The sequence below is a fragment of the Mesorhizobium sp. P2_D1 genome, from assembly GCF_056404455.1.
The window spans coordinates 1-54816 of sequence record NZ_JBFUDZ010000026.1 but is presented as its reverse complement, the minus strand read 5'-3'; the positions used below and the strand labels follow the sequence as shown (position 1 = coordinate 54816).

The following is a 54816-nucleotide window of genomic DNA, read 5'->3' as shown; positions in this document are numbered from 1 at the left end:
CGAGCGTCGCTTCGATGGCGCCGTAAAAGACGCCATCGACGGCAATACCTTCACGCAGGCCGGCGAGCGCGCTTTCCTCGACCTTGCCGTGGACGCGGACGCGGTAGCGGCGCAGCCAGCCGGTTGCCGGCAGTTCGAGCACGCGCGACAAGCCGCCATCATTGGTGAGCAGCAGCAGGCCTTCGGTGTTGATGTCGAGGCGACCGATGGTCATCAGCCGCGGCAATTCGGCCGGCAGCACGTCGAAGACGGTCTTGCGGCCCTCGGGATCGCGGTTGGTGGTGACGACACCGGCAGGCTTGTGGAACAGGAACAGCCGTGTGCGCTCGATCGGCGGGATTTCCATGCCGTCGAGGTGGATGATGTCGTCGGGCATGACGTTGAAGGCCGGCGAGGTCAGCGCCCGGCCATTGACCTTGACGCGGCCGGCGGTGATCAGTTCCTCGGCATCGCGGCGCGAAGCAAGGCCGGCGCGCGCCAGCCGCTTGGCGATGCGCTCGCCTGCCTCTTCCGTCACTTCCGCCGAACGCGGACGCGGTTTGAAGCCAGCACCCGATGCCCCTTGCGGCCGATCACTGAAGTCGCGCTTGGGACGGTCGCCACCGAAGTCACGCTTGGGGCGATCGGCGAAGTCGCGCTTGGGACGGTCAGCGAAATCGCGCTTCGGACGATCGCCGGCGTCGCGCGGCGCGCGATCGCTGAAATCCCGCTTGGGACGTTCGAAGCGCTTTTCGCCGCCCTCCGCCGCCGCAGCAGCCGGACGGTCGCCGCGTGGTGCATAAGGCTTGCGCGGTCCTTCGCGCTTTTCATACGGCTTGCGCTCGCCTTCGGCCGCCGTCGGACGGTCGCCACGTGGCGCATAAGGCTTGCGCGGTCCTTCGCGCTTTTCATACGGCTTGCGCTCGCCTTCGGTGGCCATCGGACGATCGCCGCGCGGCGCATAGGGCTTGCGCGGTCCTTCGCGCTTTTCATACGGCTTGCGCTCGCCTTCGGCGGCCATCGGGCGGTCGCCGCGAGGTGCGTAGGGCTTGCGTGGTCCCTCGCGCTTATCGAAGGGCTTGCCTTCGGGACGCGGACCCTTGCCGAATGGCTTGTCACCACCCTTGAAGTCGCGCTTCGGCCGCTCGCCCTCAGCAGCCATCGGCCGATCTCCGCGTGAGGCGTAAGGTTTCTTGGTACCAAAGGACGGCTTGCCGCCTTTGTCGGCGGCGCCATCACGGCTGCGCGGTCCGGCAGCCTTCGAGCCGCTCCTGACCGGACCCTTTTTGGGTCGGAATTTCTTGTTGTTGTCGTCCATGTGGCCTTTGTCCGTTTGCGCTGCTACAGCGTGGCGCATCCTTTGGGGCGCGCAACGAACGCTGTAGCACTTTTGATTTGGCGCATGATCATTTCCGAAAACCGAGTCCGATTTTCGGGTTATGCGCTCAATAACAGGATCACCAGAGTTTGTCAGGGAAAAGTGGAGACCGGCTTTTTCCGAAAAGACAAACGAAAATCAAAAGCCTGGAGCAAGTGCGGTTCATTCGGAAGCGGACTTGCTCCAGCGAGTGACGAGGAGATAATCGGAATGGAGATCGCGTGAAGCGGCCGGATTTCATGGCGCTGGCGCTGAAAGAGGCTGAGGCCGCCGCCTTGCGCGGCGAAGTGCCGGTCGGCGCCGTGATCGCCAGCGGCGGCACAGTCATTGCCAGCGCCGGCAACCGCACCCGCGAGCTTGCCGACCCGACGGCGCACGCCGAGATGCTGGTCATCCGCGAGGCCTGCCGCAAGCTCTCGAGCGAGCGGCTCACCGGCCATGATCTCTATGTGACGCTGGAGCCTTGCGCCATGTGCGCCGCCGCCATTTCCTTCGCCCGGCTGCGCCGGCTCTATTTCGGCGCCGCCGACGACAAGGGGGGCGCGGTGATCAATGGCGCCCGCTTCTTCGCCTCGACGACCTGCCACCACGCGCCCGACATCTATCCGGGCATGGGCGAGACCGAAGCGGCCCTGCTGCTCAAAGGATTTTTCCGGGAGCGGCGCGACTGAACCGGGCGCACCGCAAAGGCAACGAAGCGTGGCCCGTTCTTACAGGGACGGCAGCCAGTCGAACCAGCCGCTGCCCTTCTTGCCTTCGGCCTCTTTCTTCAGCCGGCGTTCCTTCTTGTACTCGTCTTCGCCAAGCTCGTTCTGCGGCGCGGTGTCGGAGGCGACGCGATATTGCACCGGCGGCTCGCTCAGATATTTACGGGTGTTCGGATCGCCCTGCTTGCTTTCGACAAGGCGGCGCTGGATCTCGGCGGCACGACCCTTGTCCGAATCCGCGGGGCTCCACGCCGGCGGGTGGCTCGAGCCTGAATCCGCCATTGCCTTCTTGATCGATGCTGGATCGGACTGCACGTCGTCGACGATCTCTGACTGATAAGCCGGATCGTTCTGATGGGCGGTCGCGTCGGCGCGCAGGCGGGCGCGACGCTGCTCCGGCGATTCGGGCCATTCGGCGCTCGCCGTCTCGATGCTGTCCTGCGGCGCCGGCAACACTTCCTTCTGGCCTGGTGCCGGCTTGACCAGCGTCGGGCGCGGCTTGTAGTCGATCCGTTCCTTTTGCTTCGGCGCGATCGAAAAGGCGCTTGAAATATCGCCGGCCAGCTGTTCACCGGCGGTCTTGTCGGTGCCATAGGTCGGAGAGCTCATGCAGCCGGACAGAGCGAGGCCCGATGCGACAAGCGGCGCCAGCAGCGCCAGGCGCACGTTATATCTCTCGGTCATGCCAAAAAGTCCCACTCTAGACAGCCTCTCGATTGCCACCGGCCCTGTGTCCGGTCCCCATCGTCCAAGCACTTGCGACGGAAATCCGGCGACAATTTGTCTTCCGGAGTTTCGCGTGTTTACCTCAACCACTCGTTAAGGGCAACGCGCGGGCGGTTTTCGCCCGCCCGGCGTGGCATTTGTGCACCGATAGAGCCATTCCGACCGGCCGGCCTGTCAAAGCCGGCCAAGCGCTTTCAACTCATGCAGCACCGCCGCATCCCTGGCCGAAACGTCGGGAAACGCAACGTCCTGCCCGACATCAGCGGTGTAGCGCCAGGAACGCGCGCACTTCACCAGGCCGCGGTCCTCGGCCTTCTCGACCACGACGGCGACACCCCTGACGTCGTCGAGCGTGAAGGCGCCAGCCGGCACCTCGCCATGCGCGATGACGAGATCGCTGGTGATCGCCATCTCGGCCATGTCGACATCGGATATCGCCGCTTCGAGCGCTGCATCGTCGATGGTGACGACCGGCACCGCTTCCAGCGACGAACCGATCACCTTCTGTGCGCGCGCGATCTCCAGTGCGCCGGTGACGACGCGTCGCACCTGCCGCACCTTGCGCCACTTTTCCGCCAGCGCCTCGTTCTTCCAGTCCGCCGGGATTTGCGGAAACTGGTCGAGATGCACCGAGACGGCGTCCGCATGAAGGTCGAGCCAGGCTTCTTCCATGGTGAAAGGCAGCATCGGCGCCAGCCATTTGACCAGACAATCGAAGAGATGACGCACCACTTGCACCGAGGCCTTGCGCCTAACGCTCGACGGCGCGTCGCAGTACAGCGCGTCCTTGCGGATGTCGAAATAGAAGGCCGACAGTTCCACCACCATGAAATCAAGCAGCATGCGCGTGATGCGCTTGAATTCAAAGGCGTCGTAGCCCGATCGCACCACCTCATCGAGCTCGGCCAGCCGATGCAGCATCAGCCGCTCCAGCTCCGGCATCTTGTCGAGCGGCACCTCCTCGCCATCGTCATGGGCAAGCGTGCCCAGCATCCAGCGGATGGTGTTGCGCAGCTTGCGATACGCGTCGATGTTGGTCTGCAGCACATTCTTGCCGAGACGCTGGTCTTCCCAATAGTCGGTCGTCACCACCCACAGGCGCAGGATGTCGGCGCCCGACTGCTTGATGACGTCCTGTGGCACGACGGTGTTGCCGAGCGACTTCGACATCTTGCGGCCGTCTTCATCCATGGTGAAGCCGTGGGTGACGACGGTGTCGTAAGGCGCCCTGCCCCTGGTGCCGCAGCTTTCCAGCAGCGACGAGTGGAACCAGCCGCGATGCTGGTCGGAGCCTTCGAGATAGACATCGGCCGGCCATTTCAAATCCGGGCGATCCTCCAGCGTGAAAGCGTGAGTCGAGCCTGAATCGAACCAGACGTCGAGGATGTCCATCACCTGCTTCCACTTGGATGCATCGTGGTTGCCAAGGAAACGCTCCTTGGCACCGGCGGCGAACCAGGCGTCGGCGCCTTCCTGCTCGAAGGCGTCCATGATGCGCTGGTTGACAGCCTCGTCCTTCAGCACATTGCCGTCGGCATCGGCGAAGACGGCGATCGGCACGCCCCAGGCGCGCTGGCGCGACAGCACCCAGTCAGGACGCTCCTCGATCATGGCGCGGATGCGGTTCTGGCCGGCGGCGGGCACGAAACGGGTGTCGTCGATCGCCTTCAGCGCGCGGCTGCGCAACGTCGAGCCATCGCCGAGGTCCTTGTCCATATAGACAAACCATTGCGGCGTGTTGCGGAAGATGATCGGTTTCTTGGACCGCCAGGAATGCGGATAGGAGTGCTTCAGCCGGCCGCGTGCGAACAGTGCATTGCGCTTGATCAGCTCATCGATGACTGCCTGGTTGGCGTTGCCCTTCTTGCCATTGTCGTCGATGACGCGCGCGGCTCCGCCCTCGCGGTCCGGGCCAAAACCCGGCGCGTCCTTGGTGAAGAAGCCGCCATCGTCGACGGTGAACGGAATGGCGCTGTCGATGCCGCGCGCGCGCAAATCCGCCGCGGCATCCATCCAGGCGTCAAAGTCCTCGCGGCCATGGCCGGGCGCGGTGTGGACGAAGCCGGTGCCGGCATCGTCGGTGACATGGTCGCCGGCGAGCATCGGCACGGGAAACTCATAGCCGCCGCCAAAACCCTTGAACGGATGGGAAAGCGTAAGCCTTCCAAGCTCTTGCGGCGAAACACTGCGAAGCCGATTCAAGGTGACCTTGGCCTTGGCAGCGGACTCGTCGGCCAGCGCGTCGGCGAAGATCAGCTTTTCGCCCGGCTGCGGGCCGAACGCATTCTCGGCCGCCGTTACCTCGTAGAGGCCATAGCTGATGCGAGGCGAGTAGTTGACGGCGCGGTTGCCCGGGATCGTCCATGGCGTCGTCGTCCAGATGACGACGTGGGCCTGCAACAGATCCAGCGCCCCTTCCGTCAGTTTGGTCACGCCGTCATCGACCGGCTGGTCCAGGCTGACGACCGGGAACTTCACCCAGATCGTGTCGGACTCGTAATCCTGGTACTCGACCTCGGCCTCGGCAAGTGCCGTGCGTTCGACCACACTCCACATCACCGGCTTGGAGCCGCGATAGAGTTGGCCCGACATGGCGAACTTCAGCAGTTCGCCGGCGATGCGTGACTCGGCATGGAAGGCCATCGTCGTATAGGGGTTCTTGAAGTCGCCGATGACGCCGAGCCGCTGGAACTCGCCGCCCTGCACCGTGATCCAGTGCGCGGCGAACTCGCGGCACTCCCGGCGGAACTCGTTGACCGGAACCTCGTCCTTGTTCTTGCCCTTGGCGCGATACTGCTCCTCGATCTTCCATTCGATCGGCAGGCCATGGCAGTCCCAGCCCGGCACGTAGTTCGAGTCATAGCCACGCATCTGGAACGAGCGGGTGATGACGTCCTTGAGGATCTTGTTCAGCGCGTGACCGATATGGATGTTGCCGTTGGCGTAGGGCGGACCGTCATGCAGCACGTATTTGGTCCGGCCGGCCGCGCTCTCACGCAGCTTGCGGTAGAGGTCCATGTCCTGCCAGCGCTGGACCAGCAGCGGCTCCTTTTCGGGCAAGCCGGCGCGCATCGGGAAATCCGTCTGCGGCAAATAGAGCGTCTTGGAATAGTCGATTGTTGAATTATCGGACGTTTTGTCGGTCATTGGTCTGCCATCTACATTACCCGGCCGCGAAGGGCTCGGGCGTGAGGTCGTTGCTTTGACGGATATCGTTTTCCCAAAACCGAAGCCACTTTTGGGCGATATGCGTTGATGATCTGGAAAAAGCGCGAGAGGCCGCGCGCAAAATTCCCGGCGGCTCCGGCGACCCCTCAGGCCGCCCGGAACACCGGGCCGGTAATTCGTATGGTCAGCGCGTGAAGGCGCGAAAAGCTCGTCATCGGTGGGCTTTTAGCGGAGATAGGCGCAAGAATAAAGTGTCTCTCGCTCGATTCCGTTACATCGTAAAATCGAAGCGGTAGCTGGTCGACACGCCGATCATGAACTGATTGCGGTCGCCGCGTTCCCTGACCAGGCTGGAATCGGCCGCCGGTCCCATCAGGCGCGAATATTCACCGAACAGGCTGGCGGTCATCGGCTCCGTCACCTTCCAGGTTATCGCGCCACCGAGGCCGGTCGACTTCAGGCCACCGCCGGGATGATATTCACTGAGCCCGGAGGCCACGGCCTCCTGTGCGTCGACGCCATAATAGGCATCAAAATATTTTTCCGAGGCGAAGGAGACACGCGGTCCCCCAGAAATCCGGACAGTTGGCGTGACATCATAAAAAGCGTCGGCGGCGATATCGGCGACAAAGCCGTTATGGGCGCGGATGCCGTGGCGCAGCTCGGCGCGTGCGCGCAGCCAGTCGGTCGGATAGAATTCGAAGAAGCCGCCGACCTCGCCGCCCCAGCGCACCGGATCGAGGCCCTTCAGTTCATCGGCATTGTCGTCATCACGGGAAAACAGGAACTTGCCGGTCAGGCCGGCGCGAACGCCGCCATCGTCGATCAAGGCCAGCGAGATGTTGTCGTTACGCGAGGTGAAGCGGGCCGCCGGTCCGGCCTTGCCCAGCGAGATGATCGGCGAGGCGCTGAGCAGGTATTTCTTGCCGCCCTCGAAGTCCGGCGCGATCATGCCGGTTGCGCCAACGGTCAGATACCAGTCGCCGGACAGCCAGCTGCCCTCGCCCGCATTGGCGGCGCCCGCACCACCCAGCAGCGCAGCGGCCACCACCACAGAGATTCTTCTGACCGGAATCATGGCCACCCCACTACCACAACGCGCACTGTTTACCGATGACAGCTTTGAAGGCCGTTTGGTAAAATTTGATTTAAATCCGAGACGTCCGATCACGGATTGCAGCGCTGCAGCTTTCGGCCATCGACTGGACGTTGGCAAGCGCCGGGATTAACCTCCGCCCGGCAGTATCCCGCAGCCCCAGATGGAGACCGCGACAATGACCCTGCATGGCGACGCCTTGAGAACCGCGATGGAACAGACACGGACAAAATGGGGATGGTTCGTCGCGCTTGGCGTGCTGCTGCTCATCTTCGGCGGCATTGCCTTTGGCAATCTGTTCATCGCCACCGTGGCTTCGGTCTATGTCGTGGGTTGGCTGATGCTGATGGCCGGCGTGATCGAGATCGTGCATGCCTTCGGCGTCAAGACCTGGAGCCGGTTCTTCTACTGGCTGCTCAGCGGACTGCTCTATGCCATCGCCGGATTTTTCGCCTTCGACAATCCGCTGCTCGCTTCAGCGGTATTGACGTTCCTGCTGGCGATCGCGCTGATCGCTTCCGGGGTGCTCCGGGCCTGGGTCGGCTACAGCCACAGGCCGGAACCCGGCTGGGGCTGGATCGTCGCGGCCGGCATCATCAGCGCGCTTGCCGGCCTGATCATCGCCATGGGCTGGCCCGTCAACAGCCTGTGGGTGCTCGGGCTGTTTCTGGCGATCGACCTGATCTTCCAGGGCTGGACCTTCATCGCCGTCGGCCTGGCACTGAAAAAGTAAATTTTGCCTGGGCATGATCTTGCCCGAAACCGGTTCCCACTTTTCGGGACCATGCTTCTTGCCTGGGCATGATCTTGTCCGAAAACCGGTTCCCACTTTTCGGGACCATGCTTCTTGCCTGGGCATGATCTTGTCCGAAAACCGGTTCCCACTTTTCGGGACCATGCTTCTTGCCTGGGCATGATCTTGTCCGAAAACCGGTTCCCACTTTTCGGGACCATGCCTAGAAGGCCATGGCCGAGTCGAGTTCGGAGAGCGGCCTGACGCCGGCAAGCAGCGCGCGCGCCTCGGCTTCATCGTGCTTCATCTGCGCGACCAGCGCGTCGAGCCCTTCGAACTTCACCTCCGGGCGCAGGAAACCGAAGAAGGAAACCTGGCAGACCTCGCCGTAGAGGTCGCCTGAGAAATCAAAGACGAAGGTTTCCAGCAGCGGCGCGCCGTTGTCGTCGACGGTCGGGCGGCGGCCGAAGCTGGCGACACCGTCGTGAAGCGTGCCATCGGCGCGACGAAAGCGGACGGCATAGATGCCCTCCTTGAGCGCGGCTTCCGTGGAAAGCCTCATGTTCGCGGTTGGGAAGCCAAGCGTGCGGCCGAGCCGCTGGCCGCCYACAACCTCGCTTTCGACGGTGAAGCGATAGCCGAGCAGTCCTGCGGCCTCGGCCACCGCGCCCTCGCTCAGCAAGCCGCGGATGCGGCTTGACGACACCACCTCGTGGCCCTCGTCACGAAAGGCGTCGACGAGCGTGACGCCGAAGCCATGACGCTCGCCGGCTGCCATCAGGTAGGCCGGGCCGCCTTGACGGTCCTTGCCGAAATGGAAATCGAACCCGGTCACGGCGTGGGTAATGCCAAGGTTCCTTTCCAGCACGTCGGTCACGAAGGCTTCCGCCGACAGTGAGGCGAAGTCGCGCGTGAACTGCTGCTCGACAAGCGCGGCAAAACCCAGCAACGACAGGAGCCTCGCCTTCATCGGCGGCGGCGTCAGCACGAACAACGGCATGTCAGGCTTGAAGACCTTGCGCGGATGCGGCTCGAAAGTCAGCACCAGGGCCGGCACCTGGCGCCGCCCGGCCTCGGCCAGGGCTCGCTCGAGCACCGTCTGATGGCCGCGGTGGACACCGTCGAAATTGCCGATCGCCACCACGCCGCCACGCAAATCGGCGGGCAGCGGCGCGGTAGACAAAATGTGCTGGAAGGCCGCCATCGTCACCTACCGCAGTCTGGGAATGACAGCCACCGGACGATACCCATGCTTTTCCAGGAAGGTCGCCAGCCTTGCCGGATCGGGTTGCAATGCATCGCCATAGTCGCGCGCATGGATGCCGCCGGACACATAGAGAACGTCGAAACCATTGTCGACCGCGCCCTTCACGTCGGTCATCATGCCGTCGCCGATGGCCAGCACCTGCGAACGCTCGATCGGCCGGCCAAGAATCTCGGCAACCTCCTTCATCGCGACGTTATAGATCGGCGCGTAAGGTTTACCGGCGATCAAGGTGCGGCCGCCGAGCTGGGCATAGTCGCGTGCCAGCGCACCGGCACACCAGATGATGCGTTCGCCACGCTCGACCACGATATCGGGATTTGCACAGATGAAGGGCAGGTTCCTGGCGCGCAACCGCCGCAGAAGCTCGGTGTAGTCCTCGGGCTTTTCGACCTCGTCATCGAACAGGCCGGTGCAGACGACGCCGGACGCCTCGAATTCCTCGACAAGCTCAACGTCGAGACCGTCATAGAGGGTGAAATCGCGGTCGGCGCCAATGTGAAAGATCTTTCGGGGGCCTTCGGCGATCAGGTCGCGGGTGACGTCGCCTGACGTGACGACACGGTCGTAGGCTGACGGTGGGACGCCGATCGCGTTCATCTGCGCCACGACATCGGCACTTCTGCGCGGCGAATTCGTGATCAGGACGATGGGGATTTCAGCCTCGCGAGCCCTCCCCAGCGCCGAGGCCGCGACAGGAAAGTGCGTCTCGCCATTGTGCACCACACCCCAGACATCGCACAGGATCGCCGAATAGGGCTTCGACACGTCTTCGAGCGAGCCGATGATTTCAGGCGAATCCGCCATGCCGTTTCCTTCAGTCATGATCATTGCGAACGCCGCGGCCGACGGTTCGCCGCAGCCGGTTCCGATTAACCGAACCGCCCCGGCCTGTCACCAGCTTTCGCCCGGATGCCGGATTGGTTAGCGGTTGGTGAAGCGCGGACCAGGCAATCGAGCGGTTTCCCAAACCCGTCCTTCAGCGTTTTGTGGAAAGTTGGCGCCTGATCAAGAATCCGCCGGCGGGGGCCGCAGCAAGACATGCATGAACTCTGGCGTCGGTTCTGCCGCGACAAACGCGGCAACTATGCTCTTATGACGGTCGTTGCGCTGGTTCCGCTGATGGGCGGGCTCGCGATGGCGGTCGACTACACCGAGATGAACCGTGAAAAGCAGACGGTGTTGAATGCGCTCGATGCCGCCAACTTCGCCACGGCACGACGACTGACGGAAGGTGCGACCGACGACCAGTTGAGAGCCTATGCGCTCGACTTCTTCAACGCCAACCTCAACAGCGTCGATCCCGCCAACGCGACGCTCAACGTCACCTTGCCGAGCAACACCAGCGGCGGCGGCTTGCTCAAGATGAGCGCGCGGCTTGACTACAAGCCCTATTTCTTTCCTGCCTTCGGCCAGCTCATCGGCAAATCCCAAACCGACGCGAACCAGAAAATCAGCTTCGACGTCTCCTCGGAAGTGCGTCTGAAGAACACGCTGGAAGTTGCACTGGTGCTCGACAATTCCGGATCGATGACCACGACCGGAACCGGCTCGGGGCAAAGGCGCATCGATCTTCTCAAAACTGCGGCCAAGCAGCTGGTCGACACGCTGGCCCTGCAAGCGGCAATGATCAAGCAGGTGGACAGGCCGGTGCAATTCGGCCTCGTGCCCTTTGCTGCCTCGGTCAATGTCGGTGCCAGCAACGGCAACGCATCGTGGATGGACACCGAAGGCCTGTCGCCGGTATCGAACGAGAACTTCGACTGGTCGACGCTCAACACGGCCAACAAATACGCCCAGCAGACCAACGGCATCTGGTACAAGCGCGGCTCCGGATGGGGTGCCGACGAAGGCCAGATGCTGACCCGGTTTTCGCTCTACCGCGACATGAAGGTCGTCACCAACCACGAGCGCGTCACCAACAGCAAACGCGTGGTGTGYGACGAGTACAACTCGAACAACACCTGCAAACGAAGCCACGACGAGTATGACTACATCGATTCCTATGGCCCGTTCGCCAGTTGGCAAGGCTGCGTCGAAGCCCGGCCCTACCCCTACAATGTCAACGACGCGCCGCCGTCCGGCGGCTCGTCGAACACCGGCATAGGGGTCGGCGATCCGGCGACGATGTTCGTGCCGATGTTCGCCCCGGACGAACCAGGCAATCATTGGAAGCTCACCCAGGATCCCGATGAGGCCATGCCGACGACCTATGGCGCCGTGAACAGCTGGTGGAATGACGACCCGACGAGCAGCACCGGCCAATCCCGGCTGCGCAACATGGCCAAATATTTCCAGCCGCGGCCGATCGATGCGCCGGCGCTGCCGGCCGGAAACGGCCCGAACTACAGCTGCACCACCAACCCGATCACACCGCTGACCGATGTCAGCGTCACCGACGGACTCACCTCGATCAAGGCCGCGATAGACCTGATGCAGCCGAATGGCGGCACCAGCGTTCCCGAGGGCATGGCCTGGGGCTGGCGAGTGGTCTCGAGCGGCGAGCCGTTCACGCAAGGACGCCCGGCAACAGAAAGAGGCAACGACAAGGTCGTGATCGTGCTGACCGACGGCGCCAACACCTACTACACGCCTGCGTCGCTCGGCTATTCCGATCCCGCCGATTCGAAGTCGACCTACGCGTCCTACGGCTATCTCAACCCCGGCTACAACGGTACCTCGGTCGGCCGCATGTTTCTGGGGACATCGAGCGCCATTGGCCAGTTCGACTATTCGAACGGCAATTATACGAGCGCGCTCAACGAGCAGATGGCGACGCTTTGCAACAACGCCAAGGCAGCCAACATCATGGTGATGACGGTGGCGCTCGACTTGTCCACGACCAAAACCAGCGACCAGGCGGCGATCGCGGCGCTGAAATCCTGCTCGTCGAACTCGCGCTTCCGCAAGGACCCGACGGATCCGAGCAAGCCGGCCAAGCTGTTCTGGAACGCCACCGGCGCCACCTTGTCGAACGATTTCAAGGAAATCGGCAACGAATTGTCGAACCTGCGCGTCGTCAGCTGATCTGGAGGCACTGGCAGCCATCTGGCGCAACGGCTGGCGGCGCCATGCCCTTGCGGACGCCTGCCGGTGCGGGCAGATATTGGCCGCTCGCTTCCGCACCGGGGTGCGCAGGGGAACGAACAGATGCCCGAAACCGCCAACCATCTCGCCTTTGCGCTGGTCTGCCTCGGCATGGTGCTGACGCCAGGCCCCAACATGATCTACCTGATCTCGCGTTCCCTGTCGCAAGGGCCAAAGGCGGGGCTGATCTCACTTGGCGGCGTCGCGCTCGGCTTTGTCTTCTATGTGCTGGCGGCGGCATTCGGCATCACCGCGCTGCTGCTTGCCGTGCCCTATGCCTATGACGCGCTGCGCTTTGCCGGCGTGCTCTATCTCCTGTGGCTGGCCTGGCAAGCTGTGAAGCCGGGGGGACGCTCGCCGTTCCAGGTGCGCGAGCTGCCGCGGGACCGGCCGCGCAAGCTGTTCGCCATGGGCCTGATGACCAACCTGCTCAATCCGAAGGTGGCCGTGCTCTATCTGTCGCTGCTGCCGCAGTTCATCAGCCTGGACAAAGGCCATGTCCTGTCGCAGCTGCTGGTGCTCGGTGCGACGCAGATATCGATCAGCCTCAGCGTCAATGCCATTATCGCGGTGACAGCAGGCTCGATAGCCACCTTCCTCGCCGGCCGGCCGCTATGGCTGGTCATCCAGCGCTGGATGATGGGCACCGTGCTGATGGCACTCGCGCTGAAGATGGCGACAGACGCACAGCGCTGAGGTTCTTTACATCGGCCGCCGGATTTGCTGCGCCCGCTCCGGCTCGACCACCTTGCGGTAGAGATGCCAGGTGGCGTGGCCGAGCACCGGCATGACCACGGCGAGCCCGGCAAACAGCGGGATCGAGCCGATCACCAGCAGCACGGCGACCATCAACCCCCACAGCGCCATCTGCAGCGGGTTTGCCATCACCGCGCGCGCCGAGGTCTCGATGGCCGAAACAGCGCCGACATCTCGGTCGAGCAACAGCGGGAAGGCAACCACAGTGGTGGCGAGCACGACAACAGCGAAGACAAAACCGGCGGCATTGCCGGCGAGGATCAGGGTCCAGCCCTTGCCGGTCGTCAGCACCTCGCGGATAAAGCCGCCGATCGATGCCGGCGGCTGGTCGCCGAACAGGCCGGTGTAGATCGACTGCGCGGTGTAGAGCCACAGCAGGAATAGCGCCACCAGCATGATACCGATCGCCGCGATCGACGGAATCGCCGGCGAGTGGCGCACATCGAGCGCATGCCGCCAGGAGGTGTTCATGCCGAGTTCGCGGCGGCGGCTGATCTCGTAAAGACCGATGGCGGCAAACGGGCCGACCAGCGCGAAACCCGACATCAGGGGATAGATGAGCTGGATGGCATTGGCGCCGGACGTCCATCGCGTCAGGATCAGACCGACAACGGGGTAGATCAGGCACAGGAACACGTAGTGCGACGGTTTTGCCCAGAAATCCTCGGCGCCGAGGCGCAGCGCATCCCTGAGATCCGCCGTGGTGATGCTGCGCACCGTGGGCTGTACGTGCGCCCCGTGTGCGTCCGCCATGACATGAAAGCCGGCCATAACCTTCCTCCCGTGTGTCGGGGACGGTCACCGCCCGGATGGCCGCCCGCAGCTGCCACTAGTAGATGTAGCACCATAGCCGATTTGCCAGGGGTTGTCGCAGCGTCAATAGCTTGAAGCTGCTCCTCGTGCTCATCTCTCCCTGTCGCCTCTCATATGGCCGTGCGTTGGCAGGCTTTCGTTTTGGTCGGCCATCTTGCCGCATTTAAGCATTACAAATTTTAGTAATTACTGAAATAGCGCGTAGAGACCCCTGGCGTATCACTTGGGCTTTACAGGTTTTGGCGAGGGGCGATGTTCGTATTGAAGGGCTTCTGGTCTTCGGAGCGCGGCAACTTTGCCATGGCGACCGCCATAGCAATGCTGCCGATAATGCTTGTCGTGGCCGGTACCATCGATCTGACAGGCACGAGCGACGACGCCGCGCAATTGCAGAATTCGCTGGACGCGGCTGGACTTGCCGTCGGCACAAAGTACCTACCCAGCATGACCGCGAGTGATGTGCAGGACCTTGGGCTGGCATTCTTTACGGCCAATATGAGCGTCGCCGACCAGCAGGAGTATGCGGGCAGTGTCTCCGCCTTTTCGGCAAGCGCCAGCGGCGACCCGAGTGCCTACTACATCTCGGTTTCGTCCAGCATCAACCGTCCGAGCTTCATCAATGGCGCGGCCCCCTGGCCAGCCCACCGCTCGGCCACGGTCAAGATGAATCCCGGCGCGCAGGCCTGTGTGCTGGCGCTCGATCCACATGCGTCGGCCGCCGTGAGTCTGCAGGGCTCGACCGATGTCTCTATGAGCAGTTGCGTGATCGCGGCAAACTCGGATGCGCCCGATGCTGCCAGCTTAGGTGGTTCGGCGCAGGTGTCGGCGGGCTGCGTCTCGACCGTCGGCGGCACTTCCGGACTTTCGCCGCCCAACGCCAATCTTACCTGCGGTGCGCCGCTCGAATATCAATATGCGTCGTTCGATCCACTGGCGGACGTCGTCCCACCCCCCTACACATTGTGCCTGCCCGTGCCGAACGGCAAAACCTACACGCTGTCGCCCGGCACGTATTGCGACAAGACCTTGTCGGGAAACATCACGCTCAATCCGGGCGTCTACATCCTGCGCGGCACCACCATAAAGCCGGGCGGCAACGGCAGCCTGAACGGCCAAGGCGTGACCATATTCCTCATGGAGGGCGCACAGACCTACATAAATGCAAATGAAATGGTGAACCTTTCCCCTCCCACCAGCGGTCCATACGCTGGCATTACCATTTTCGAGAGTCATGGCAACACTTCGGCCTTGACGCTGAATGGCGGCGCAAATTCCGTGATCAGCGGGTTCGTCTATGCGCCCGACGCGCCCATTTCCTTTGCCGGCAACTCAGATATGAGCGGTCAAGGCGACTGCCTAAGGCTTGTTGGCCTGACCGTGCAGATGACCGGCAACTCATCCATCAAGACCGACTGCACAGCCGTGCTTGGAAATCGCGAGATGTATGCAAGCCGCCTCATCACTCTGGTGAAATGAGCGGGCAACTGCCGTTTCGATTCCAGATTTCCACCGCCCTGCCCGGCAAAAGCCATGATCGCGACTATCTCAGGCAGGCATGACCACTACGGGAATCGAACACGAGCAGATCGCGAACTTGAACAGGCGCAAATGGCTCAAGGCAGTCGGCCTTGCAGCCCTGGCCGGGCTTGCCGCCTGCAGCACCGTTTCGCTGCCGACCGGCGAAGGCGCCGGCGTCTCCTCGTCCGCCACCGGCACGCTGGCCAGCATCCGCGCCTCGACCGGGCTTCCGCCGCTGGTCGCCGACCCACAGCTCGAGCAAGCCGCCCTGCAGCAGGCCGGCTACATGGCGCGGCGTGGCCGCATGAGCCACACCACCGGCTGGGGAAAGGATTTCGCCTCGCGCGTCAAGGACAATCGCATTGCCGGCGCCGCCGCAGAGAATATTGCCGAGGGCCGTTTCGACCTGCAGAAGCTGTTCGACATATGGGCGCATTCGCCCGGCCACCGGCGCAACATGCTCGACCCACGCTTCACCCGCTTTGGCCTCGCCTATGTGCGCGACGGCCGCGACGGCGCCCTGCGCTACTGGAGCCTTGTGCTCGGAAGGTGAGGGGATCCCTCTAGTTGGTCGTCGCCTTGAATTTCGAGGGCGACGACCAACTAGTCCATGTGTGCGGTGGGTGCGCCACCGGCCGGCGCCTGTTTTGGCTTGCGCAGCAGGAAAACAAACGGAATGGAAATCAGCGTCATCACCATGAGTATTTTGAAGTCATTGACGTAGGAGATCATCATCGCCTGCAGATTGACCATGCGATCCACCTCCGAAAGCGCCATTGGATCGCCGCTTGCGGCCGCCGGTGATACCGCCCACAAATTGGGGTTGAACGGATTGATGAAGGCCGAAAGCTCGGTGTGATTGACCTGCGTGTTGCGCACCATCAGAACAGTCACGACAGAAACGCCGATGGACGAGCCAAGATTGCGCACCAGGCTGAACAAGGCCGTGGCATCGGTGCGGAAGCGCACGTCAAGCGTGGCGAAGGCCACGGTCGACAGCGGCACGAACACCATTCCCATTCCCAGGCCCTGGATGACGCCGGAGCTGATGATCAGCCAGTTGTCCATCTGCGGCGTGAAGCTGGACATGGTGTAGAGTGACTGCGCGGTCAGCAGAAAGCCGATGACGACGAGGATCCTGGCGTCGATCTTGCTCATGATCCGCCCGACGACGAGCATCGAAATCATGGTGCCGATACCACGTGGCCCAAGGACAACGCCAATGGTGATGGTCGGATAGCCGAAGATGGTCGACAGCATTGGCGGCAGCAACGACATGCTCGCCAGGATGAGCACACCCATGACGAAGATGAACGCCAGCCCGGTGACGAAATTGCGGTCGAGGAATATCTTGGGATCGATGAAGGGATGTTCGGCCGTCACCGTGTGGATGATGAACACCCAGAAGCCGGTCAGCGAAAGACCAAGCTCGATCCAGATCTCATTCGAGGAAAACCAGTCGACCTCGCCGCCCCGATCGAGCAGCAGCTGCAGCGCGCCGACCCCAAGCGATATCATGGCGAAGCCGAAGAAATCGAAACCGCGTACCCGCCGGGCAACAGCCGGCAAATAGGCGGCCATGCCGAGGAAGGCGACAATGCCGACCGGCAGGTTGATGAAGAACACCCAGCGCCAGTTGAAATTCTCGGTCAGCCAGCCACCGAGCGTCGGGCCCAGAATTGGCCCGAGCATGATGCCGGCGCCCCAGATGGCCATCGCCTGGCCGTGGCGTTCCCTGGGGTTGATGTCGAGCAGGAAGGTCTGCGACAACGGCACGATCGCGGCGCCGAACACGCCTTGCATCAGCCGGAAGAACACTATGCTCTCCAGGCTCCAGGCGATGCCGCACAGCATCGAGAACACGGTGAAGCCGACCACCGCCGTCAGGAACAGTTCCTTGCGGCCGAAGCGGTCGGCCAGCCAGCCGGTGACCGGCGTCATGATGGCGGCGGCAACGATGTAGGACGTCAGCACCCAGTTGATGTTGTCCGGCGAGGCGCCGAGATCGCCGGTCATGGTCGGCAGCGCAACGTTGGCGATCGTCGTGTCGAGCGCCTGCATGATCGTCGCCAGCATGAGCGCGACCGTGATCAGGCCACGATGCGGCACTTCTTTGAAGGGTTCGGGCGTGCTCATGATGCAGAACTTCCGGCAGGTAACAAAATCGTGTAGAACAGGTTTCCGGGCGGCATGGCCTTCCGTTGAGAGACCCTCATTCGCGGTGGGACGCGATGGTCGATGTGGGGGTTACATCGACCGAAAGTCTCTGATGAGCGGATGCGTGCCGCCCGGAAACATGAGGACCGAGGGGTCCGTGTCGAAGATTTCAGATTCTGGTCGATCCGCGACGCGGCTCCAACCAAACGCTGGTTCTTCCACTCCTCCCATCAGACCAATCCTGCTACCGGCTTGCACCCGCTTGGTTCCCCCCGGGCTCGCGCCGATTTTACTCCGCCGCCTAGCCCGCCGTAGCGTGGCCGAATATGGCGGGAAACCCGCGGGCAACGCCTGTGTCGACTGTAACGGTCGCGCTCATGCCGGTGCGCAACGCCATCTTGGCGTCGGCATCGGTCAGTTCCAGGCGCACCGGAATGCGCTGCGTGACCTTGACCCAGTTGCCTGTGGCATTCTGGGCCGGCAGCAGGGAGAATTCGGCTCCCGTGCCGGCGCCGATTGCCTTGACCGTCGCCTCGAAGGTTCTGCCCGGATAGGTGTCGACCATGATCTCGGCCTTCTGGCCGGGCTTCATGTGGGTCAGCTGGGTTTCCTTGAAATTGGCGTCGATCCAGGTGTCGCCGGTCTCGACCAGCGAAAACAGCGGTGTGCCGGAGCCGACATACTGACCGACCTTGAACGACGAGGCCTGGCTGACGACGCCGTCGGCCGGCGCCTTGACTGTGGTCTGCGCCAGATCGTAGGCCGCCTTGTCGCGCGCGGCGAGCGCGGCCATCACGGTCGGGTGCTTGTCGGTCTCGATGTCTGGATTGCCGCCAAGGGCTGCCTTGGCGCTGATGATGCCTTGCTCGGCAACGGCCAGCTGCTGCTTTGCCTTGTCGAGATCGTTCTTGGCCTGGTCGAGCGATGACTTAGCGTTGATGCCCTTCTGGGCAAGGTCGGCGGCACGGTCGAACTGGGACTGGGCGAAGTCGACCTCACTGGCATCGGACCTTTGCTGTGCCATCGACTGGCCATAGGCCGCGCGCAGCTGCTCGACATTGAGACGCGCGCCCGCCACTGCGGCGTCGGCCTGGGCCAGCGCGATCCGGTAGGGCTCCGGGTCAATGGCAAACAGCACATCGCCCTGCTTGACCAGCTGGTTATCGGCGATGTCGACCTGAACGATGCGACCGGCCGTGTCGGAAGCGATCGACACCTTGGCCTGCTGCAGATTGGCGTTTTCCGTCTCCTGGTAGCGGCCGCCGGTGACCCAGACGTAACCGCCGCCGATAGCCAGCACCGCAGGCAGCGCAACCATCAGCAGGGAGCGGCCCAGCCGGCGCTTCTTCTTCACCGGCGCCGGGGCCGGCTGCATCGGAGGAGCAACCGCCACCGGGGCCGCGGCCGGCTGCGCCGGCGCGTCCATTTCCAGCTCGGTCACCTTCTCGTCTATCTTGGCTACCGCGTTCATGCTGCTGCGCCTTCTGCACTCTTCACTTTTTCAACGGACGGCGTCTCGTCGTCAGTCAGGTTGCGGACCATCGCCTCAAGTCCCTCGATCAGGACGCGACGGGCTTCCGGTTTCACGCCGACCAGCGATTCTTCATAGACTTCTCCCGCAATGCTCTTGATCACGGCGTAGGCGTCGCTCGCCTTGGGCGTCAGGAAGATCATGCGGACACGGCGATCGGCTGCGTCGGGGCGGCGCTCGATCCAGCCCCCCTCCTCCATGCGGTCAACCAGGCGCGAAACGCTGATCGGCTCGATTTCAAGAAGTTCGGCCAGCCGCGCCTGCGCGACACCATCTTCCTTGGCAACGCGGACCAGAAGCCGCCATTGCGCCGAAGAAAGCCCCAAGCCACTGGCCCTCGCCTCGAAGCGCTTGCGCATCAGGCGCTGCACGTCGTGGATCAAGAAGCCCAATCTGTCTATGCCATCAGAAACCATGAGCGGCATATATAATAAGCGTGCTTATTATTCAAGATGCCGGGTTGCACCAGAAACCGGCAAATGTGCATGACGGCCGTGCTTCGCAATCATGGTTAGCAGGCGGTGAACGTCTGGTCGGTGGCCATGGCAGTCGGCCCGCATCCACCACATCAGGATGTGCGCGCTAGAGAGGCGCCGCTTCGTGCCGCTGGTCGAGTGTGACAGATTGATGTACAGCCGCTGTCAGGATCGGGGGATCAACGAAATGCCGACGCTCTACGCTCTCAAGCCAGCTTTCCAGGGAAGGCTGCGGCCACTGGTCAATCGGCTGGCGGCGATCGGGATCACAGCAAACAGCATAACCATCCTTGCCGCCCTGATGTCGATCGCGGCCGGGACGGCCATCGCGATCTGGCATGACTGGCGCTCGCTGCTGCTCGTTCCCGTCGTGATGTTCGTGCGAATGGCGCTGAACGCCGTCGATGGCATGCTGGCGCGGGAACACGGGCAGGCCTCGACGCTCGGCATGTATCTGAACGAGTTTTGCGACGTCGTTTCGGACCTTGCGCTGATCCTGCCGTTCGCCGTCTTTCCACAGTTCGGCCCATGGGGCGTCGTCGCCTTCGCCCTCACCGCTGTGCTGACCGAGTTCGCCGGCGTGCTTGGCATCGCCGCCGGGATCGGGCGAAATTATGCCGGGCCGTTCGGCAAGAGCGACAGGGCGCTGGCGCTGGGCGTGGTCGCAGTGTTGTGCGCCGCCGGGCTCTGGCCGGCTTCCATCGCGCCGCTTGTGTTTCCTGCCATGGCAACGCTTTCACTGTTGACCGCCATAAACCGGATACGCGCTGGCCTTATTGGCAGCGCCAGCTAAGCATCGAGGCTTCGCCATGCCGCCCGAGGGAAAGACCATGATGCACGAACCGATCGCCGCGGAAAGCCTTGAGCGGCAAGCGCAAGAGCGTGTCTTCCGCAGCCATGACGGGACGGAGATCTTCTACCGCTTCTGGCCGGCAGCTTCGGCCAATGCCAAGGGCGCGGTCGTGCTCTTCCACCGCGGCCACGAGCATGGCGGTCGCATGGTCCATCTCGTCGACGAATTGCAGATGCCGGACCACGCCTTCTATGCCTGGGATGCCCGCGGCAATGGCCGCTCGTCCGGCGAGCGCGGCTATGCTCCTTCCTTCTCGGCCCTGGTGCGCGACATCGACTGCTTCGTGCGCGAGATCGCCGCCCGGGATGGCTTCGCCACGCAGGATATTGCGCTGATCGCGCAATCCTTCGGTGCCGTGCTCACTGCGGCCTGGGTGCACGACTATGCACCGAAGCTGCGTGCCATGGTGCTGGCTTCACCAGCCTTTTCGGTCAAGCTCTACGTGCCCTTCGCCAAGGAAGGCATCGCGTTCTGGCAGAACATCAAGGGCCGCTTCTTCGTCAATTCCTACGTCAAGGCGAAGTTCCTGACCCACGATCCCGTGCGCATTGCGTCCTTCGAGAGCGATCCGCTGATCACGCGGCCGATCGCCTCCAACATCCTGGTCGAACTCTACCAGCACGCGGCGCGCATCGTTGCGGACGCCCGCGCCATAACCGTACCGACGCAGCTTCTGCTTTCCGGCAGCGACTGGGTGGTGCGCCACGGCCCGCAGCACGCGTTTTTCGTCAATCTCGGCAGCCGCACAAAGGAACGCCACGTGTTGCCGGGTTTCTTCCACGACACGCTGGGCGAGCGTGACAGAGCGCAGGCCCTCGACCTGATCCGGCCGTTCCTGGAAAAGCAGTTCGCGTCGCCGGATGCGCCTGTCGACCTGAAGCAGGCTGATATCGCCGGGTACACGCGCGATGAGGCCGACAGGCTTGCGTCGCCGCTCGACCTCTTGTCGCCGAAAGGCCTCTATTGGGCATTCAGCCGTGCCTCCATCCGCATGGGCGCCTGGGTCTCGTCGGGCATGAAGGCGGGCGTCACCACCGGCTTCGATTCCGGGTCGACGCTGGATTATGTCTACGAGAACGACGCGCGGGGTCTTACGCCGCTTGGCCGCTTCGTCGACCGCATCTTCCTGGAAGCCATCGGCTGGCGCGGCATCCGCCAGCGCAAGCTGCATCTCGAAGAGCTGATCGGCTCTTGCCTGGCGACGCTCAAGGCCACCGGACGGCCAGCGCACATTCTCGACATCGCCGCCGGCCATGGCCGCTATGTTCTCGACGCTATCGTGAAGAGCCCCGACCAGCCGGCGAGCGTGCGCCTGCAGGATTACTCCGACCTCAATGTCCAGCTTGGCCGCAAGTTGATCGCCGAGCGGCAATTGCCGGCGAGCGTCTCGTTCCAGCGCGCGGACGCTTTCGATGCCGACATGCTCGCCTCGATCAATCCGGCGCCCGACCTCGCCATCGTTTCCGGCCTCTACGAACTGTTCTCCGACAATGCCATGATCGCCCGCTCGCTCGGTGGGCTTGCCCACGCCATGGAGCCGGGCAGCCTGTTGCTCTACACCAACCAGCCCTGGCATCCGCAGCTTGAGATGATCGGCCGCAGCCTGACCTCGCATCGCGGCGGCCAGGCTTGGGTGATGCGCCGGCGCACGCAAGGCGAGATGGACCAGCTCGTCGAAGCCGCCGGTTTCGACAAGCTCGAGCAGCGCATCGACCAATGGGGCATCTTCACCGTCTCGGTCGCACGGCGCCGCTGAACAGGATGGCGTCATCGCTTGCATCCACGGTGCGCGCAGAACCTTATGGCCGGGTGGTCGTCAGGGCAGCCCTTTGGCTGGCCTTCCTGGCGCCGTTCTTCTACCTCAGCTACGGCTTCGCCAACTGGCTGGCGTCGCGGCGCGAGGACGTCGGCAGCATCGTGTTTGCCTGGGAACACAGCATCCCCTTCCTCGCCTGGACCATCGTGCCCTACTGGTCGATCAACCTGTTCTACGGCCTGTCGCTGCTGCTCAACGACAGCAGGCAAGGGGTCGACCGCCTGGCCGGACGTTATCTCACCGCGCAGATCGTCGCCGTTGCCTGTTTCATCCTCTTCCCGCTGACGCTGACGTTCGTGCGGCCTGCAACGAGCGGCCTGCCGGGTTTCCTGTTTGCCGTGCTTGGCGGTTTCGACAAGCCGTTCAACCAGGCGCCGTCACTGCATATCGCACTGCTGGTGATCATCTGGGATCACTGGCGCCACCGGCTCGGCGGCCTCCTCCTGCCGCTCTGGCATGGCTGGTGCTTGCTGATCGGCGCCTCGGTGCTGACGACCTGGCAACATCATTTCATCGACATCCCGACCGGCGCGCTGCTCGGTTTTTTTGCCCTGTGGCTGTTTCCGCGCGCCGGCGAGTTGCCGTTTTCAGGCGCCCGGCTGACCAGCGATACCAAGGCGCGCCGGCTGGCGCTGTTCTATGTGCTGGGCGCCGTCCTTGTGCTGGCCGGAGCCGCGCTTGGCGCCTTCTTTTTCGCCACGGCACTCATCCTGCTTTGGCCGGCACTTGCACTGGCCATCGTCGCCTTCGGCTATGCCGGGGCCGGCGCAAAGGTGTTCCAGAAAACCGCGGAAGGTCATGTGTCCCTGGCAAGCCGCGTCCTGCTTTGGCCCTACCGGCTGGGCGCTGGGGTGAATGCCGCGATTTGGACGCGTAATCTCCCGCCGTTCGTGGCCGTCAGTGACGGTGTCTTTCTCGGCCGCTTTCCGACGGCAAGCGAGGCCCGCGGCTTCGGCACAGTGATCGACCTCGCCGCCGAACTTGAAAAGCCGGCGGCCGCAGATTGCCGCTGGATCAGCTTTCCGATGATCGACCTGTTGCCGCCCCCCGTGACGATGCTTGAGCAGGCAGCCAGTGCGCTGGAGAGCGCGCGCCGCGGCGGTACGGTGCTGGTCTGCTGCGCGCTCGGTTTCCAGCGCAGCGCCGGCGTTGTCGCCGAATGGCTGGTGGCAACCGGCAGGGCCAGGACGCCGACGGTTGCCCGCGAGATGCTGATGGCGACCGGCCGGCCGGTTCATCTTGCCGAGGCTGAGGAACGGGCGGCATGACGGGCAATGCCGACCAGGAACGGGCCGATCGCTTTGCCCGCATGCTGATGAAGCAAGCCGCATGGCCGGCTGCGACTGTGGTGGCCGCAAATATCCTTGCGCCTTTGGCTGCTTCGACGCGCGGCGCCTTTGAGACCTTGCCTGCGGCCATTGCGCTGTCGGTCACAGCCGCGAGCGCGGTTGCCGTGCTGGCGCTGTCGGCGCTTCTGGTGTTCGACGCGCTGTTGTTCCGGCTGATGGCCAGCCACGATGACGAGGCTTCCGGTGGTGCCGCGGTGGATGACATACTGGCGCGCATGCGCCTGAAACCCTTCCCGTCCACGACACGTTCGCTCGATGACCGCATGGCCGGTACCCGCGCCTTACTGTTCAAGCAGCGCGCCGCGCTGGCCCTGTTTGCCGCAGCGCTTCTGGCGGCGGGGTTTTGGGCGCCGCGATGAGCAAGCTTTCGCTCACGACCTTCACCTTGCTGCAGACGGTAACTTCCGTCGGCCTGTCTGCGCTGGCCTGGGTGGTGACCGGGGTGCGTCCGATCTGGAATGGCAGCCTGCCGTCCGACCGGCAGCGCATCTATTTCGCCAATCACACCAGCCACGGCGACTTCATCCTGCTGTCGGCCTGCCTGAGCGAGAAGGAGCGCGCGGTCACCCACGCCGTTGCCGCCGGCGAATACTGGGGAAAGTCGCGGCTGCGACGCTTCATCGCCGAGGACATGCTGTCGTCGGTGCTCATCAACCGGCAATGGACGAGACCTGAAGAAAACCCCATAGAGATCATGCTGTCCGTTCTCGACCAGGGCCATTCGCTGATCCTGTTTCCCGAGGGCACGCGCAACATGACCGAAGAGCCGCTGCTGGCCTTCCGCTCSGGGCTCTACAATCTTTCGATGGCACGGCCTGAGGTCGAGCTGATCCCCTGTTGGATCGAGAACATGTCGCGCGTGCTGCCCAAGGGCCAGTTCCTGCCGGTGCCGCTGCTCTGCCGCGTCGTCTTCGGCGCGCCGGTGGCGGTGGCTCCAGGCGAAGAACGCCGCGCCTTTCTCGAGCGCGCCCACGCCACGCTTCTGGCGCTCAACCCGCGCCCCGAGCGAGACGATTGATGCGCCACGAAATCTCCATTCTGATCATCGGCCTGCTGGCGGTGCTGACCACCGCCAGCATCGTCGCCGCCATACTTTCGGCGCGGGCGCCGAAGCCGCTCAGTTCAACGCTGGTCAACCTCACCCAGCGCATCAACGCCTGGTGGGTGATGGTGGTGTTGATAACGGTCGCCTTCTTCTTCGGCCGCGACGGCATGACCATCCTGTTCGCGCTGATTTCGTTTGCGGCGCTGCGCGAATTCGTGACGCTGACGCATACAAGCCGCAGCGACCATTGGGTGCTGCTCGGCATGTTCGGTATCATCATACCGTTTCAATACTGGCTGGTGTGGACCGCCTGGTACGGGCTCTTCGTCATCTTCATTCCGGTCTACTGCTTCCTGCTGATGCCGGCCATCACCGCGCTACATGGCGACACCGAACGCTTTCTCGAGCGGATCGCCGCCCAGCAATGGGCGGTGATGATCTCGGTCTATTGCGTCAGCCACGTTCCGGCGCTGCTGACCCTCAATGTGCCAGGCTTCGAAGGCCGCAACCTGTTGCTGATCGCCTTCCTGATCATCGTCGTGCAAGGCAGCGACGTGCTGCAATACATCTTCGGCAAGCTGTTCGGGAAACACCGCTTCTCGCCGAACGTCTCGCCGTCGAAAACCTGGGAGGGCCTGATTGGCGGCCTGGTGTCGGCGAGCCTGCTCGGCGCGCTGTTGTCGTTCGTGACGCCGTTCTCGCAGCTGCAGGCGGCAGCCGTGGCCTTCGTCGCCTGCTCGATGGGTTTTCTGGGTGGACTGGTCGCCTCGGCCATCAAGCGCGACCAGGGCGTCAAGGACTGGGGCCATCTGATCGAAGGCCATGGCGGCATGATGGACCGCACCGACAGCCTGGTCTTCGCTGCCCCGGTCTTCTTCCACATCGTGCGCTATTTCTGGACGGTGTGAGCGCCTGTTTGGAAACTCTACGCTGGGTCGGCTGAGCGCCAGATGCTTGACGGCGTAGATGCGGCAGTCTCTTGTCCCGACAGACTCGGCCGGCAAAAGAGGTGCCACATGGAAAAGATCATACTGGACTGCGACCCTGGGCATGATGACGCTATCGCCATCCTGCTGGCGGCAGGCAATCCACAGATCGATCTCCTCGGCATCACCACGGTGTCGGGCAACCACAATGTCGAAAACACCACGCGCAATGCTCTTTCGGTATGCACCGCCTACGGCATCAAGGTGCCGGTGGCGAAGGGCTCTCCCGGCCCGCTCCTCATCGATCAGGTTCTGGCCATCGAGATCCACGGCGAAACCGGGCTCGATGGCCCTGTTCTGCCGCCCGCCTCGTTCGAGCTCGACAAGCGGCATGCCGTCGACTTCATCATCGACACCGTCATGGCGCATGAGCCGAGGACGATCACACTGGTACCGGTCGGTCCCTACACCAACATCGCACTGGCCGTGCGCAAGGACCCCCGCATCGTCGAGCGGGTGAAGCGTGTCGTCGCGATGGGGGGAAGTTATACCAGAGGCAACATCACGCCCGCGGCGGAGTTCAACGTCTATGCCGACCCGGAAGCCGCCGACGTGGTGTTCCGGGCCAATTGGGACGTCACCATGGTGGGGCTCGACCTGACGCATCAGGCACTCGCCACCAAGGGACTTCAGGACAGGGTGCGCGCCGTCGGCGGCCCGATGGCCAAGTTCATCCTCGATATCTGGGAGTTCATTGCGACCACGCATGGGGGCCTCCTGCAGATCGAGTATCCTGCCATCCATGACGCGTGCTGCGTCGCGGCGATGATCGACCCGACCGTCTTCACCACCGAGAAGGCCGACATCCGCGTCGAGCTTGCCGGCCGTTGGACCAAGGGCATGACGGTCTGCAATTTCGAGAAGATGGGTGGCATGCACCATTTCGGCGGCACGGCGAGCGAGCAGGTCGACTTCCGCCACACCGTTGCGATGAAGCTCGACCATCAAAAATTCTGCGATTTGATTGTGGATGCGCTGGAGCGGCTGAACAGGCAGAAGGGGTGACACACCCCTCCTCCGGATAGTCGTCTTAGCGATATCGCTATCTTCGCTCGTGACGGCACACGCGCCCCGTGTGATCCAGGGAACTCTTGCCCACCGCGATCAGAGCCGGTCGACTTGCCGGTGAGGGTTGCGAACGCGCGCAGGGCGGGGTCTGGACCCCGCCCTGGTTCGGACAATCTACAAGAAGAGCCTACTTGCCGGCGAGCTGCTTGGCGTTCTCGGGCGTGATCGCGGTGGTGTCGACGGTGACGGTCGAATCCACTGACGAGGCGCAGTCGAGCAGGATCTTCTTCGACATCTCGATCGCTTCCTTGGCACCGGTCGGATAGGTGAAGGTCGCGGCCCAGTCGCCTTTCGCCACCGCCTCGATGCCGCCGGCAGGTCCCGGCAAGCCGTCGGTGCCGATGATCTTGACGTCCTTGCCGGCGCCCTTGGCGGCGAGCAGCGCGCCGGCCGCCATCATGTCGTTCGAGGCATAAAGCACCTTGATGTCGGGGTGCGCCTGCAGCATGGCCGAGAAGGCGGTCTGGGCTTTGTCCGGCACCCAGTCTGCCGCCTGCTCGGCGACGACCTGGATCTTGGCATTCTCCTTGACGCCATCCTTGAAGCCGTTCAGCCGTTCGACCGCGGGCGTGGAGCTTGGCAGTCCTTCGAGCACGGCTGCTTCGCCACCATCGGGCAGCAAGGTCTTGGCGGTATACTTACCCGCCTCGAGCGCGATCTTGTAATTGTCGCCGCCGATGAAAGCGGTGTAGTCCTTGCCGGGATCGCCGACCGTCTTGCGATCGAGTTCGATGACCGGGATGCCGGCATCCATGGCGCGTTTGACCGCCGGCGTCAGCGGTGCCGCCTCGAAGGGCGAGATCAACAGCAAATCGACCTTCTGGGTGATGAAATTGTCGACCTGCGAGGTCTGCGTGTTGACGTTGCCGGCGCCGTCGGCGATCTGCAGCGTGAAGCCCGGCACTTCCTTGGCCGCCGCGGTCAGCTCGTCATTGACGTGCTGACGATAGGGTTCGGCATTGTTGGCTTGCGAAAAGCCGATGATGAACTGGCCGTCCTTGGCGCAGGCCTTGACCATGGGATCGGCAGCCTGGGCGGCTCCCGCGATGCACAGGCCAGCGCCTGCCAGAAGTGCTGCCTTGAGGGCACGCCTTTGTCTTGTGGTTTTCATACTCACTCTCCTCCTCGTCGGGCCGGGGCCAGACCTTGGTTGACTTCGACTTCCTGCCGCCAACCTCCTAACGACCCAAACCCTCGCGGCGACGAACGAGGGATTGAAGCACTGCCGCCAACACGATGATCGCGGCGGTCGCGAGCAGCTGCATGGCGGGGGTGATGTTGTTGAGCTGAAGGATGTTGGCGAGCGCGCCGAGCATAATGGTGCCGGCGACGGTGCCGACCATCGAGCCGGCGCCACCGAACAGGCTGGTGCCGCCGATGACCACGGCGGCAATCGCGGTAAGCTCGTAGCCCATGCCGTCATTGGCACTGCCAAAATTGAACTGGCCAGCATGCACGATGCCGGCAAGTGCGGCGGCAAAGCCGGTGATGGCGTAGACCGATATCTTGACCATCGACACCGGCACGCCGGAAATACGCGCCGCGCGCTCGTTGCCGCCGACGGCAAAGACATAGCGGCCGAAACGTGTGGTGTTGAGCACGATCGTGGCGATYGCGGCAAAGACGATGAACACGATCGTCGCCACAGGCACGGTGTTGTCGAACAGCCGCTCACCCAGCACCGCGAACACCGGTGGCGCCAGCCCCGGCCCGTCGCCATAGGAAATGTTGATGTACTGATTGCCCGACACGACCAGCGCCAGTCCGCGCGCCGCCTGCAGGCCGGCGAGCGTCACGATGAACGGCTCGAGCCGGAAGCGGCTGGAGATGGTGCCCTGGATGACGCCGAAGACGATGCCCATGACGAGCACCGCGAGGATGGTGGGGATGAGCCCGAAGCCGCCCGAAATCATCATCGATGCGGTGACGACGCTGGAGAGCCCGAGCACCGCGCCGACAGAAAGGTCGATGCCGGCCGTGATGATGACAAAGGTCATGCCGATGGCGATGATGCCGGTCTCGGACACGGCGCGAACGATGTTGGCGATGTTGTCGGGGTTGAGGAACAGGATTTCGCCATGCCGGCGCGGCGAGAAGATGACGCCGCCGATCGCCACGACGACGAGGCCGATCAGGCTCTGGAAGCGCACCACCAAGGCTAGCGGATCGCGATGCACCGGTGCTGCGGCCACTGGGCCGCTTGCCGTCGAAATCTTCTGCTCAGACATCAGGCCTCCCTGCCATTTGCCGCGTCAAGCACCGTGTGCTCGTCAACGCCGCCGATGAATTCCGCCACGTTGCGCCCTTGGCGCAGCACTACGATGCGGTCGCACAGGCCGATCAGCTCCGGCATCTCGCTGGAAGCGACCAGGATGCCGAGGCCCTGTGCAGCCAGTTGCCGCAGCCGTGTGTAGATCTCACCCTTGGCGCCGACATCGACGCCGCGCGTCGGTTCGTCGAGCAGCAGCAGCCGGGGATTGCCGAGGATCTCCTTGGCGAGCACCACCTTCTGCTGATTGCCGCCCGAAAGCGCGCCGACGGCGATGTCAGGATTCTTCGGCCTGATATCGAACTGGCCGAAGGACTGCTTCACCGCGTCCGCCTGCCGGCGCGCCGACATCAGCCCGAAGGGTGAGATGCGCCGGATCACCGACATGACCAGGTTGAGGCCCACCGCCATCCTCAGCATCAAGCCGCTGCCGCGCCGATCGTCGGTGACGAAGGCGATGCCGGCGTCGCGTGCGGCCTTGATGGAATCGAGCTTTACCGGGCGGCCGTCGACCGCAACATCACCCTCCCAGCGGCCCGAAAGGCCGGTGCCGTAGAGCGCGCTCAAGAGCTCGGTACGCCCTGCCCCCATGATGCCGGCCAGCCCGACGATCTCACCCGCCTTGACGTCGAGTGAGATGCCTGTCGGCGGCTGCCATCCAGCGCTTTCATGGGCGAGCCTGAAGCTCGCATTGCGCAGGCTGAGCAGCGTCTTGCCAGCCTCCCTGGCGCGCTCGGGATAAAGCTCATCCAGCGGTCGCCCGACCAGAAGGCGCACCAGCTCGGCCTGCGGCGCATGCGGCTCGGTGACGCCAGCGACGCGACCGTCGCGCATCACCGTAACCCGGTCGGCGATCTGCGGCACCTCTTCCAGGCGATGCGAGATATAGACGATCCCGACGCCGCTGGCGGCGAGCTTGCGCATGATGTCGAAGAGCCTTTCGACCTCGCCCACCGTCAGCGCTGCCGTCGGCTCGTCCATGATCAGCACGCGCGAGGCGTAGGAAAGCGCCTTGACGATCGCCACCACCTGGCGCTGGCCGATCGACAGGTTCGCCACCATGCTGGCGGGATCGATGGCAAGCTCTATGGCTTCGAGCCGTTTGCGGGCCTCGCTGCGCATCGCCGGCACGTCAAGGAAGCCGCCCGGCCGCATCAGTTCGCGGCCGAGGAAGAGGTTGGCCGCCACGTCGAGCGTTGGCACCAGGTCGAGCTCCTGGAAAATGGTGGCGATGCCGGCCGCCTGCGCTTCACGCGGGTTGTTGAAGCGCACTGGCTTGCCGTCGATCTGGATGGTGCCCTCGTCCGGCGCATAGACACCCGACAACAGGTTCATGAGGGTCGACTTGCCGGCGCCGTTTTCGCCGAGCAGCGCATGGATCTCGCCGGGTTTGAGGTCGAAGTCGACGCCACGCAGCGCCTGGACGCCGCCAAAGCGCTTGACCGCGCCGGTGACCGACAGCAGCGGCGCACTCATGCCGGCCTCGCGCAGGATTGACGGACCTGCAGCGCGGCCTGCAGCCGCACCGCCTGCGGCTCCAAACCGGTGGATGCGATGCGGGCGCAGAGCAAGGCAGCCGCCTGCCGTCCGATCTCGGTACAGGGCTGCGCGACAAGCGTCAGGCGCGGCTCGAAGCAGTCCGCCCATTCGAAATCGTCGAAGCCGGCAAGCGAAAGGTCCGCCGGGATCGAAAGGCCTCGTTCGCGGATCGCCCGCACCGCTCCGATCGTCGTCATGTTGTTGCCGGTGACCAATGCCGTAGGCGGCGAAGGCAATGACAGGATGGCGTGGGTCGATGCCGTAGCGCTCGCCGTGTCGACGTTCTCCGGCGAGACATAGTGCGGCAGGCACTCGAGTCCATTGGCGGCCAGCGACCCGCGAAAAGCGTCGATGCGTTCGCGCGTCGTCGCCAGATCCGGCTGGCCGGCGATGTAGCCGATGCGCTTGTGGCCGAAGGAGGCGACGTGATCGATCAGCGCGCGCATCGACGACTGGTTCTCGACGCCGATCTGGTCGAAGCGGTCGTCGGCGAAGCGGTCGATGAGCACGCAGGGCAGCTTCTTCTCCGCCAGATAGTCGATCGCCCGCTGCGGCGCGCCCGACGGCGCCAGGATGACGCCGTCGACCCGCCGCTGGTGGAAGGCGCGCACCACCGAAAGCTCGCGGTCGGGATCCTCCTGCGTATCAGAGAGGAAGACCATGAGGCCAAGGCGTGCACATTCGGCCTCCACCGCGCAGATGATGTCGGTGAAATAGGGGTTGGAAATCGCCGAGATCGCCAAGCCCACACTGTTGGTCGAGGCTACTTTCAACGATCGCGCCAGCTCGTTGGGCTGATAACCCATGGCGGCGATCGCATCATTGATGAGCTGCGCCTTCTGCGGCGAGACAAAGCGGGTGCGGTTGATAACATGCGAAACGGTCGAAACCGACACGCCGGCGCGGCGCGCGACCTCAGCCATTGTCGGCATGGTGACTCAAACGGAGTGCTGGCAAGCGCTCCTCCCTGATGATGCGTTCCAGTCCGCTCTCATTGGTCTTGGCGGATTTTGGGAAACCATAGGACCATCGAAACGTTTGCGCAATCGCTTCGATAGCCTTTTCCGGCCAATTCTCGTCGCCCCCAAAAAATGGGCGTCTTGCAGGATCGGCCGATCACCTTCGTTTCGATTTTGCTCGATGCGCATTCGATGAAACTGACCGGGGTATCCCTTGGCGCTGTCAAGCGACGCTCTGCCGAGGCTTGTCCACTCAAGGCAACATTCCCGGCCCGCCGTGCCGCGATCCTTGCCGCGCCGATAGATCGAGGCGGTGGCGATGCCTGCACAAGCAGACGACCAACTCAACCAAACATCGGAAAATTTTCAGAAACGAATCGGGATTTTTCGGCCTCGACATCGCAAGACCATGTGGCTGGCGAAAAAGTCCGCACTGTTCAAGGAGAAGAAAAATGAGCATGTCAAAGACCAAGGTCCTCATTGCCGGCGCCGGGCCGACCGGGCTGACGCTTGCGCTCTGGTTGACGCGGCTCGGTGTGCCGGTCCGCATCTTCGACAAGGCGTCCGGCCCGGGCGAAACCTCGCGTGCGCTGGCCGTCCAGGCACGTACGCTGGAGTTCCATCGCCAGATCGGCGTCGTCGAGGACGTGCTCGCCGCCGGCGTGCGGATCGAACAGCTCACCGTGCACACGCCTGCCGGCATAGCAGCCAGGCTGCCGCTGGCCGACTTCGGCCGCGGCATCAGCCCCTACCCGTTCGCTTTCGCGTTGCCGCAGGACATCCACGAGCGCGTGCTGATCACGCACCTGGAACGTGCCGGCATCAAGGTCGAGCGCGACACGGAGCTGGTCGCCTTCGAGGACAAGGGCGATGCTGTCGTCGTTACCTTGAATAGGGACGGCCGCACTGAAACGGTCAGTGCCGCCTACCTGGCCGGTAGCGATGGCGCTCGCAGCGCCGTGCRCCACGGGCTGAACATCGGCTTTCCCGGCGGCACCTACGAACAGTCCTTCTACGTCGCCGACGTCGACGGTCGCGGCGACGTCACACGCAATGGCATGGACACTGTCATCAGCGCCTATGGCTTTGCGATCGTCATGCCGGTCCGGCAATCGGGCTCCCTGCGCCTGATCGGCATCGTGCCGAAAGCGCATGAGGCCGACGAGTCGATCACCTTCGAGACGATCCGCGCCGATGTCCAGCGTGACACCGGCGTCAAGGTTCATCAGGTCAACTGGTTCTCGACCTACCGCGTGCATCATCGAGTCGCCGAGAATTTCCGCATCGGCCGGGTGTTCCTCGCCGGCGATGCCGGCCACATCCACAGCCCGGCCGGCGGCCAGGGCATGAATACCGGCATGGGCGATGCGGTTAACCTCGCTTGGAAACTGGCCGCCGTGGTTCAGGGGCGCGCCGACCAGCGCCTGCTCGACAGCTACGAGCCGGAGCGCATCGCCTTCGCCCGCAAGCTGATCGACAGCACCGACCAGGCGTTTCGGGTCGCCACCAGCCGCTCGCGGCTGGTCGGGCTATTCCGCCGCTACCTGATGCCGAAGATCCTGCGCATAGCGCTCGGGACGACGGCGGGATCGCGCGCGTTTTTCGGGCTGATTTCGCAGACCCGCATCCGCTACCGCGAAAGTCCGATCAGCAGCGGCAAGGCCGGTAAGATCGAGGGTGGCGACCGTCTACCCTATATCGCCGGCACCAGGGACGACAATTTCGAGCCGCTGCGATCGCTGGATTGGCAGGTGCATGTCTATGGAGAACTCAATGCCGAGTTCCGGGCGATGCTTGCGCCCGCCGGTATCCCAATCCATGCCTTCGCCTGGTCGGACACGGCCAAGGCCGCTGGCCTGCAGCGCGACGGCGCCTATCTGGTGAGGCCGGACGGCCATGTCGCGCTGGCCTCGCCGGTCCAGGAGGCAGCGTCCTTCCAGCGGTACATTGCAGGCCTCGCCATCAGGCCTCGGATCGCCGAGCGCGCGCCCTATCGCATCTCGGGCACCATGCACAGCCTGGCTTGAATGCGCCAACCCAACGGCGTGCGCATTCGYGCGTACTGAAAAGACGTTTCATCACAACCAAAATCAGGAGAGAGAAAATGCCTATCGAATCCGTGAAGAAAATCAGCCTGATCGCCACGGCGGCCGCAATTGGCCTCGCCGTAGAGATCATCGGCAGCACCCTGCCGGCGCTGTCATTCGTCAGCCAGGCCGAAGCGCGTATCGGTCAGCCCTGGACGCCCCGCAGTGCCGCAGGCGTGGCGCGGCGGACCACAGCATGGCGCGTGCTGAGACACACCACGGCTTGGGTCGCCACACTGCCGGCAGGCTGCGTGCGCACCAAGGTCAACGGCTTCGATGTCTGGCGTTGCGGCGGCACATATTACCGCGCCTATCAGGGCCGCTATATCGTGGTGGTCGTCGATTGACCGGCCTCGGACGTGGTCTCGCCGAGGGCGAGTCTGACGCCTTCCGCGAGATGCTCGGCGTCGACCTTGTTCTCGAATGGCACGCCGCGCAGAGCATAGTCGATCGGCGAAAACGGATCGCCCTCCTCGATGAGGGCGATCTGCCGACGCGCCCGTTCCATGTCGCCTATCTGGGCATAGCAGGCTGCCAGCCTGGTGCGTATCCAGGGTGCAGGACGCGTGGCTAGCTCCAGCGCCTCCGCCGCCTGCCGGTATTCCCCCATCATGTAGAGCGCCAGAGCCCGGTCAAACTGGTACCAGTGCGGGTGCAAGGGATCGATGCGGATGCCGCGCGCCAGCCACGTCAGCGCATCGAGCGGCCGACCGCGCATGGTGAGCAGCATGCCCATCTGCTCGATGCAGTCGGCATCGTAGGGATTGAGCTGCAGCGCGATACGCATGTGATGCTCGGCCGCTTCATGGTCGCGCATATACAGCCTGATCAATGACTGCACACGATGGCCGGTCGGCTGGTCCGGCGACAATGCCAGGCCCTTGTCGGCGAGATCGCGCGCATTTTCCAGCACTACGTCGCTGGCGCGCCCGAATTCTCCATCCAGCGCCCGCGTCAGAGCGAGGTAGGTGTAGGCCAGTCCATAGTTCGGATCCTTGGCGATTGCCGCCTCGAACAGGGCCTCCGCACCTTTCTGGTCGGTCTGGGCGGGATCACGCAACAGCGCAAAGCCGCGCAAAGCCAGTTCATAGGCGGCAAGGCTGGTGACCGGCTTGCGCGATGCCTGTTGCAACCCTGCATTGGTGACCCGCGTAACCAGCCTGCCGACGATCTGCTCGACGACCTCCTGCTCGATGGCGAACAGGCCTGTGCCCTGCGACTGGTAGCGGTCGCCCCAGAGTTGGCTTGCGGTCGCGATGTCGATCAGGTTCACTGCCGTTATGACTTGCTCGCCTTGCCGGCGCAGCGATCCTTCGACAAGATAGTCTGCGCCGATGCGGGCGCGGATTTGAGACCACTCGTCGCGTCCGAAGGAGGCGAACGAAAAACTCGAATTGCGGGCGAGCACCGTGACCGTCCCAAAGCGCGCCAGGCCGTTGATGATATCCTCGGCAAAGCCGTCGACCACCGCCTCGTCGGCCGGATCACCGCTGTCGTTGCGAAAGCGTATCACGGCTACAACCGGCTGCGCCCCGATCTCCGGTGCAGTCTCGGCTTCGGCGGCGAGCATATAGCCGCGCTTGGATACTGTGCGCACCATGTCATCGCCGAGCACCTTGCGGATTTCGCGGATCGACTGGGTCAGCGAATCCTCGGTGACGTAGACACCCGGCCATGCGACATCCATCAGTTCCGATTTCGGAACGACGCGGCCCATGTTGCGGGCAAGGTGCGAAAGCAGCGCGTAGGCCTTCGGGCGCAGGAACAGCGGCTCGTTGACGCCACGCAACGTTCCCCTGTCGAGGTCGAGAGTGTATCCACCGAACCGGAAAAGCTGACCGGCAGTCGCCGTCGTCATTGGGACCCCTCCCCGGACACTGCACATCATGCCGCGTCGAACCCACATCAACGCGGCACGGGATTTGGTGCATTATTGCCCAGTGCGCAATTTCAATCAAACTGGCCGCTTGGAGAGACAGCAAGATGATCTGGCCAACGCGGGAAGGAACTCGATGAATCCGACGGAAAAAGCGCTGTGGTTCGTCGAGAGCCATCTGCCCGAAGCGGTCTCGCTCGACGACATCGCCCAAAGCAGTGGCGTGTCGCGCTTTCATGTGACGCGGGCTTTCGGGGCCGCCACCGGCCGCTCGGTGATGGGCTACATGCGCGCACGCCGGCTGACCGAAGCGGCGCGCAAGCTGGCCGGCGGGGCGCCCGACATCCTCTCGCTCGCGCTCGACGCCGACTACAACTCGCATGAGGCGTTCACCCGCGCCTTCCGTGACCAGTTCGGCACCACGCCGGAACTGGTGCGCGCGCGAGGCACGCTCGACAACCTCGATCTCGTGGAGCCGATCCTGATGGACCAGTCCCTTCTTGCCCACCTCGAACCACCGCGCTTCGAGACCAGCCGGCCGTTCCTGATCGCCGGCCTCGGCGAACGCTACAGCTGCGAAACCAGCGCCGCCATTCCCATGCAGTGGCAGCGCTTTGGCCCCTATATCGGCAACATCCCGGGCGAGACCGGCGACGTCGCTTATGGCGTCTGCGTCAACGGCGACGATGCAGGCAATTTCGACTACATCGCCGGCGTCGAGGTATTCGACTTTTCCGACCTGCCCGGGGAATTCAGCCGGGTGCGCGTACCGGCGCAGAAATATGCCGTCTTTGCCCATCGCGAGCACATCTCGACCATCCGCCGGACCGTCAACACGATCTGGAACAAATGGCTGCCGGCCTCCGGCCACGAGATCGCGGATGCTCCCGAATTCGAGCGCTACGGCCCCGAATTCGATCCGCGCAGCGGCAATGGCGGGCTGGAGATCTGGATACCGGTCAAGGCGTAGTCGTTCATCCCATCGGCAGAGCGGGCCATCGCTCGGCGATCCTGCCGCCGGAAAACACCGCGATCGATCCGAACTGCTGCAGCACCGCCTCGCTCTGCGTCGGGCGCAGGAAGGCGTAGACGCCGGGCCTTGCGGTCGCGTCAGCCGGCAGACCCATGAATTGCTGGTTCGAGGAGAGGCCGAGCAGGCCGTTCGTCTTCATTCCTTCGGGAAAGACCGGCTCGGCCATCCACTTGCCGCCATAGAGATAGCAGCCCTTGCGCGGAAACCGGCCGAGCGCCTGCAGCAGGTGGGTGACGGCCGGTGGACCGGGCAGCATCGGCTCAACCACTTTCAGGATCGGCGTCGCGATAAAGGCCGCCGGCTGGAAGCCTTCGAGGCCGGGCGTATCGAAATCGCTCGGCAGCACAAAGRCCGAGCCCATCGACACCTCGTTGGCGGCGCTGCGATGGTGTAGCAGCGCGGTCTTGCTGCCGCCGATGTTCAGGATACGGCGCTGGTCGGCGCCGAGGCACGCGACGAAGGCGGTGGCCCGTTCCGAAGCTTTCGCCAACGCCTTGGCCGGCCCGCCGAACAGGCCGGGGATGAGCGGCGCATGTGCCTCGTAAGCCATGACGCCTTCGCAATGCAGCCGTTGATGAACCGGCAGCGCGCCTAATGCTTTCGACAAGGCATCCGGGCTGGCAAAGCCGCCGCGATGCAGCCCGACATCGATCTCGAAGGCGATGCGCAGCTCGACGCCGAGTTCGTCCGCGAGTGCGCCATACTCGGCCAGCCTCTCCTGGGTATCGATCAGCCAGCAGACACGCGACCAGTCGGCGTCCCCTTTCACCAGTGCCGCCCTTGCCCCTTCGACCGGCATCGGCTTGCCATAAAGCAGATCGGCATCTGGAAATGCCTTCAACACCGCTCCGCTGATCGGCGGATGGAAAGTCATGAATCGATTGGTGCCTAGAGCCTTGCCGATGTGCGACAGCAGCGGCAGGCAAGCGAGCGACTTGTCGACCAGCCGCACGGCAAGGCCGGGGTCGAGCCTCTCTTTCACCAGGGCAATGTTGCGGTCCAGCCGATCGCGATCGAGCAGCAGGCAGGGCTGGAAGATACCGGCTTCCTTCAACGCATCCGAAAGAGCGACGAAATAGGCGCTCATTGGTCGATGCCGAACAGGTCGGCCATGTATGGCGAGATGAGTCGGTTTTGCGGGTCGATGTCGCGGCGGACCGCCATGGCGTCGTCCCAGCGCGGATAGAGCTTTTTCAAGTCCGCCGCCTTCAGGCTGTGCATCTTGCCCCAATGCGGCCTGCCGCCATATTTGCGGAAGATCGGCTCGGCCGCCCGCATGAACGGCAGCGGATCGCTTGCCGCGTCATGGTGGATGGCGATCGAGCAGGTCAGCCTGTTGTGGAATGGCGAAAGCCAGAACTGATCCGGTGCGACGGAGCGAACCTCCATCGGGAAATAGACCTCGGGAAAACGCTGTTCCGTCAGTTCGATGATCTCGGCCAGCGCCTTCGGCCCCTCCTCGAACGGCAGATGATATTCCATCTCGTTGAACGTGGTCTGCCGGTCGCTGGCGTAGACGTTGAGCCAGTCCTGCACATAATCCTCGGCGGGCACTTTCGCGACGGCGCCGCGGATCAGCCTGCGGCGGAGCGACGGCAGCCAGGCGAGCCCGGTGCGCAGCCGGCGCAGCGTCCTCAACCCGCCCTCGTCATCCTCGGTCGGGCGCGTGGTGGTCGCCGCGGTGCTGAAATCGCTCGCGATGAACTGCGCATAGCCGGAAAACGGAATGTAGTAGAATTCGGCCGAACGATGCGCCGCGGCCATCATCGTTTCGAAATCGCGCAGCATGTCGGCGATCGGCAGCACCCATTTGCGGCGGCGCAGCCGGTAGGTCGCAATGTTGTTCAGCGTCACCTCGGTCATCACGCCGAAGGCGCCAAGAGCGACGCCGACCGCATGGATCATCTCCTGATCCCCTGCCCGCTTGAAGTCGCGGAGTTTGCCAAGCCCGTCGACGATCTGCACCGTTTCAAGCTGCGTGTGGTAGGCACCGAGCGTCGGTCCAGAGCCATGCGTGGCGGTGCCGAGCGCACCACCGATCGCCTGGCGGTCGATGTCGCCCATGTTTGGCAGGCCCTGGCCGATGCCTTGCAGGATGTGCATGAGCGGGCCGAGCCGGGTCCCTGCCCGTACGCTCGCCTGATGTTTTTCGACGTCGTGCGAGACCAGCCCTTCCAGTCTCTCCAAGGACAGGATCGTGCCCTCGGATTTCACCAGCGGCGTGAAGGAATGGCCAGCACCGACGACGCGGACCGGCCCGGGTGCGGTGCGAACGAGATCGCCGAGTTCGCCGGCGTCAGTTGGGGTGGCAATCAGCTGCGGTTCAGCGCTGACGTAGCCGGACCAGTTGCTCCAGGTGTTCGACATGTTGCCTCCTCAGGCAACGGCGCGGCGACGCCGCGACACCAGGATGAACAGGCCGAGCAGCGCCGCGCTGGCAATGGCGCTGGTGGCGGCGAATTCCGGCACCGGGCGAAAATCCTTGCCGTCGATAAGCAACGACGCCGCGACCGGCCCGATCGCCAGGCCAAAAAGCTGCGCCGCCGGCACCAGCAGCACGGCGGTGCGCGTCTCATCGGCGGTGATCGCCAGCCGGATCTGATAAGGCACGATGAACAAGAGGATGAAGCCCATGATCAGGGCGGCAACCCAGAATGAGATGAGGTCAGGTCCGCCGGCGAGGACCAGGGAGCAGACAAACGCGACGGCACCGATCGCCGCAATGGCAAGGCGGTAATCGATGCGCGCCTCGAACACGGTCGCCGTCATCGCACCCAGGACCTGAACCGCGAGGCTGGCCGAGACGATCAGGCCGACGGTGCGGCCATCGATGCCGTATTGTGCGCCAAGCGGCTCCAGAAAGGCCCACACCGCGCCGAAGAACATGAAGTAGCAGAAGACCGAAAGCAGCGCGGTCATCGAAGGGACCGTCAGCACATTGGCCAGATTCTCTTCCTTGGGCAGATCGGCATAGTCACTGGGAACGGTGAAGGCGATCGCCACCGAGGCAACGCAGACGACGGCGAGAACGAGGAAGCCGCCCGCCGACCCGGCTGCCGGGATGACATAGAGCGCCAGCAGCAGGGCAAGCGCGCATTGCGCCAGCGTCTGCATGGTGACGAAATAACCGCCGACGCGCTCGGCTCGCCGCGAGCGGGCAATGAGTTCGGTGGCGACCGCCACCAGGCCGCCCTCGGCCAGGCCTGCCAGGGCGCGAGCCGCAATCAGCATGTTGGCGCCAGCGGCATAGGCCGTCCAAACATTCGCCATCGCCAGCAGGAGCAAGAGGGCCGCACTTTTCCAGCGCATGTTGTGGGCCGAAAGCAGCATCGCCACGATCGCCGAGCCGATGGCAATGGCGATCATCTCGGCGGTGGCGACCAGCGCCAGCTCATCGCCGCGGACATGGCCCTCGGTGAAAAGGGCGCCGAGCAGCACCGGCTGCAGTCCGAGAATGAGCAGGCCGACCGAACCGATCCACAGCGCCGAGGCAAGCTGCCTGCCGGTGGGATTGCCGACCAGCCAGTCGCCGCTTCCGGGGTGCCCGGTATCTGTCGAAGTCAAAGGCGCCTCCCAACGTCCTTGCCGTGCGGCAAAAAAACTGACAGTCTGTCAGCATTTCAGAAACTGATACTTGATCATATTTTTTGTCAATCAGAATTTGGAAACTCGTGCGAAAGACCCGTGCATGATGGAAGCAACGCGAACGGCCACCGAACCCAGGCGCAAACCCAAGCAGGAGCGCAGCCGCGAGCGCATCGACGCGATCCTGTCGACAACCATGCGGCTGATCGGCGAAAAGGGCATCGACGCCGTGACCATGAAGGAGGTCGGCATGCTGGCGGGCGGACCGATCGCCACCGTCTACCATTACTTTCCCAACAAGTCAGCGATCCTGGCAATGCTCTACCAGCGGTTTTCCGAGGTCAGCCGCACGCGGCTGACAGCGATCATCAGCGACATCCGCGAAGCCAAGGACGTGATCGTGGCCGCCGACCGGCTGCTTGACGACTATCACAGCCGTGTCGCAGGCGATCCGGCCATCCAGGATCTGCAGAACGCCATCCAGGCCGACAAGGCGCTCAAGAATCTCGACATCGCCGAAACCCGGCATCAAGCCAAGATGTTCTGCGACCACGTCATCGGCCTGCTCGAACTCCAGAAGCGGGAGCAGTTCGAACGCATCGTTCTGCTGATCTTCCAGCTAGCCGGTGGTGTGGTGCGCCTGGCGCTTGCCGAGGGCGAAGTGGAAAGTCGACAAACCATCGAGGATTACCGGTCGATCATCCACACTCAGTTGCGGCTCTTTCTCTAGCCACCGCCTCATGCGAATTTCGCGTGTTTCGACAGCGTGTCGCGCCTTGACTCTGGCAGGCCGGCGGCCTATTTCAGCGCCACGTTAGCACTCGCCATTGGTGAGTGCTAACCATGTGTCCGGCGTCGCCGGACGGAGGAACTGTTCTCACCGTTCTCATCGAGGAAGAAAAAATGGCAAAGTCGAAGTTCCGCCCGCTTCATGACCGCGTGGTCGTTCGCCGGGTCGAATCCGAATCCAAGACCGCCGGCGGGATCATCATCCCCGATACGGCAAAGGAAAAGCCGCAGGAAGGCGAGATCATCGCTGTCGGCTCCGGCGCTCGTGACGAAGCCGGCAAGCTCGTTCCGCTGGACGTCAAGGCCGGCGACCGCATCCTGTTCGGCAAGTGGTCGGGCACCGAAGTCAAGCTCAATGGCGAAGACCTTCTGATCATGAAGGAATCCGACATCATGGGCATCATCGGCTGATATCAGCACCTTCCGTCAACTGAATTCCCGGGCTCAATCCAAGCCCTTGCCAGGAGTTAAAAATGGCTGCCAAAGACGTAAAATTCTCCCGTGATGCCCGCGAGCGCATGCTGCGCGGCGTCAACATCCTCGCCGACGCGGTGAAGGTCACGCTCGGCCCCAAGGGCCGCAACGTCGTTATCGACAAGTCGTTCGGCGCCCCGCGCATCACCAAGGACGGCGTCACCGTCGCCAAGGAAATCGAGCTCGAGGACAAGTTCGAAAACATGGGCGCGCAGATGGTCCGCGAAGTTGCTTCGAAGACCAACGACATTGCCGGCGACGGCACCACGACCGCGACCGTTCTGGCGCAGTCGATCGTCCAGGAAGGCCACAAGTCGGTTGCCGCAGGCATGAACCCGATGGACCTGAAGCGCGGCATCGATCTGGCCGTGACCGAAGTCGTCGCGGCGCTTGGCAAGGCTGCCAAGAAGATCAAGACCTCCGAGGAAGTTGCCCAGGTCGGCACGATCTCGGCCAATGGCGACGAGTCGGTCGGCAAGATGATCGCGGAAGCGATGCAGAAGGTCGGCAACGAGGGCGTCATCACGGTCGAGGAAGCCAAGACCGCCGAGACCGAACTCGAAGTCGTCGAAGGCATGCAGTTCGACCGCGGCTACCTCAGCCCCTACTTCGTCACCAACGCCGACAAGATGGTTGCCGAGCTCGAGGACGTCTACATCCTCCTGCACGAGAAGAAGCTCTCCAACCTTCAGGCCATGCTGCCGGTTCTCGAAGCCGTCGTGCAGACCTCGAAGCCGCTGCTCATCATCTCGGAAGACGTCGAAGGCGAGGCTCTGGCCACGCTGGTCGTCAACAAGCTGCGTGGCGGCCTGAAGATCGCCGCCGTCAAGGCGCCGGGCTTCGGTGATCGCCGCAAGGCCATGCTGGAAGACATCGCCATCCTCACCGGTGGCCAGGTCATTTCGGAAGACCTCGGCATCAAGCTCGAGAACGTCGGCCTCAACATGCTCGGCCGCGCCAAGAAGGTGTCGATCTCCAAGGAGAACACCACCATCGTCGACGGCGCCGGCAAGAAGGCCGAGATCCAGGGCCGCGTTGCCCAGATCAAGCAGCAGATCGAAGAGACCACCTCGGACTACGACAAGGAGAAGCTGCAGGAACGTCTCGCGAAGCTCGCGGGCGGCGTTGCGGTGATCCGCGTCGGCGGCGCGACGGAAGTCGAAGTCAAGGAAAAGAAGGACCGCGTCGATGACGCCCTCAACGCGACCCGCGCGGCCGTGGAAGAAGGCATCGTTGCAGGCGGCGGCGTTGCCCTGCTGCGCGCTTCGGCCAACATCAAGGCCACCGGCGCCAATGCCGACCAGGCCGCTGGCATCAACATCGTTCGTCGTGCACTGCAGGCTCCGGCCCGCCAGATCGCGGCGAACGCCGGTGCGGAAGCATCGATCGTTGCCGGCAAGATCCTTGAGAACAAGGGCGCGACCTTCGGTTACAACGCCCAGACCGGCGAGTATGGCGACATGATCGCCATGGGTATCGTCGATCCGGTCAAGGTCGTGCGCACGGCTCTCCAGGACGCGGCCTCGGTTGCCGGCCTGCTCGTCACCACCGAAGCCATGATCGCGGAGGCTCCGAAGAAGGAGTCGGCTGGCGGCGGCATGCCTGGCGGCATGGGCGGCGGCGGCATGGGCGGCATGGGCGGCATGGACTTCTAATCCAGCCAATCTCGCTGAGCTTATGGAAAGGGCGCCGAAAGGCGCCCTTTTTGTTCGCCTGCACCTTGATCGCAGCGGCCTCAGACCGCGGCATCCGCGCGTCGCCGTGCCTCTCCAGCCAGCACCGCGCCTTCAATCAGTGCCGCGACTTCGTCGGCGACCGCCTGCAGCGGGGCGCGGTCGCGGGTGGCGCGCGCGATCACCATCAGCCCTTCCAGCGACGATTCGACCAGCAGCGCCAGGGCATGGGCGCGGCGCTCGGGCACCCCTGCCCTGACGAAGGCCTGTTGCAGAAGGCCGATCCATTGCTCGAAGGCCGACCGGCACAATTCGGCCAGCTCCGGTACATCGACCGGTGAATCCAGCACCACGGGTGCGATCGGGCAGCCGAGCGTGAATTGGTTCTCCTCGAGCATGTGTCCGACCTCCTGGTAGATATGGTGGACGGCCACTGCCGGATCCTGCTCGGCGGCCAATGCCGCGCCGAGCCTTTTCGTCACCTTGTCGACGCTGTCACGCGTCACCTCGATGACCAGTTGGTCCTTGCCGCCGGGAAAATGGAAGTAGAGCGAGCCGCGCGGCGCACCGCTGGCGCTCAAAATGTCGTTGAGCGAGGTGCCGTGATAGCCGCGCTGCCTGAGCAGCAGCGCTGTCGTCTCGAGTATGCGGGTGCGGGTGTCGTTGGCCATGTCAACCTCTGTCAGTAGCCATCATTATAGGCCTTGCATCAAATATGACAATCGGTCTACATAATATGTAGATCAGTCTATATATTTGAGAGGTCGACATGAACGCCTATCGTCTTGAAGGATCCAGCGGGGCGGAACGCCTGGTGATGCGCGACGAAGCGCGCCCGGAGCCGAAACCGCATGAGATCGTCGTGCGCGTTCGCGCCACCTCGCTCAACCGGCGCGACACGATGATCCTCAACGGCGCCTATCCGCTGACGCCACGCCAGGGCGTCGTTCCCCTGAGCGACGGGGCTGGCGAAATCGTCGCCATCGGCGATGCCGTCACCCGCTTTGCCGTTGGCGATCGCGTGACCGGCAGCTATTTCGCCCGCTGGATCGACGGCCGCATCAACGCCGGCCTCATCGACCAGCTCGGCTGCACGCTTGACGGCATGCTGGCCGAACATGCCGTTCTCGACGAGCAATGGGCCGTGCGCTTGCCAGATCATCTCGACTGGCACGAAGCAGCAACGCTGACCTGCGCCGGCCTGACCGCCTGGAATGCGGTGACCGGCGCTGGAATTCCGAAGCCTGGCCAGTGGGTTCTGGTCATCGGCTCGGGCGGCGTCTCGCTGTTTGCGCTACAGTTCGCCAAGCTGCTCGGCTGCCGCGTCGTCGCCGTCACCTCACGTGGCGAGAAGGCCGAGAGGCTGCGGATGCTGGGCGCCGACCTTGTGATCTCGACTTCGGAGATGCCCGAATGGGGTGCGACTGTCCGCGACCAGACAGGCGGCATCGACCTCGTTGTCGAAACCGGCGGCCCGGCGACATTCGCGCAATCGCTGATCGCCAGCACGCTCTACGGGCACATCGTGCTGCTGACGCTGCAGGACCAGCAAGGCAGGTCAATCGAGATGCCGGCAGCGCTCTACCAGCGCAGCCTCGCCACCATCAGCCGCCTGTTCGTCGGCAGCCGGACCAATCTCGAAGCCATGCTGCGCGCTGTCTCACATCACCGGCTGCGGCCCGTCATCGACAAGGTCTTTGCCTTCACCCAAGCCGGTGATGCGTACCGCTATTTCCAGCAGGGCGACGTCTTCGGAAAAGTGGTCGTCGACGGCGCCTGACCCATCCATTTCTCGGAACCAAGGAGTGCAGACAATGACAATTCGTAAAGCTTCGGCCGAGTGGCAAGGCACGCTGAAGGAAGGCTCAGGACGGCTACGGCTCGGCAGCGGTGTGTTCGAAGGCGCTTATTCCTTTCCGTCGCGTTTCGAAAACGGTCCGGGCACGAACCCGGAGGAACTGATCGCGGCAGCGCATGCCGGCTGCTTCTCGATGGCTTTGAGCGCCATACTGGGCGGCGCCAAGTACGTCCCGACAAGCATCAACACGATCGCCAAGGTGCATCTCGGCGCAACCGCTGCGGGGCCGACGATCACCCGCATCGAAATTGAGACCCAAGCCGAGATCCCGGGCATTGCCCCGGACGAATTCCAGAACCTTGCGGAAACGGCGAAAGCGGCATGCCTTGTGTCGCGCGCCCTGGCCGGCGTGGCAACCATCACGCTGAAAGCCGAGCTCGTCGCGACCGCCGCTACGCAACAATGAAATCAGGAGGATGAGATGAAACAGGACAGCATCGTGACCGTTCATCCCGACGAACAGTCCAGGCAGACAGCTGAAATCATGCAGCGCTTCAACGACGTGTTCCAGTTGCATGATCCGTCGGCACTCCCCGGCCTGGTCGCCGAACACTGCGTGATCGAAAACACCGTGCCGGCACCGGACGGCGCCCGTCATGTCGGTCGGGAGGCGTGCGTCCAGCTGTGGTCAGCGATCGCCACCCAGCCCGGCACGCGATTCGACCTTGAGGAGACATTCGTTGCGGGCGAACGGGCGACGATCCGTTGGCGCTATTGGCTCGCCGATGGCAACTCCATCCGCGGCGTCAATCTGATGCGCGTCGAGGGCGGGCTGATCGTCGAAGCGATGGGGTACGTCAAGGGATAGCCGCCCCTGACCGCTCGCCGCTACCGGTCTGCCAAGGCCAGTTTTGCGCCGAGCATGACAAAGGCGCCGGCGAAGGTCCTGCGCATCCAGGTCAGCACCATCGGCCGCGACACGACATGGCTGCGGATCGAGGCGGCGAAGATGCCGTAGCCGACGAAAACAACGAAGGTCAGGAGCATGAAGACGGAGCTGAGCTCCAGCATCTTCGACAGCGCATTCGGCTCGGTGGTGCTGACGAATTGCGGCAGGAAGGCGAAGAAGAAGATCGACAGTTTCGGATTGAGCACGTTGACGAGGACGCCGGTCGCAATCACCTTGCCGGCGGAGCGGGGCGTCACATCCTGCTCGACGCTCAGGCCACCCTTCTCCTTCAGTGTGTTCCAGGCCATGTAGAGCAGATAGGCGACGCCGAGATATTTCAGCGTCTCGAAGGCAACCGCGCTGGTGTGCAGCAGCGCCGCAAGGCCGGTGATGGCGGCTGCCATGTGCGGAATGATGCCGAGCGTGCAGCCGAAGGCGGCGATGATCGAGGCGCGTGCGCCGCGCGAAAGGCCGGCGCTCAGCGTGTAGAGAACACCGGTGCCGGGCGAAGCCACGACGATCAGCGACGTCAACAGAAATTCGATGCTCACGATGGTTCCTCCCGGCGCGCCTGCCCTGTAGCAGCGTAGCCAGCAAGGAGGTTGCACACAAGCCGCCGGCTGTCGTTGCCGGTGCGTGTCGTCCGAAAGTGCGCAGCGGTCTTGCGACAACCTGCGCGAAAAAAAGGACTTTAAGACGTCGGCAATCCGTGCGCGCGGCGCGCCATCAGGCAATCGTCGTCGCCCGGCATGCAGGCGCGGCAGACATCCGGGCGGACTTCATAGATGCCACAAGCGGTCGACTTGCCGATCTCGCCGGAGAGCGCCGAGCAGCGCACGCCGTCGCAGCGCATGCCGGACAAGTTGGCTGCCACATATTTTTCCGGGATGCGGTCGAGATGGGCGTCATCCTCGGTGGAAAAGCGCGGCCACTCCGCCGAATAGGAACAGCAGGCGCCGCAGCTCTGGCAGTCGAAGACAGGGCCGGTGCTGCGTTGCGACGACGAAAGACTTGCAGCGGCCGCGAAGGCGAACAGTCCCGGCTCGGCAGGGTTGTGATCGGCGTCTTGCGGCAAGGTGTTATTTCTTCTTGCCTGTCTTGCCCTTTGGCGCATCCACCGGCGACTTGAACAGATCGGTCGCGGCTTCGTCGGCTTTCGGCGCGGCAACCGGTTTGCCCGGTTTTGCAGCAGCTGGCGTTGCAGGCTGGTCCTTGGCGGAGAATTTTATGGCCATGTCAGTCCTCGTCGGCGAAACGCGATGATGGAGCGCGCGGATTGCGCAAGCGGCCGATCAGCGCCGAAACCGCCGTGATGTTCATTTCCTCGGGCGACCAGTTCTTAACCGCCTCGATGTGGTGGGGCGCCAGTTCGCGATGCGTGCTGCCGCTGTAGGCGGCATCCTGATAAGTCACCCGCTCATGCGTCTTGGTGTCTTCGCGGACATACTCGATCAGGTAGTTCGGGCACTCAGCCCGGCCACGCACGCCGACGCGCACCTGGGCGTCCCCATGGGCACGCTTGCAGCGTTCGAGTTTTTCCAGCACGCGCCGGACATATTCGACCGGCTTGTCGAGGCCTTCGACCATGTCGGCAATGGTCGCATCGGTCGCAATCGGAGTAGGCGGGACGCGCTTGGTGGCCATCAGCGTTTTCCGACTCGTTTCGGCAAAGCGGCGAGAGCCGCGGCCGCGGCCATCTCATCGGCCTCCTTCTCCAGGCGCTGTTCGCGTAGCCGCGCGGTCTTGGCTTCCCGCGCCTCGCTGACGGCATCGCGCTCGGAAATGATGCGGTTGAGTGACATCGACTGGGTCTGCGTCTTGCTGAACAGGGACACGGCCTGATCAGGGGCTGTCTTCGAATTGGCGGTCAAAATCTTTCTCCTGTCAGGAGCTGGTGCAGACATGGCGAGACCGGGTCTTCGGTCAGGACCACGCACAAAGCAATACGGCAGCGGATTCAAATTGCTGGAGCGTCCCTTAGCACGTTCAGGCCGACGCGCAGTGCACTTTCGGCGGCAAGACGCGCAAAATGAAAAAGGCCAGGCACCGCCTGACCTCCCCATGAGAGCGCCGCGCATCCAATGACATCCAGAAGGATGCACAGGTGACATCCAGAAGGATGCACCAGGGATGCAAGGCAACGCCCTTCACATGCGCATGCCGTAGAAACTCAAGTCTCCGCGGCCAAGCGCCCGAATTCGCCATTCACCGGTGCCAGTACATCCGTGGTCACCGGGAAGGCTGAATTCTGTTTTCAGGCCGCCTTCAACTGGTCGGCGGACATCTTGCCCGACTTGTTGTCGCGGACCATCTCGTAGCCGAGCTTCTGGCCCTCGACGATGTCGCGCATGCCGGCGCGCTCTACGGCCGAGATGTGGACAAAAACGTCGGCCGAGCCGTCGTCAGGCTGAATAAAACCAAAACCCTTGGTGGCGTTGAACCATTTAACTGTGCCGGTGCTCATGACGAACCCTTTCCATGGCAAATATTCGTTAATCGCGGTGCGAATGCACAACGATTTTTGTCTCGATTTTTGATGGGGAAGTTCGTCAAAGGCGCGCATGCGTGCGCGGATAACAAAAGTCGGTCAAACAAATATCGACGAAATTCTTGTAGGCTTCTTTTTGCGCCGTGTCAATTTCTGGTTTAGCCGCCATCGAGATCAGGCGCAAAGTTGTCCGGCGAGAAGGAAACGAAACGCCGCCGCTCCAAAAAAACGCAACATGCCGGGAACCAGATCGGCGCCCGTGCATTTTAGCTGTGTCGTCAGCAGTTCATGAGAGCAATCGAAGGAAAGGTTGACGGCAAAAGACGCCTCCCGCGCGATAAAAGGCGCGAGGGGCGTTTTTGTTTTTGCCCTCACATCACGGCGGTCATCATCGGCAGGATCTCGTATCGAAAGCCCAACCCGGAACGAACCGTCGGGTCCGCCTCGGTCAGCGCCCGGACGGCGGCCTCATCGACGGCACGCACGATACCGAGCCCCCAGGGACCGGCGGGATCAGCGACCGGCCCAAACAGGATGACAGCCCCCTCACCCAATTTGCCGCGCAGATAGTCCGAGTGCTGCTTCATCAGTGTTTTTTCTGCATCGGTCAGGGTGAAGGCAAAGTCGGGCCGGGGCGGGATCAGCCGGCAGTGGAACACGCCTTGCGGCTTGCTGCCGGCTTCATCGGTGAGGAAAGTGGTCAGCCAGCCGAGCACGCGCTCCCAGCCGGAGCCGTGATCGCGGCATGCGCCTTGACGGACGCCAAACCCTTCATGGCGTAAGGTCAGCCGCGTTCCGGCACCCACCGCCTCGAGCATGTAGGTCACGGTGGTGACGTTGTCGCCGTCCCATGGCGCTTTCCACGTCAGCACCAGAAGGTGCGGCGGCTCCACCCTGAGATACTCGCCCTGGACATGAAAGTCCTGACCGTCGGCCCCCTTGCCTTCCGATCGCCACGCCCCGCCCGGCCGCAAGTCGGCGGTATGTCTCGTCGTCCGGTAAAGTTCGTCCGACCCCCACCAGAGCGGTATCTGGTCGTCCGCCGTCAACGCGCGAAACACTCGCTCGGGCGGCACCGCGATCGTTACCGTGGCGAGAATCGTGCCCGCCGATACATCGGCGATAGCGCGCGGTCTGTCGTTGTTGGCCATCATTCATTCTCCAGGTAGGATTTCAGGCTGCCGAGGCTCGCTTGCCAGAAATCGCGATATGGCAAGATCCAGTCGGCCACGTCCTTCAACTCCGCCGGTTCCAGCCGGTAGAGCCGCTCGCGGCCATATTTCTGTTCGGAGACTACCCGGAGCTCGCGCAGGACCCTGAGATGCTTGGAGATCGCTGGCCGGCTCTGCGAAAAGGCCGAGGCAAGTTCGTTGACCGGCGCCGGTCCCTGCCGCAAGCGGTCGAGGATCGCGCGCCGCGTCGGATCGGCAATTGCGCGGAAAACGGAACGGTCGGGGTCAGCCTGCGGCATAATACGTATCCATTTGGTTACGAATTATGCCGAATTGCCGTTCCGGTCAATTCTCGTTCGCAGCCGATTCCGGATGCATTTGGAGACTGCCTCACTCCAAGCCAGACACGCCTGGCGTTGCCGCCGACATCCGCGAGGGACAGACAGGCGCCCCTCAGCCGCATCGCCTGAAACCATATTTGCGGCTGCGAGGCTCGAAGCCGCGTGCCAGATCAGTCCTGTTCGTGCGGACCAGGCTCGGGCCAGGTTTCCTTGGCGGCCTCCGCGTACCAGTGACGCATTGCTGGCGTTGAAAGCACCGCATCGACATAGGCTCTGGTGTCGGGCGCCAGCGTGCCGCCATAAGTGTCGAAGCGGGTGACGATCGGTGCATACATGGCGTCAGCCGCGGTGAAGTGGCCGAACAGGAACGGGCCGCCCTTGCCGTGTCCTTCCCGGCACTCGCGCCACAGGGCCTCGATGCGCTCCCGCTGCGCCTCGCCCTCGGCGTCGAGAGGCTTGTGGCCTTTCGGGCGACGCAAATTCATCGGCCAGCCATAGCGGACCTCGCGAAAACCGGAATGCATTTCGGTCGCCACGGAGCGCGCCAGCGCACGGGCGCCGATATCGGCCGGCCAGAGATTTTTCTCAGGAAACAGGTCGGCAAGATATTCAAGGATGGCAAGAGTTTCCCAGATGATCCTGCCATTGTGATTCAAGACCGGCACCAGCCCGGTCGGCGAAATCTTGCCGAGATTGGCCGCAGTCTCGGGCGTGCGCAGCCGCACGAACCCCTCCTCGAACGGAATCTCCAGATGCTTCATCGCCACCCAGGGCCGAAGCGACCATGAGGAGAAGCACTTGTTGCCGATATAGAGTGTGAATTCAGCCATTTTTCTCCCCGAGCGCACGATTGTCCTGAAGTCCTTTAGCCTGCCAGCCTTAACGCCGAAAGCGGTTGCGCAACTTTGATTCGCGGCTGGGGAAGCTTGGAACCTAACCGACGCCGGCTCGTTAGCCTCCGCGGACGAATTCCCCGAATTCAAACTCCCAGGAGATGCGGAAAATGGTGAACAAGGATCAGGTCGCGGGCATGGCCAAGCAGGTCAAGGGCTCTGTCAAGGAAGCTGCCGGCAAGGCGACCGGCAACAGGCAGACCCAAGCCGAAGGCACGGCCGACAAGATCGCCGGCAAGGTGCAGAAGGCCTATGGCGACGTGAAGGACAAGATCAAGAAGGCGCTCTGATCCCCATCGGATATCGCTTTTGCCCGGGAAAGGCGGCCGCCAGGGCCGCCTTTTTCATGTGCTCCAGTCCTTGCTGAAGGCGTTGGTGAAGGCGACCTCGCCATGATCACCGGTCGCCTCGCCCAGCACCACGTCCATGGCGTCGCTAGTCACCCTGGCCAGCGCGAAGCCACCCATATAGGCAGCCTTCGGCTTGATGAGGTCGAGCCCGTCGCCGCGGTAGATCAGCGGTGTGTCGTGCTTGTGGCCATGGAAAATGGCGACGACATTGTAGCCCTTCAGCGCCGCCAGCAGGGCCTGCCGGTCGGCCTCGCTCCACCAGTGCGGCGCGCCGGCACCGCCATCGTCATACGTCCTTTTGGCGGCATCCCACCGTTCTATCGAGAAGGTGTCCCAGCCATAGTGCTGGAACAGGATGACCGGGCGGCCATCCGCAGCGTAGGTGGCCAGATCCTGCTTCAGCCATGGCAGGCCGCTGTCGGCGCCGTGGCCGGTGTCGCCGGCGAAACGATGCGTCTGTACGAGATGCAGGCCGCCCCAGTCCCAGGAATAACAATCGCTGTCGACGTCGTAGTCGGTGGCCGGCACCGGCGGCTTGAAGAATACGCCGGCGCGGTGATTGACCTCGACATAGTCGCGCATTTCGCGCCGGTACCAGTCGACATGGTGCGGCGGGCCGTTCTGGTCGAGATCGTGGTTGCCGAGCCCGACATAGACCGGCACGTGCACGCGATCGGAACCGACACCTTGCTGGTAGCGCTGGCTGAACTGGAGCAGTTGGGTGCCCTCGCTCGGCTGCGTGATCTGGCCGCCGCCATCGTCGGTGATGTCGCCGCCAACGACGAGCCCAAGCGGCGTGCCGATACGGCTGCCGGCCGAGCGCAGACCGGTGGCGACGCCGTTGATCTCGGCCGGCCAATCCTTGTCGCCGAGGGCGTTCAGCGCTGCGATGTTGCGCAGCAGCGCGGCGTCGGTCTTGCCTTCCTTTTGGCAGTTGGGGCTCAAGCCGCTCGCCATGCGACAGGCATGGACATCTGCGATGAACAGGAAGGTGGCGTCGATCGGCTCGACGCGCTGCCCGGTCTGGCTGCGTGCCGGGCACGACAACGCGCCGGCCGCGGCCAATCCGGCGGCCTGGGCCAGAAAGTTGCGTCGAGAAAACAAACCAGGCGAGCGGCGATTCATCATGAGGTGAATTTCAGCATGGAGAGCGGCCGGCCGTCCAGTTCAACGCGCGACATCGCGACAACAGCGTCACAGAACTGCTCGATCACCTTTCGGGATCATTTCCAGGCCTCGCCCTGCACCGGCAGGCAGTCGCGCAGCACACCCGCATCCTGCGCCGTCTTGGCCATCGACATGGCGCCGGAATAGGTGGCTACGGCAAGTGCTGCAAAGCGCTGGGGGTCGATGCCTTGCTCCCCGCCCGCCTGCTGGTCGGCCCTGACCTTGTCGGCGATCGCCTGGCGCCATGCCGAAAAGATGCGGGCAAGTGCCGTCCGGAAATCGGGATCGGCGAGCGACAGTTCATGCGCCAGATTGTTGAGCGGGCAGCCGCGCACGAAACCCTGCTGTTCCAGTTCCGCTGCCACGGCCTCGAACACCGCGCGCACGCCCTCGCGTGCCGAAGCCGCCGCCCGCACCGGCGCGATCCATGTCGCTTCGACCGCTGCCGCCACACGCTCGTCGATCACCGCCAGCGCCAGCGCCTTCTTGGTCGGGAAATGGTGGTGCAGCGCGCCGCCGCTGACACCAGCCGCCGCCATCAGGTCGCCGAGGCTGGAGGCATGATAGCCGCGCGCCTGAAACGCCGCCTCCGCGACATCGAGCACCTTGTTGCGCATGCCTTCGGGGTCGTTGATGCGCTTTCGCGACCGAAGCCTCGGTCGAGTTGTGATCTCTGCTGACATTACCGAACAATAGCATGTTGACAAAACAGGACAACCGGTCTGTTTATAAACAGGACAATCACCCTGTTCTTGGAGACTGACGGATGAACCTGCCCCTGAATGCCACGCCGCAACCCGCGGTGCTCGCCTCGCCTGTGGTCGAGCTGCGGCAATACACGCTGAAGCCCGGCAAGCGTGACACGCTCATCGACATCTTCGACGGCAGACTGATCGAGGGCCAGGAAGACGTCGGGATGACCATCATCGGCCAGTTCAGGGATCTCGATCGTCCGGACATGTTCGTCTGGATGCGCGGTTTCGACGGCATGGACGCGCGCAGGGATGCACTGACCGCCTTTTATGGCGGGCCGATCTGGGCGGCGCATAGCAATGCGGCCAACGCAACAATGATCGATTCCGACGATGTGTTGCTGCTCAAGCCGGCATGGCCAGGCGCCGGTTTTGATCTCTCGGGCACACTGCGGGCAGGCTTGACCGCCGACAAAAAATCAAGCCGGAACAAGCCCCTGTCGGCGATTGTTGTGATCCGGATTCATCATTTGCGGCCAGGCGCCGAGGGCATTTTTGCCAGTCGCTTCGAGCCCGAGATGGCGCCGCTGATGACCGCACCCGGCGCGCGCGTGTTCGCCGCGTTCGTTACCGAGCATACCGAAAACAGCTTTCCGCGCCTGCCGATACGGGCCATCGAAAACGTCTTCATCAGCGTCATGGGATTTGACAGCCCGGAAACACACGCCCGCCACGAGGCCACGCTGGCCGGTTCGCCTGCATGGCAGGTGTTTTGGCAAGCGGTCCAGCAGGATCTGACCAGACCAACCGAGACTTTGCGTCTGTCCCCGACCTCGCGTTCGCGGCTTGGGCAGCGGTCCGCTTGATCAGGGATGGTGATGGTGCCGAAGCCCGGCAGGACGTGCCGGCGGCACGCGCTTTGTTCGGGCGCTAGCGGAATCCGAATGTCTTGCTGATCGCCTCGGCGACAAAAGCCGGATCTTCCCAATGAGGGTTGTGGCCACACTCCTCGGCGTGCACGAGGCTTGCCCCAACAAGGGCGTCCAACAGCGCCTGCTGATGCGCCTGGCCGAACAGCGGGTCGTGCTGGCCGGCGATGATCAGCGTTCGAGCCTGCACGGCTCGCGCCAGGTCACTCAGATCGGTGCGGCGAATTTCCTTCAGGGTCGCTTGCCAGCGTGATGCCGGCATCTCCGAGGCGTCTTTGGCCAGGCCTGCGAGAAAGGGCTGGGGCACGCCAGGCCGGCAGGCATGCCACCAGGCATAGAACGGGTCGTCCGGCGATATCGGGTCGCGCAGAGCCTCAACGCCCATGACCAGTGGATGGTTCTGCGCCAGGTCGGGCTTCAATGTGCCGGCCAACAATACCAGCCCGCCGATGAGTTCGTTATGCCGCGCAGCCAACGCGATAGCCACCATGGCGCCCAGCGAATGGCCGACGAGCACCGGCCGGTCAAGTCGCAAGTGGGCGATCAATCCAGCAATGTCACTTGCGAAATCGGCGATGCGGCAACCTTCGCCAGTTTGCGACCCGCCATGGCCGCGCAGATCCGGCATGATCAGCCGACGTCCGGCCAGATGCGGCGCCAGGAGCGAAAAGCTGCGGCTGGTGTCAGTGAAGCCGTGCACCAACAGCAGCGCCGGCTCGGCGCCGGCGATCTCGACATAAGCAATGTCGAGATCGCCGCTATTGATGAATTGCTTGCGGCCAGCCCAGCCGTCCTGTTCCGCCCAGCCATTCGGAAAGGCATCAAATGCTGCCGGTCTCACAGGCCAAGCTTTTCCTTGACCGCGGTAAGGCCGGGCTTGCCGTCGAATGTGGTGACCCCGGCAAGCCAGGTGTCCAGACGATCCTTGTTCAGCTTGATCGCCTTCAGCCCCGCCTCTTCCGGCTTCATGCCGTCATTGATCAGGTAGCCCATGCCGACATTTTCAAAATCGATGTCAAAGGTGAGGTTTTTCAACAATTGCCCGGCATTCGGGCACTGTTGCAGGTAGCCCTTCCGCACCTGCGTGGTCACCGTCGCGGCGCCGAGGTTGGGGCCATAAAATTTGTCGCCGCCGGTGAGATATTTGAAATCGTACATCGTGTTCATCGGATGCGGCGCCCAGCCCTGGAAGACGATGAACTGCTTTTCCTTGATCTCATAGCCGACCTCCGACAGCATGCCAGCTT

Annotated in this window: 57 protein-coding genes (1 of these 57 only partly in view); 25 read left to right on the top strand and 32 right to left on the bottom strand. The window is 63.4% G+C overall.

From position 1 onward, the window contains the following. On the bottom strand, nt 1-1297 hold the 5' portion of the coding sequence (locus tag AC1D0I_RS19375) for a pseudouridine synthase (RefSeq protein ID WP_477397067.1). The gene continues 833 nt to the left of window position 1, outside the view; the window shows 1297 of its 2130 coding nt (coding positions 1-1297); its start codon is at nt 1295-1297; the stop codon falls past the left edge of the window. A gap of 281 nt (nt 1298-1578) precedes the next feature. On the opposite strand from AC1D0I_RS19375, the gene AC1D0I_RS19370 reads away from it, so the two are divergent. Further along, on the top strand, nt 1579-2028 hold the full coding sequence (locus tag AC1D0I_RS19370) for a nucleoside deaminase (RefSeq protein ID WP_477306033.1): 450 nt from the start codon (nt 1579-1581) through the stop codon (nt 2026-2028). A gap of 39 nt (nt 2029-2067) precedes the next feature. Here the strand turns inward: AC1D0I_RS19370 and AC1D0I_RS19365 are convergent, their stop codons facing one another. The 3 genes from AC1D0I_RS19365 to AC1D0I_RS19355 form a co-directional block, all read right to left on the bottom strand. Then, nucleotides 2068-2748 carry a hypothetical protein gene (locus AC1D0I_RS19365; RefSeq protein WP_457152033.1) on the bottom strand — a complete coding sequence of 227 codons (681 nt, stop codon included), beginning with the start codon at nt 2746-2748 and terminating at the stop codon, nt 2068-2070. 216 nt (nt 2749-2964) lie between these two features. Next, nucleotides 2965-5937, bottom strand: a complete 2973-nt coding sequence (ileS, locus tag AC1D0I_RS19360; RefSeq protein WP_477397066.1) for an isoleucine--tRNA ligase — start codon at nt 5935-5937, stop codon at nt 2965-2967. Between the two features lie 292 nt (nt 5938-6229). After that, entirely contained in the window at nt 6230-7036 is an 807-nt protein-coding gene (locus AC1D0I_RS19355; RefSeq protein ID WP_477397064.1) for a MipA/OmpV family protein, read from the bottom strand. Nucleotides 7037-7232: 196 nt separating this feature from the next. Between AC1D0I_RS19355 and AC1D0I_RS19350 the strand changes: the two genes are divergently transcribed. Further along, the gene (locus AC1D0I_RS19350) at nt 7233-7787 is read left to right on the top strand and encodes an HdeD family acid-resistance protein (RefSeq protein WP_477397062.1); all 555 of its coding nucleotides are present in this window, start codon (nt 7233-7235) and stop codon (nt 7785-7787) included. A 223-nt stretch (nt 7788-8010) separates the two neighbouring features. Here the strand turns inward: AC1D0I_RS19350 and AC1D0I_RS19345 are convergent, their stop codons facing one another. Further along, nucleotides 8011-8991, bottom strand: coding sequence for a bifunctional riboflavin kinase/FAD synthetase (locus tag AC1D0I_RS19345; protein ID WP_477397060.1), 981 nt, complete (start codon nt 8989-8991; stop codon nt 8011-8013). Nucleotides 8992-8997: 6 nt separating this feature from the next. Further along, a complete protein-coding gene (locus AC1D0I_RS19340; RefSeq protein ID WP_477397058.1) occupies nt 8998-9858 on the bottom strand; it encodes a TIGR01459 family HAD-type hydrolase in 861 nt (286 codons plus the stop codon). A gap of 234 nt (nt 9859-10092) precedes the next feature. Here AC1D0I_RS19340 and AC1D0I_RS19335 point away from each other — a divergent pair, with 234 nt between their 5' ends. After that, nucleotides 10093-12078 carry a TadE/TadG family type IV pilus assembly protein gene (locus AC1D0I_RS19335; RefSeq protein WP_477397056.1) on the top strand — a complete coding sequence of 662 codons (1986 nt, stop codon included), beginning with the start codon at nt 10093-10095 and terminating at the stop codon, nt 12076-12078. Between the two features lie 123 nt (nt 12079-12201). Further along, the gene (locus tag AC1D0I_RS19330) at nt 12202-12834 is read left to right on the top strand and encodes a LysE family translocator (RefSeq protein ID WP_095086701.1); all 633 of its coding nucleotides are present in this window, start codon (nt 12202-12204) and stop codon (nt 12832-12834) included. A gap of 6 nt (nt 12835-12840) precedes the next feature. Here the strand turns inward: AC1D0I_RS19330 and AC1D0I_RS19325 are convergent, their stop codons facing one another. Continuing rightward, nucleotides 12841-13665 (bottom strand): DUF2189 domain-containing protein, encoded by an 825-nt coding sequence (locus AC1D0I_RS19325; RefSeq protein ID WP_477397054.1) that lies wholly within the window; start codon nt 13663-13665, stop codon nt 12841-12843. 294 nt (nt 13666-13959) lie between these two features. On the opposite strand from AC1D0I_RS19325, the gene AC1D0I_RS19320 reads away from it, so the two are divergent. Together AC1D0I_RS19320 and AC1D0I_RS19315 are read left to right on the top strand one after the other, a co-directional pair. Continuing rightward, nucleotides 13960-15183, top strand: coding sequence for a TadE/TadG family type IV pilus assembly protein (locus tag AC1D0I_RS19320; protein ID WP_477397052.1), 1224 nt, complete (start codon nt 13960-13962; stop codon nt 15181-15183). A gap of 79 nt (nt 15184-15262) precedes the next feature. Further along, on the top strand, nt 15263-15778 hold the full coding sequence (locus AC1D0I_RS19315; RefSeq protein ID WP_457151774.1) for a CAP domain-containing protein: 516 nt from the start codon (nt 15263-15265) through the stop codon (nt 15776-15778). Nucleotides 15779-15828: 50 nt separating this feature from the next. Here the strand turns inward: AC1D0I_RS19315 and AC1D0I_RS19310 are convergent, their stop codons facing one another. The 3 genes from AC1D0I_RS19310 to AC1D0I_RS19300 all read right to left on the bottom strand — a co-directional run bounded on the left by AC1D0I_RS19310 (nt 15829) and on the right by AC1D0I_RS19300 (nt 19329). After that, nucleotides 15829-17361, bottom strand: coding sequence for a DHA2 family efflux MFS transporter permease subunit (locus tag AC1D0I_RS19310; RefSeq protein WP_477397050.1), 1533 nt, complete (start codon nt 17359-17361; stop codon nt 15829-15831). A gap of 322 nt (nt 17362-17683) precedes the next feature. After that, on the bottom strand, nt 17684-18853 hold the full coding sequence (locus tag AC1D0I_RS19305) for an HlyD family secretion protein (protein WP_477226374.1): 1170 nt from the start codon (nt 18851-18853) through the stop codon (nt 17684-17686). Next, nucleotides 18850-19329 (bottom strand): MarR family winged helix-turn-helix transcriptional regulator, encoded by a 480-nt coding sequence (locus AC1D0I_RS19300; RefSeq protein WP_457151787.1) that lies wholly within the window; start codon nt 19327-19329, stop codon nt 18850-18852. Before AC1D0I_RS19300 ends, AC1D0I_RS19305 begins: the two co-directional genes overlap by 4 nt. Nucleotides 19330-19576: 247 nt before the next feature. Here AC1D0I_RS19300 and AC1D0I_RS19295 point away from each other — a divergent pair, with 247 nt between their 5' ends. From AC1D0I_RS19295 to AC1D0I_RS19265, 7 genes are all read left to right on the top strand, one after another. After that, the gene (locus AC1D0I_RS19295) at nt 19577-20182 is read left to right on the top strand and encodes a CDP-alcohol phosphatidyltransferase family protein (RefSeq protein ID WP_477306011.1); all 606 of its coding nucleotides are present in this window, start codon (nt 19577-19579) and stop codon (nt 20180-20182) included. A gap of 37 nt (nt 20183-20219) precedes the next feature. Beyond that, nucleotides 20220-21998, top strand: coding sequence for a bifunctional alpha/beta hydrolase/class I SAM-dependent methyltransferase (locus tag AC1D0I_RS19290; RefSeq protein WP_477397048.1), 1779 nt, complete (start codon nt 20220-20222; stop codon nt 21996-21998). A 5-nt stretch (nt 21999-22003) separates the two neighbouring features. Continuing rightward, a complete protein-coding gene (locus tag AC1D0I_RS19285; RefSeq protein WP_477397046.1) occupies nt 22004-23326 on the top strand; it encodes a phosphatase PAP2/dual specificity phosphatase family protein in 1323 nt (440 codons plus the stop codon). After that, the gene (locus tag AC1D0I_RS19280) at nt 23323-23766 is read left to right on the top strand and encodes a hypothetical protein (protein ID WP_477397044.1); all 444 of its coding nucleotides are present in this window, start codon (nt 23323-23325) and stop codon (nt 23764-23766) included. The genes AC1D0I_RS19285 and AC1D0I_RS19280 overlap by 4 nt, the downstream gene beginning before the upstream one ends. Beyond that, nucleotides 23763-24425 carry a lysophospholipid acyltransferase family protein gene (locus AC1D0I_RS19275; protein WP_457151781.1) on the top strand — a complete coding sequence of 221 codons (663 nt, stop codon included), beginning with the start codon at nt 23763-23765 and terminating at the stop codon, nt 24423-24425. Before AC1D0I_RS19280 ends, AC1D0I_RS19275 begins: the two co-directional genes overlap by 4 nt. Next, nucleotides 24425-25360 carry a phosphatidate cytidylyltransferase gene (locus tag AC1D0I_RS19270; RefSeq protein WP_095086039.1) on the top strand — a complete coding sequence of 312 codons (936 nt, stop codon included), beginning with the start codon at nt 24425-24427 and terminating at the stop codon, nt 25358-25360. Before AC1D0I_RS19275 ends, AC1D0I_RS19270 begins: the two co-directional genes overlap by 1 nt. Nucleotides 25361-25468: 108 nt before the next feature. Next, a complete protein-coding gene (locus AC1D0I_RS19265; RefSeq protein ID WP_477397042.1) occupies nt 25469-26443 on the top strand; it encodes a nucleoside hydrolase in 975 nt (324 codons plus the stop codon). A 190-nt stretch (nt 26444-26633) separates the two neighbouring features. On the opposite strand, the gene AC1D0I_RS19260 is transcribed toward AC1D0I_RS19265, so the two are convergent. From AC1D0I_RS19260 to AC1D0I_RS19245, 4 genes are all read right to left on the bottom strand, one after another. After that, entirely contained in the window at nt 26634-27617 is a 984-nt protein-coding gene (locus AC1D0I_RS19260) for a substrate-binding domain-containing protein (protein ID WP_457151784.1), read from the bottom strand. A gap of 67 nt (nt 27618-27684) precedes the next feature. Beyond that, a complete protein-coding gene (locus AC1D0I_RS19255) occupies nt 27685-28734 on the bottom strand; it encodes an ABC transporter permease (protein WP_477397040.1) in 1050 nt (349 codons plus the stop codon). Next, nucleotides 28734-30251 (bottom strand): sugar ABC transporter ATP-binding protein, encoded by a 1518-nt coding sequence (locus AC1D0I_RS19250; protein WP_477397038.1) that lies wholly within the window; start codon nt 30249-30251, stop codon nt 28734-28736. Before AC1D0I_RS19250 ends, AC1D0I_RS19255 begins: the two co-directional genes overlap by 1 nt. Continuing rightward, on the bottom strand, nt 30248-31246 hold the full coding sequence (locus tag AC1D0I_RS19245; RefSeq protein ID WP_477397036.1) for a LacI family DNA-binding transcriptional regulator: 999 nt from the start codon (nt 31244-31246) through the stop codon (nt 30248-30250). The genes AC1D0I_RS19250 and AC1D0I_RS19245 overlap by 4 nt, the downstream gene beginning before the upstream one ends. A 159-nt stretch (nt 31247-31405) precedes the next feature. Between AC1D0I_RS19245 and AC1D0I_RS19240 the strand changes: the two genes are divergently transcribed. The 3 genes from AC1D0I_RS19240 (at nt 31406) to AC1D0I_RS19230 (ending at nt 33707) form a co-directional block, all read left to right on the top strand. Then, a complete protein-coding gene (locus tag AC1D0I_RS19240) occupies nt 31406-31729 on the top strand; it encodes a hypothetical protein (RefSeq protein WP_477397034.1) in 324 nt (107 codons plus the stop codon). Then, complete coding sequence (locus AC1D0I_RS19235; protein ID WP_477397032.1) at nt 31726-33300, top strand: FAD-dependent monooxygenase; 1575 nt, start codon at nt 31726-31728, stop codon at nt 33298-33300. The genes AC1D0I_RS19240 and AC1D0I_RS19235 overlap by 4 nt, the downstream gene beginning before the upstream one ends. Before the next feature lie 77 nt (nt 33301-33377). Continuing rightward, nucleotides 33378-33707: a hypothetical protein gene (locus AC1D0I_RS19230; RefSeq protein ID WP_477397030.1), complete on the top strand. Its 330-nt coding sequence runs from the start codon at nt 33378-33380 to the stop codon at nt 33705-33707. On the opposite strand, the gene AC1D0I_RS19225 is transcribed toward AC1D0I_RS19230, so the two are convergent. After that, nucleotides 33683-35218 carry a winged helix-turn-helix domain-containing tetratricopeptide repeat protein gene (locus tag AC1D0I_RS19225; RefSeq protein WP_477397028.1) on the bottom strand — a complete coding sequence of 512 codons (1536 nt, stop codon included), beginning with the start codon at nt 35216-35218 and terminating at the stop codon, nt 33683-33685. The genes AC1D0I_RS19230 and AC1D0I_RS19225 overlap by 25 nt on opposite strands. 154 nt (nt 35219-35372) lie before the next feature. Here AC1D0I_RS19225 and AC1D0I_RS19220 point away from each other — a divergent pair, with 154 nt between their 5' ends. Beyond that, a complete protein-coding gene (locus tag AC1D0I_RS19220) occupies nt 35373-36206 on the top strand; it encodes a GyrI-like domain-containing protein (RefSeq protein ID WP_477397026.1) in 834 nt (277 codons plus the stop codon). A gap of 4 nt (nt 36207-36210) precedes the next feature. Here the strand turns inward: AC1D0I_RS19220 and AC1D0I_RS19215 are convergent, their stop codons facing one another. The 3 genes from AC1D0I_RS19215 to AC1D0I_RS19205 are packed head-to-tail and all read right to left on the bottom strand — an operon-like array spanning nt 36211 to nt 39833. After that, complete coding sequence (locus tag AC1D0I_RS19215; RefSeq protein ID WP_477397024.1) at nt 36211-37356, bottom strand: alanine racemase; 1146 nt, start codon at nt 37354-37356, stop codon at nt 36211-36213. Beyond that, nucleotides 37353-38636, bottom strand: a complete 1284-nt coding sequence (locus AC1D0I_RS19210) for a D-arabinono-1,4-lactone oxidase (protein ID WP_477397022.1) — start codon at nt 38634-38636, stop codon at nt 37353-37355. The genes AC1D0I_RS19215 and AC1D0I_RS19210 overlap by 4 nt, the downstream gene beginning before the upstream one ends. A gap of 9 nt (nt 38637-38645) precedes the next feature. Beyond that, nucleotides 38646-39833 carry an MFS transporter gene (locus AC1D0I_RS19205; RefSeq protein ID WP_477397020.1) on the bottom strand — a complete coding sequence of 396 codons (1188 nt, stop codon included), beginning with the start codon at nt 39831-39833 and terminating at the stop codon, nt 38646-38648. A 124-nt stretch (nt 39834-39957) separates the two neighbouring features. Here AC1D0I_RS19205 and AC1D0I_RS19200 point away from each other — a divergent pair, with 124 nt between their 5' ends. The 3 genes from AC1D0I_RS19200 (at nt 39958) to groL (ending at nt 42772) form a co-directional block, all read left to right on the top strand. Further along, entirely contained in the window at nt 39958-40584 is a 627-nt protein-coding gene (locus tag AC1D0I_RS19200; RefSeq protein WP_477397018.1) for a TetR/AcrR family transcriptional regulator, read from the top strand. A 173-nt stretch (nt 40585-40757) separates the two neighbouring features. After that, nucleotides 40758-41054, top strand: coding sequence for a co-chaperone GroES (gene groES, locus AC1D0I_RS19195; RefSeq protein WP_006203049.1), 297 nt, complete (start codon nt 40758-40760; stop codon nt 41052-41054). Between the two features lie 62 nt (nt 41055-41116). After that, nucleotides 41117-42772, top strand: a complete 1656-nt coding sequence (gene groL / locus AC1D0I_RS19190) for a chaperonin GroEL (RefSeq protein ID WP_095086076.1) — start codon at nt 41117-41119, stop codon at nt 42770-42772. An 80-nt stretch (nt 42773-42852) separates the two neighbouring features. Here groL and AC1D0I_RS19185 read toward each other — a convergent pair whose 3' ends face one another. Then, the gene (locus AC1D0I_RS19185; RefSeq protein ID WP_477397016.1) at nt 42853-43461 is read right to left on the bottom strand and encodes a TetR/AcrR family transcriptional regulator; all 609 of its coding nucleotides are present in this window, start codon (nt 43459-43461) and stop codon (nt 42853-42855) included. 98 nt (nt 43462-43559) lie between these two features. On the opposite strand from AC1D0I_RS19185, the gene AC1D0I_RS19180 reads away from it, so the two are divergent. From AC1D0I_RS19180 to AC1D0I_RS19170, 3 genes are read left to right on the top strand one after another with little or no spacing between them, the layout of a single operon-like run. Further along, the gene (locus AC1D0I_RS19180; protein WP_477305975.1) at nt 43560-44570 is read left to right on the top strand and encodes a zinc-dependent alcohol dehydrogenase family protein; all 1011 of its coding nucleotides are present in this window, start codon (nt 43560-43562) and stop codon (nt 44568-44570) included. A 34-nt stretch (nt 44571-44604) separates the two neighbouring features. After that, nucleotides 44605-45054 (top strand): OsmC family protein, encoded by a 450-nt coding sequence (locus AC1D0I_RS19175; protein ID WP_477305973.1) that lies wholly within the window; start codon nt 44605-44607, stop codon nt 45052-45054. Nucleotides 45055-45069: 15 nt separating this feature from the next. Continuing rightward, nucleotides 45070-45456, top strand: coding sequence for a nuclear transport factor 2 family protein (locus tag AC1D0I_RS19170; RefSeq protein ID WP_477397014.1), 387 nt, complete (start codon nt 45070-45072; stop codon nt 45454-45456). 20 nt (nt 45457-45476) lie between these two features. Here AC1D0I_RS19170 and AC1D0I_RS19165 read toward each other — a convergent pair whose 3' ends face one another. The 9 genes from AC1D0I_RS19165 to AC1D0I_RS19125 form a co-directional block, all read right to left on the bottom strand. Beyond that, entirely contained in the window at nt 45477-46088 is a 612-nt protein-coding gene (locus tag AC1D0I_RS19165) for a LysE family translocator (protein WP_457150662.1), read from the bottom strand. A 140-nt stretch (nt 46089-46228) separates the two neighbouring features. Continuing rightward, entirely contained in the window at nt 46229-46612 is a 384-nt protein-coding gene (locus tag AC1D0I_RS19160; protein WP_477305969.1) for a YkgJ family cysteine cluster protein, read from the bottom strand. A 4-nt stretch (nt 46613-46616) separates the two neighbouring features. Further along, nucleotides 46617-46772 carry a hypothetical protein gene (locus tag AC1D0I_RS19155; RefSeq protein ID WP_477305967.1) on the bottom strand — a complete coding sequence of 52 codons (156 nt, stop codon included), beginning with the start codon at nt 46770-46772 and terminating at the stop codon, nt 46617-46619. A gap of 1 nt (nt 46773) precedes the next feature. After that, complete coding sequence (locus tag AC1D0I_RS19150) at nt 46774-47181, bottom strand: hypothetical protein (RefSeq protein ID WP_477287079.1); 408 nt, start codon at nt 47179-47181, stop codon at nt 46774-46776. Then, the gene (locus tag AC1D0I_RS19145) at nt 47181-47408 is read right to left on the bottom strand and encodes a hypothetical protein (protein WP_095086096.1); all 228 of its coding nucleotides are present in this window, start codon (nt 47406-47408) and stop codon (nt 47181-47183) included. The genes AC1D0I_RS19150 and AC1D0I_RS19145 overlap by 1 nt, the downstream gene beginning before the upstream one ends. 383 nt (nt 47409-47791) lie before the next feature. Then, nucleotides 47792-48001, bottom strand: coding sequence for a cold-shock protein (locus AC1D0I_RS19140; RefSeq protein WP_010915421.1), 210 nt, complete (start codon nt 47999-48001; stop codon nt 47792-47794). A gap of 395 nt (nt 48002-48396) precedes the next feature. Continuing rightward, entirely contained in the window at nt 48397-49176 is a 780-nt protein-coding gene (locus AC1D0I_RS19135) for an SRPBCC domain-containing protein (RefSeq protein ID WP_477397012.1), read from the bottom strand. Beyond that, nucleotides 49176-49496, bottom strand: coding sequence for an ArsR/SmtB family transcription factor (locus AC1D0I_RS19130; protein ID WP_477305961.1), 321 nt, complete (start codon nt 49494-49496; stop codon nt 49176-49178). Before AC1D0I_RS19130 ends, AC1D0I_RS19135 begins: the two co-directional genes overlap by 1 nt. Before the next feature lie 212 nt (nt 49497-49708). Then, nucleotides 49709-50368, bottom strand: coding sequence for a glutathione S-transferase family protein (locus AC1D0I_RS19125; RefSeq protein ID WP_477305959.1), 660 nt, complete (start codon nt 50366-50368; stop codon nt 49709-49711). Nucleotides 50369-50532: 164 nt separating this feature from the next. Between AC1D0I_RS19125 and AC1D0I_RS19120 the strand changes: the two genes are divergently transcribed. Continuing rightward, nucleotides 50533-50721, top strand: a complete 189-nt coding sequence (locus tag AC1D0I_RS19120) for a CsbD family protein (protein WP_477226350.1) — start codon at nt 50533-50535, stop codon at nt 50719-50721. A 54-nt stretch (nt 50722-50775) separates the two neighbouring features. On the opposite strand, the gene AC1D0I_RS19115 is transcribed toward AC1D0I_RS19120, so the two are convergent. Next, nucleotides 50776-51909: a metallophosphoesterase gene (locus tag AC1D0I_RS19115; RefSeq protein WP_477305957.1), complete on the bottom strand. Its 1134-nt coding sequence runs from the start codon at nt 51907-51909 to the stop codon at nt 50776-50778. A 95-nt stretch (nt 51910-52004) separates the two neighbouring features. Next, a complete protein-coding gene (locus tag AC1D0I_RS19110; RefSeq protein WP_477305956.1) occupies nt 52005-52565 on the bottom strand; it encodes a TetR/AcrR family transcriptional regulator in 561 nt (186 codons plus the stop codon). Between the two features lie 149 nt (nt 52566-52714). Between AC1D0I_RS19110 and AC1D0I_RS19105 the strand changes: the two genes are divergently transcribed. Continuing rightward, the gene (locus AC1D0I_RS19105) at nt 52715-53506 is read left to right on the top strand and encodes an NIPSNAP family protein (protein WP_477305954.1); all 792 of its coding nucleotides are present in this window, start codon (nt 52715-52717) and stop codon (nt 53504-53506) included. Between the two features lie 64 nt (nt 53507-53570). On the opposite strand, the gene AC1D0I_RS19100 is transcribed toward AC1D0I_RS19105, so the two are convergent. Together AC1D0I_RS19100 and AC1D0I_RS19095 are read right to left on the bottom strand one after the other, a co-directional pair. After that, nucleotides 53571-54410, bottom strand: a complete 840-nt coding sequence (locus AC1D0I_RS19100) for an alpha/beta fold hydrolase (RefSeq protein ID WP_477397010.1) — start codon at nt 54408-54410, stop codon at nt 53571-53573. After that, on the bottom strand, nt 54407-54816 hold a 410-nt coding region (locus tag AC1D0I_RS19095; RefSeq protein ID WP_477397008.1), incomplete at its 5' end, for a glycine betaine ABC transporter substrate-binding protein. The genes AC1D0I_RS19095 and AC1D0I_RS19100, both read right to left, overlap by 4 nt.

Bases quoted from the DNA above. Each gene is read 5' to 3' on its own strand.
- AC1D0I_RS19365 (WP_457152033.1), bottom strand. From the start codon at position 2,748: ATGACCGAGAGATATAACGTGCGCCTGGCGCTGCTGGCGCCGCTTGTC.
- ileS (WP_477397066.1), bottom strand. From the start codon at position 5,937: ATGACCGACAAAACGTCCGATAATTCAACAATCGACTATTCCAAGACG.
- AC1D0I_RS19355 (WP_477397064.1), bottom strand. From the start codon at position 7,036: ATGATTCCGGTCAGAAGAATCTCTGTGGTGGTGGCCGCTGCGCTGCTG.
- AC1D0I_RS19350 (WP_477397062.1), top strand. From the start codon at position 7,233: ATGACCCTGCATGGCGACGCCTTGAGAACCGCGATGGAACAGACACGG.
- AC1D0I_RS19340 (WP_477397058.1), bottom strand. From the start codon at position 9,858: ATGGCGGATTCGCCTGAAATCATCGGCTCGCTCGAAGACGTGTCGAAG.
- AC1D0I_RS19330 (WP_095086701.1), top strand. From the start codon at position 12,202: ATGCCCGAAACCGCCAACCATCTCGCCTTTGCGCTGGTCTGCCTCGGC.
- AC1D0I_RS19325 (WP_477397054.1), bottom strand. From the start codon at position 13,665: ATGGCCGGCTTTCATGTCATGGCGGACGCACACGGGGCGCACGTACAG.
- AC1D0I_RS19320 (WP_477397052.1), top strand. From the start codon at position 13,960: ATGTTCGTATTGAAGGGCTTCTGGTCTTCGGAGCGCGGCAACTTTGCC.
- AC1D0I_RS19315 (WP_457151774.1), top strand. From the start codon at position 15,263: ATGACCACTACGGGAATCGAACACGAGCAGATCGCGAACTTGAACAGG.
- AC1D0I_RS19310 (WP_477397050.1), bottom strand. From the start codon at position 17,361: ATGAGCACGCCCGAACCCTTCAAAGAAGTGCCGCATCGTGGCCTGATC.
- AC1D0I_RS19305 (WP_477226374.1), bottom strand. From the start codon at position 18,853: ATGAACGCGGTAGCCAAGATAGACGAGAAGGTGACCGAGCTGGAAATG.
- AC1D0I_RS19300 (WP_457151787.1), bottom strand. From the start codon at position 19,329: ATGGTTTCTGATGGCATAGACAGATTGGGCTTCTTGATCCACGACGTG.
- AC1D0I_RS19295 (WP_477306011.1), top strand. From the start codon at position 19,577: ATGCCGACGCTCTACGCTCTCAAGCCAGCTTTCCAGGGAAGGCTGCGG.
- AC1D0I_RS19290 (WP_477397048.1), top strand. From the start codon at position 20,220: ATGATGCACGAACCGATCGCCGCGGAAAGCCTTGAGCGGCAAGCGCAA.
- AC1D0I_RS19285 (WP_477397046.1), top strand. From the start codon at position 22,004: ATGGCGTCATCGCTTGCATCCACGGTGCGCGCAGAACCTTATGGCCGG.
- AC1D0I_RS19280 (WP_477397044.1), top strand. From the start codon at position 23,323: ATGACGGGCAATGCCGACCAGGAACGGGCCGATCGCTTTGCCCGCATG.
- AC1D0I_RS19270 (WP_095086039.1), top strand. From the start codon at position 24,425: ATGCGCCACGAAATCTCCATTCTGATCATCGGCCTGCTGGCGGTGCTG.
- AC1D0I_RS19265 (WP_477397042.1), top strand. From the start codon at position 25,469: ATGGAAAAGATCATACTGGACTGCGACCCTGGGCATGATGACGCTATC.
- AC1D0I_RS19260 (WP_457151784.1), bottom strand. From the start codon at position 27,617: ATGAAAACCACAAGACAAAGGCGTGCCCTCAAGGCAGCACTTCTGGCA.
- AC1D0I_RS19250 (WP_477397038.1), bottom strand. From the start codon at position 30,251: ATGAGTGCGCCGCTGCTGTCGGTCACCGGCGCGGTCAAGCGCTTTGGC.
- AC1D0I_RS19245 (WP_477397036.1), bottom strand. From the start codon at position 31,246: ATGCCGACAATGGCTGAGGTCGCGCGCCGCGCCGGCGTGTCGGTTTCG.
- AC1D0I_RS19240 (WP_477397034.1), top strand. From the start codon at position 31,406: ATGGGCGTCTTGCAGGATCGGCCGATCACCTTCGTTTCGATTTTGCTC.
- AC1D0I_RS19230 (WP_477397030.1), top strand. From the start codon at position 33,378: ATGCCTATCGAATCCGTGAAGAAAATCAGCCTGATCGCCACGGCGGCC.
- AC1D0I_RS19225 (WP_477397028.1), bottom strand. From the start codon at position 35,218: ATGACGACGGCGACTGCCGGTCAGCTTTTCCGGTTCGGTGGATACACT.
- AC1D0I_RS19220 (WP_477397026.1), top strand. From the start codon at position 35,373: ATGAATCCGACGGAAAAAGCGCTGTGGTTCGTCGAGAGCCATCTGCCC.
- AC1D0I_RS19210 (WP_477397022.1), bottom strand. From the start codon at position 38,636: ATGTCGAACACCTGGAGCAACTGGTCCGGCTACGTCAGCGCTGAACCG.
- AC1D0I_RS19200 (WP_477397018.1), top strand. From the start codon at position 39,958: ATGATGGAAGCAACGCGAACGGCCACCGAACCCAGGCGCAAACCCAAG.
- groES (WP_006203049.1), top strand. From the start codon at position 40,758: ATGGCAAAGTCGAAGTTCCGCCCGCTTCATGACCGCGTGGTCGTTCGC.
- groL (WP_095086076.1), top strand. From the start codon at position 41,117: ATGGCTGCCAAAGACGTAAAATTCTCCCGTGATGCCCGCGAGCGCATG.
- AC1D0I_RS19185 (WP_477397016.1), bottom strand. From the start codon at position 43,461: ATGGCCAACGACACCCGCACCCGCATACTCGAGACGACAGCGCTGCTG.
- AC1D0I_RS19180 (WP_477305975.1), top strand. From the start codon at position 43,560: ATGAACGCCTATCGTCTTGAAGGATCCAGCGGGGCGGAACGCCTGGTG.
- AC1D0I_RS19175 (WP_477305973.1), top strand. From the start codon at position 44,605: ATGACAATTCGTAAAGCTTCGGCCGAGTGGCAAGGCACGCTGAAGGAA.
- AC1D0I_RS19170 (WP_477397014.1), top strand. From the start codon at position 45,070: ATGAAACAGGACAGCATCGTGACCGTTCATCCCGACGAACAGTCCAGG.
- AC1D0I_RS19155 (WP_477305967.1), bottom strand. From the start codon at position 46,772: ATGGCCATAAAATTCTCCGCCAAGGACCAGCCTGCAACGCCAGCTGCT.
- AC1D0I_RS19150 (WP_477287079.1), bottom strand. From the start codon at position 47,181: ATGGCCACCAAGCGCGTCCCGCCTACTCCGATTGCGACCGATGCGACC.
- AC1D0I_RS19140 (WP_010915421.1), bottom strand. From the start codon at position 48,001: ATGAGCACCGGCACAGTTAAATGGTTCAACGCCACCAAGGGTTTTGGT.
- AC1D0I_RS19135 (WP_477397012.1), bottom strand. From the start codon at position 49,176: ATGGCCAACAACGACAGACCGCGCGCTATCGCCGATGTATCGGCGGGC.
- AC1D0I_RS19130 (WP_477305961.1), bottom strand. From the start codon at position 49,496: ATGCCGCAGGCTGACCCCGACCGTTCCGTTTTCCGCGCAATTGCCGAT.
- AC1D0I_RS19125 (WP_477305959.1), bottom strand. From the start codon at position 50,368: ATGGCTGAATTCACACTCTATATCGGCAACAAGTGCTTCTCCTCATGG.
- AC1D0I_RS19120 (WP_477226350.1), top strand. From the start codon at position 50,533: ATGCGGAAAATGGTGAACAAGGATCAGGTCGCGGGCATGGCCAAGCAG.
- AC1D0I_RS19115 (WP_477305957.1), bottom strand. From the start codon at position 51,909: ATGATGAATCGCCGCTCGCCTGGTTTGTTTTCTCGACGCAACTTTCTG.
- AC1D0I_RS19110 (WP_477305956.1), bottom strand. From the start codon at position 52,565: ATGCGCAACAAGGTGCTCGATGTCGCGGAGGCGGCGTTTCAGGCGCGC.
- AC1D0I_RS19105 (WP_477305954.1), top strand. From the start codon at position 52,715: ATGAACCTGCCCCTGAATGCCACGCCGCAACCCGCGGTGCTCGCCTCG.